Genomic DNA, 57,671 nt, shown 5'->3' with positions numbered 1-57,671 from the left:
GACTTTTGTCTCAAGTTCTGCTTCCTAGTTAGTCGAATATAACAAAAAGCAAAGTTTTTTTATGAAATCAGTTCATTTTATCTGTAAATTTTGAAAAATAGTGCAGATGTGACTAATCTTGTCCACTTATGCTTAATTTTAAAAAAGTCGTCTTCAAAATTAGTATGATTTAAAAAGAAAGATCATGAACTATGAAGATGTTTTCTAAATGATCTTGATTACGGTAAAAACTGAGGTGGTTTTCAATGAGAAAGGTTCATTTTGATTAAGGAAAGGAGTGTCCGTCTTCTATGAGTGAAGAAGATCGTGCCAGACAATAATAAAGACAACGATTAAATGCTGCGAAACGTACGCTAGAAAAGGAAAAGTCTAACTTTACTAAATAAATAGTCAGCAAAATGGCTTAGGAATATGCAAGAAAGAAGTTGGGAAGATAACTCTGGCGATGCACAATTCATTGAGGATGGAATTAAAGATTATAAATAAAGACAGGTGAAAAAATAATGTATCATTTGCAAAAAAAATACTCCTATTTTTTTCAGGATCAATTTTAGCAGTAGTAGTATTTATGGGTGTTCTTGTGCTTATGAATGAAACTAAAATTTTATCAAGCTTGAACTATACGAAGATGAAACCTAATCAAGAAATAAAATTAGAGGTAAAACCAAATATTGATCATCTTGAATACTATTCAACTTTGGTTATTGATAATCCAGATGGTTTGAAATTACAAATGAGTAGCAATACAAATAAAACTATTTGGCGAAATAAAACAGATGATGAATTTTACGATATAATAAATAAAAAAAAATTACCTTAGTTGATAAAAATGGAGAAATTATTGAGTTAGAGGAGGATATTCCAGATAATTATCCAGTTGATTTTTATCAAAATAAATTAGTAACATGGTTTAAAGAGGAAAAAACATATGGTGTGACAAACAATAAGTATTATTCTATAACAATAAAAAACATATCTAACCGTTCAGGAAAAGTATCTGCATCTGTATATAATTATTGAAAATTAAATAAAAGATAGTTATTTAACGGTTAGGGAAACATGACCTGCAGCCCACCAAGCGTTTGGTGGGCTTCTTTTGCTTCAAAATTAGCTAAGGTGCTAATACGTTTAAAACAGTAAGTAAGGCTACATCAGTTAGCAAATTAGGAAAAGTAACTAGCATATTAGATAAAACTATGAAGTATGGAGATGATGCAGCAAAAGCATTAGGGAATAAACTGAGCAAGATACCAATTCCAGTCGTTGATGAATTTGTGGACTCTAATGGGTATTTAACAAAAGTAATAGGTAAAGGTGATCTTGGAGACTATTCTAAAATACTCAAATCTGATATTGCTAAAGGAAAGAATGTTGGTAAATATAAGAAAGCCAGTGGGGCTAAACTGAAAGTAGAGACAACTATGAATAGTAAAATACCTATTTTTCATAGGTTTAAATGACTTATCACTTCTAAAAAAATGACGTTGAAATATTTCATCTGTAATGAATAAAAACCTAGAGTAATTATATTCCAAAACCATATTTGATTTTACAACGTCTTTATAGTTAATTATAATGAGCTATAAAATCTGTTTAAAATGACTTAAAAATTTTTGTGACGGTTAAAATTAACGGCAGGAGTAAACTTATGGAATTAAGAGTTTTGAATTATTTTTTAGTGGTTGCTAGAGAAGAAAATATCACACGAGCGGCAAGTATTTTACACATTACTCAGCCTACCTTATCCCGCCAATTGCTACAGTTAGAAGATGAACTAGGTGTGAAACTATACCAACGCAGTAAGCACCGTATTATTTTAACTGAAGAAGGGAATCTTTTGCGTCGTCGGGCGCAAGAAATTTTACAACTAACTGAAAAGACCAAGTCAGAATTAGTCCAAGCTGATGAAAATGTAGTCGGAGAAATCTCGATTGGTTGTGGCGAGTTATTGAGTATGGAACAAATAGGAAATTTAATTCAGGGCTTTAAAAAACTATATCCACTAGTTACCTTCCATATAATAAGTGGCATGAATGATTTTATTAAAGAACAAATCGAGCAGGGTCTAATGGATTTTGGTTTATTGATACAACCTGTGGAGATAGAAAAATACCAGTTTATCCGTATGAAGCAACAGGAGAGATGGGGGATTCTAGTCAAAGAGACTGATCCATTGGCTCAGAAGTCAAGGGTCACCCCGCAAGATTTATTTGGGAGAGATTTAATAGTTACAGACAGTCATCCTATTCAAAATGAATTAGCTAGTTGGTTTAATCAGAATGATGCAGAATTAAAAATCGTTTCGACTTATACTTTATTGAATAATGCAGCGGTGTTAGTTAATAGTGGGGTAGGTTTAGTCCTCTGCATAGAGTTACATGTTCGTTACCCAAATCTTAAGTTTATTCCTTTTGAGCCCGACTTAACTTTACATTCCGTGTTGGCATGGAAAGCCAATCAAGTATATTCAGAAGCTACTCGAGCGTTTATTGAATTCGTTAAAAATGCTTAAAAAGCATTTGTTTGCATTTAATATAAGTATTAGACATTTATTGTTCTAGACACGATAATGAATCGTGTTGAGAGGAATAGATGTCTTTTTTTGTGAGGTGAAAAAATGAAACAGAGTGAAGTTAGCCAACAATATCATATCCCAGTGGAAGTTTTAAAAGAATATGAAACATGGGGCTTATGTGATTCCGTCAAAATTGTGATGGGAGCTTGGCAATACGATGATCAAGATTTAGAACGACTTGGAAAAATTATGGCTCTCCATGATATTGGTTTTGAAAATGATGAAATTAAAACCTATATGCAATTGAATATTTTAAAACCAGATTCTCAAGTTGAACAACTACGTTTCTTAGAGAAAAAGCGTGGTCAAAAATTAAATCAAATTCACTTAGAAGAACAAAAAATTGAACGAATTGATTATCTACGACAAGAAATTAGAAAAGCTGAAAGAAAAGGAAGTAAATTTAAATGAAAACAACGGTATTAGTATTTCACCCTGATTTATCAACATCAAACGTTAATGCAAAACTAGCTGAAGCAATCAAAGATCTAACAGATATCGAAGTGCGTGATATGTACCAACTGTATCCTGATTTTAAAATCGATGTGGCGGCTGAACAAGCTGTCTTGGAAGAGGCAGATCGGATCGTTTTACAATTTCCTATGTATTGGTATTCAAGTCCGGCTTTAGTTAAACAATGGGAAGATGCCGTCCTAGACTATGGTTGGGCTCATGGTAGCGCAGGTGATAAATTACACGGGAAAGAATTATTGTTAGTTGTTACTCCCGGTGCGCCAACTGAATTATATGGTCATGGAAATGATTTTAAATACACTGTAACTGAGTTATTACGCCCGTTCCAAGCTACTAGTAATTTAATTGGGACTGATTTTATTACGCCGTTTATCTCAACTGGTGCTTCTCGAATGGACGATACAGAAATTGCTGAGCGAGCAGCAGCATACAAAGCGTATTTAAGTACAGAAGATTTAGTAGTTTTAGCAGATTTTGAATAGGAGGAATTGTAATGGAATATGTAACTTTAAGTAATGGCGTAAAAATGCCAAAATTAGGTTTTGGCGTTTTTCTAATGAACGAACCAGGAGAAGCAGAAGAAGCGGTCACTAACGCTTTAAAAACTGGCTACCGCTTAATTGATACAGCTTCAAGATATTACAACGAAGAAGAAGTAGGGGCTGCCTTGAAAAAAAGTAGCATTCCTCGGGAAGAATTGTTTATTACCACAAAACTTTGGTTTAAAGATGCTGGATATGAAAATACCAAAAAAGCTTTTAACGTTTCTTTAGAAAAACTAGGACTGGACTATCTGGATTTATATTTAATTCATCAACCTTTTAATGATTATTATGGTTCATGGCGGGCGATGGAAGAGTTATATCAGACAGGAAAAATTCGAGCAATTGGTGTCAGTAATTTCTATCCTGACCGTTTGAAGGATTTAGTCATGCATAATGACATTGCACCAATGGTGGATCAACGAGAAACACATCCGTTGAATCAACAATGGGAGGCAGAAGCTTTGATGAAGGAAGCCGGTGTTCAACTAGAAGCCTGGAGTCCTTTAGGTCGTGGAGGAAAAGACATCTTGACCCATCCAGTTTTAATGGAAATAGCAAAAACCCATCAAAAATCGGTAGCACAAGTAATTTTACGCTGGTTTATGCAAAGAAATGTAGTCACTATCCCCAAAGCAAGTCATCTAGAAAGAATGCAAGAAAACTTTGAGATTTTTGATTTTGTTTTATCGGCTGAAGAAATGGCTTTAATCAAAGCGATAGATCAAAAAGCACCGTTGGGTGGTACGACACATGATGACCCTCGCATGTTAGATATGTTAAGTCAATTCGAATAGGAGAGAAAAATATGCCAGTGATTACATTTGAAGCAGGAAAATTAACGAAGGAACAAAAACAAATTTTAGCTAAAGAATTCACTACGACCGCAGCCCGTGTATTGGGCGCACCTGAAGCAGCCTTTTATGTTTTTTTAAAGGAAAATAATGCAGATAATGTCGGTGTTGGTGGGAAGTTACTGAGTGACAGAGACTAAAAAACTGTTTCTTATAATTATAGTCGTAAGGTATACTGGCGAGAAAATGATTAGTGAGGTATTTTAAATCGATCACCGGTCACTTGATACCGATCAAATTTACGGAAATGCTGTCAGAAAAAAAGGGTGTCCTAGAGAAGAATTTTTCACGACTTCAAAACTTTGGATTTACAATGATGGCTATGGAAAAACGAAAGTTTCCATTGACGAATCACAGCGTCTTTTACGAACAGATTATCTTGATTTAATCCTTATTCACCAACCATTAACAATTATCATAATAGTTATCAGGCAATGAAAACAGCTCGCAAATCTGGCAAATCAAAAGTAATCGATGGAGTAATTTTTATCCCGATCGCTTTATTGATAGTGCCCTTACGGTGAAATTAAGTAGAAACGCATATGATTAGATCAAAAAGAAAATTTATTTTTTTTAACAATGATTCCGAAACAGTTAATTTTTTGACTAGTTTTAAATAGTCAGATCTTATTTTGAAAGGAAGTTTTTTTAGATAATGGAAACAATAGCTGTAAGAAAAACTGATTGGATTTTACCAATTATTTTGATTAGTTACTTTATGATTTTGCTGGATAATTCAATCGTTTTTACCGGTTCCGTACGGATTGCCGCAGATTTAAATCTAAATGCGATTCAACTAACTTGGGTAAGTAATGCTTATGCGTTAACTTTTGGCGGACTCCTACTTTTTGGTGGTCGTGCTGGAGATATTTTTGGACGTCGCCGGGTGTTTATATTAGGTATGGTAATCTTTGCTATTGGTTCCTTGTTTGTAGGTACGGCAACTTCAGCAACACATATTATTGTCGCTCGTTTCTTTCAAGGAGTAGGCTCAGCAATTTTAGCACCCTCGACTTTGGCGCTAATTTTAGATAATTATAAAGATAAGAGCAGAGTCAAAGCGATTGCTCTATACGGAGCTACTGCTGGAGTGGGTGCTAGTATTGGTTTAGTTTTAGGCGGCTTTTTTGCTAGTGTCTTTAGTTGGCGCGATGGTTTTTTCATCAACATTCCGATTGCAATTTTGTTAATCCTTGCAACACTTAAATTTATTGGTGCTAGCCAAAAAGTGAAAGCTAAAATGGATATTATTGGTAGTCTTTTATCCATTTTAGGTATGTCAGCTTTGATTTATGGTATTTCAGCAGAAAATTTTCAAGTGCCAATCATTATTGGTGCAATCATGGTTTTAGGAATATTTATTTTAGTTGAACGAAAAATTTCTACACCGTTAATTCCATTGTCTTTGTTTCATGACAAGCGTCACTCTGGCGCTTATCTTGCACGGTTTTTATTTACTGGTGCCAGCTTCACCTACTGGTTTGTAACGCCTCAACTATTACAGACACACTTTGGTTTTTCGCCTTTAGTTACTGGCTTTGCATTTTTTCCTTTAACGATAGCGGTATTTATTTTTTCTTATCAAACAGCTCGTTTGACAGAAAAATATGGAAATACAAAAGTTTTGATAACTGGATTAGCTATCTCTATTGTTGGTTACGCTCTGACAGTTATCTTAAATACTGGAGAAAGTTATTTTATTGGAATTGCAATTCCGATGATTGTAATTGGGATAGGACAAGGATTGACCTTAAGTCCACTCACTTCTTTAGGTGTTGTAGATACAACAGAAGGGGAAGCTGGTTCTGCATCAGGTTTGGTCAATACGATACATCAAATGGGTGGATCAGTAGGGTTGGCGCTAATTACAGCGTTAGCCAGTCATATTTCTGGAAATCTTGCAACGTATCATTTTGAAGTTATTTTGAGTACTATCATTTTGGTCATAGCGCTAGTAGTAACATTGGTAGTCATTTATCCTGTTGATTCAAAAAGCAATTAGAATAAATTTTAGATGATATAAGAAGGAAGAATCAATAAAAGGTTTGTACAAGAAAACTACGCTCTTAACTCAGGGAAGCATCGTATTTTAGATTCAGTCCTTTCTTGTTCTGCTATCATAACAAGTATCTGGATGATTAAAGCTTTGATGAAACGATCTAAAAGCGGATTACCAATTGCTTCTGCCATAAATGTATCTTCTTTTCAAATAAAGTTTAATGCTTTAAAAAAAAATCGGACGCTGCTCAATTGCGGTGTCCGATTTTTTTTAAAATTTTTTTTTGTGACAAATTTTAATCGATTGTTGAAACTCTCGCATATGTAACTTCAAAATATACCTTTTAAAGTGTTTTTTATACACTGAAAAATAGTTATTCCAATATATTTCTAGTGTCTATTTTAGATGTGCTTTAAATGAACGATAATTAAATATATGAAAGGAGATAAAATTATGATAAAGGACAAATATTTTGGGGATTTTCAAAATAAAAAAGATGTTAATACTATTTAAAATTATTCCAACATATCTAGAGTATTGAAAATTAATCATCTAAATGAAATAGCAGGAGAACTAGTTGATATCTAAAGAGAACTATTAATTATTCGGATAAATTTTGTAGCTAGTGCAATTTAACAGTTGAAATAATGCAATATGGCGCTAAAAGTGACAAGAACACATAGTTATAAAAAATTAAAATAACAGTCACTTGTCTTCTATAATAGATAGCAAGTGACTGCCGTATTTTTTATCTAGTATTATCACTAATCATGAACTGCACCACTGTGTCCCCAGTTAGACAAGGCACTTTAGTCATGATTAATGCCTCTAATTTCATCTAGTTTTGCAGCATACTGCTGAGCAATTACTGTTACCTTGGAAAAATCACCTTCAGCCGCTGGGGCCAGCAAATTACCACCGACACCGACAGCTACTACTCCAGATTCAAACCAGATAGCCATATTTTCTAGACTTACTCCGCCTGTTGGCATCAAATTAATGTGTGGTAGGGGTGCTTTAACTGCTGAAACGATACTTGGGCCATAAGCACTTCCTGGGAATAGCTTAATAATATCCACACCGCTCTTTAAAGCCGTTTGCATTTCAGTAACGGTCATGCAACCTGGTAAATAAGGAATCTGGTACAGGTTGCAAAGTTCAGCCGTTTCAGCATTGAAGCTAGGGCTGACAATAAATTCCGCCCCAGCCATAATAGCCAAGCGTGCGGTCACTGCATCCAAAACAGTTCCTGCTCCGATTACGACATCTTGTCTCCGATACGCATCGGTCAATTCCTGAATAGCCAACTGAGCGTTCGGGATCGTGAAGGTAACTTCGATTCCGATTACTCCGCCTTCAATGATGGCTTGACTAGCTTTGATTGCTTCAGTGTGATCTTTGCCGCGAACAACGGCGATGACACCGGCTTTTTCTAAACGTGCTAAAATTTCTACTCGTTTCATTTAAATGTCTCCAGTCTATTAGTTAAGAACAGCCCGCTCTAGTAATGTTCCTGCTGAATGTTGCCCTTCTAGATCACGCATACCTGAAAATGACAGGACACGATCCATATTAGTAATAACCACAATAACCATGGTTTCTTTACCTTGATTGCGAATATAAGCTAAATCCATTTGTGCCAGTTTGGTTTCGATCGAGACTTGATCGCCTTCTTTAACAAACACTTCAAAGCCTTGTCCGTTTAAAGCCACCGTGTCAATTCCCATGTGAACTAGCACTTCTACACCATTACTGGTTTTAATACCAATCGCATGCTTAGATGGGAAAACCGTTGTTACAGTACCAGCTACTGGTGAGAACACAGCACCATCCGTTGAGTTAATGGCAAACCCTTCACCCATCAATTTTGTTGAGAAAACTTCATCTGGTACATCTTCTAATGGAACATAGTCTCCTTTTGAAACCGCATGTAAATCAACTTCATTGGTTAATTCAGTATCTTCATCCATTTCTTTTGGCACTAGCATGTAGGTTAAAACAAAGGATAGAACCAAGGCAATGATGATGCCTAATACGGCAAAGATAAAGTACTGCCCAATGTAAGCTGGTAAACTGAAAATACTTGATAAAATGTAGCCATAAATCCGAACCCCGAAGAAGCTGATAAAGGCTGATGCAACTGAGCTTCCGATCGTAGCAGCGATAAAGGCTTTTTTGTATTTAGACAAAATACCGAATAATGCTGGCTCGGTAATTCCTAAAATACCTGATACAGCCGAAGATAAAACAATTGATTTTTCTTCTTTGGTTTTTACTTTAGTGTAAATTGCTGCTGTAGCACCAGTGATGGCCATGTTTGCCATAAACATCATAGGCATTAACATGTCATAGCCTTGATTAGCAAAGTTCTGCAACGCAATTGGTGTCATCGCATGGTGCAAACCAGTGAAGATCGCAATTGGACGAATCGCACCTACGACAACACCGGCTAAAACTGGTGAAATGGTAAATAGTCCAGCCACACCAGTAGCCAATAGGTTTCCTAGATGGATACTGATTGGCCCGATAATTGTTAAAGTAACTAACCCGGCGACAAACAACGAAATTGTTGGAGTAAATACCGTTCGTAAAACTTGCGGTAAGACTTTATCTACCCAGCGATAAATGTAACTCAAAGCTAAGACCGCGAATATAATCGGAATGACTGTTCCTGCATAGTTAAAAACTGGAACCGGCACTAGGCCGAACAATTGGAACGCTGAAACATTTCCTTCAGCTACTGCATTAGTCATAGTCGGAAACTGTAATGTAGCCGCAATAGCAATCGCCAAATATTGGTTCGTTTTGAAAATACGGGCAGCAGAAGCGGCAACGAAAAATGGCAAGAATGTAAATACACCGCTGGCAATCATATCAATCACTAAATAAGTATCGGTTTGGTTAGAGATGACATTTAAAGCCACTAAACCAGCCATCAATCCTTTGATCATTCCGGCTCCAGCAATCGCAGGTACGATTGGTCCGAACACCCCAGATACAGTATCCATAAATAAGGAAACGGCACCTTTTTTCTCAGTGCTTCCCTGTTGGCTGCTTTCATCTAAGTCCAATTCTTTAGCAAGTGGCGCAAAATAATCAGCTACATCAGTTCCGATAACGACCTGTAATTGATCGCTTTGATATTTAGTACCTACTACTTTGGGAATCTTATCTAAAGACGCGTAATCGACTTTCTTTTCATCCTTTAGATTAAAGCGTAAGCGGGTCATGCAATGCCATGCATTGTTAATGTTGTCTGCTCCGCCGACATCTTTGATAATTTGTTTTGCAATATCTTCATGTTTCATTTTTTGGTATCCCTCCTTAGTTCATACGGAACAAGTAATTCAGGCTTGGACCAGTCAGTTTCGCCTGCATCACGTGATTCCGCTTTCACATCCACATATTAGCATGATATCTTAAGCTTGTAAAACCAGTCCTTTTCACTTATTTGCAATAATAAACAGCTTTAAATAAGCGTTTTTTAATAAATTGAATATAAATTGGACTGGTTTTATATCAAAAAAATAGTGTTTTTCAGACCAAATTGACACTGTCAGTGTATCCGTGTTTCAATGAGTGTGGGAATGATTTGTATTACAAAATTGGAGTGAATAGAATGACACCAACGATTATTACTGACATAAAAAGTTTTGCGATTAAGCCTGATCGCCACAACCTATTAGTTGTTAAAGTTGAAACCAATAAAGGGGTATCCGGTCTGGGTTGCGGCACGTTCCAGTTTCGCCCATTAGCTGTTCAAACAGTGGTTGAAGAGTACTTGAAACCACTGTTAATCGGACGTGATGCTAACCAAATCGAAGATATCTGGCAAGTAATGAACGTAAATTCTTACTGGCGTAACGGGCCCATCACCAACAATGCGATCTCTGGTGTAGACATGGCTCTGTGGGATATCAAAGGTAAATTGGCAGATATGCCCTTGTATCAGCTATTAGGTGGAAAAGCTCGTACAGCAATTCCAGCTTATACTCATGCAGTTGCTGATAATTTAGACGACCTTTATGGAGAGATTGATAAATTCTTAGCAGAAGGTTATCGTTATATCCGTTGTCAGTTAGGTTTCTACGGGGGCAACCCTGAGAATCTGCAAACACCCGAACATCCGATGAAAGGTTCTTATTTCGACCAAATGGATTATATGCAAACAACCTTAAAAATGTTTAAAGCGATCAAGGAAAAATATAACAACCAATTTCAAATGTTGCATGACGTGCATGAACGCTTGCATCCGAATCAAGCGATTCAATTTGCAAAAGCTACTGAACCATACAATTTATTCTTTTTAGAGGATATTTTGCCACCAAACCAAAACGAATGGCTGGCGCAATTACGCAACCAATCAGCAACACCGATTGCGACAGGCGAGCTGTTTAACAACCCGATGGAATGGAAGGAACTTGTGCGTAACCGTCAAATCGATTTTATGCGGGCTCATGTTTCTCAAATCGGCGGGATTACACCAGCCTTGAAGCTGGCTCACTTCTGTGAAGCGATGGGTGTGCGAATTGCTTGGCATACCCCCTCCGATATTAGTCCAGTGGGACTGGCAGTGAATACTCATTTGAACATTCATCTGCACAATGCAGCAATTCAAGAAAACATTGATATTCCTGAAAATACACGCAGCCTGTTTGGTAATATTCCAGCACCTGAAAAAGGCTTTTTCTATCCAATTGAGCAAAGCGGAATCGGTGTGACTTTTAATGAAGAATTAGCCGGACAATATCCAGTAGTTTATCGTCCACATGAATGGACCCAAAGCCGGACACCAGACGGAACCATTGTAACGCCATAATAAAAAACCTCACGGGACCTCAAGTAAATCCTTGAAGTTCGTGAGGTTTTAGTCTATTCTTGAACGATGAATCTCCCGATCAAAGGGTCTTATATAAGTCACCGAATAATCAATTGCAATAATACTACTGTATTCGTAGACCTGACCATTCTCCAAGATGGCTCGATTGGTAATTTGCATTGCTGGCGTGCCCCGTTTGCATAATAGCAAGTTGGATTGTTCCTTATTGGTAGTAATCGGATCATAGCTGGTGATGTAGTGAGAAATGCGGTAACCCTGCTTTTCGACATAGTTTTGAATCGAATGCTCCACGACCTCCCGAGATAAATCCGGAAACATTGAAACCGGCAATTTAGAAATTTCCAGCTGCTCAATCTTATAGTTCACAATCCGAATTCGTTCAAAGGACCAAACTTCCTCCTGTTCACCAATCTGGAAAATTTTCTGTTCCTCCAGAGTTGCTGATGCTCTCTTCAAATCAATCATTTTAGAATCAATGCGATCATAAGGTGTTCGAGTCAAAGAATTGAAAATCAGCGGATTCTTCACCCACTTCTCATGAACGAAAATTCCCGAACCTTGAACTACCCGAACAATCCCAATTTCCTCCAGATTCTTGATCGACTGTTGAATTGTGAAGCGCGATACCCCATAAATCCGTGCCAACTCCCGCTGATTCGGCAGTTTACCGTTTCTAAATTCTTCTTGATATATTTTACTAAGCAAATCTTGCACAATGAATTCGCGTTTTTTCATAAAGAAACTCCTTTGAATCGTTTAATACTATTACTATACATGGAATTCTGAGAAAAGTTAATAAGTATATGACTTACGTTAAACGAACGAAACTGCAGCATGTTCTGTCTGGTGGGACACCGAGTTTTTGATTGCTGAATTCCACAGCCAATAGACTGCCCACTCAGCTAATGTAATGCTCGTTTTGTGCGATTATTCGAAATTTCTGATCGACCATCAGAAGGAATTATAGTAAATGAATCCAAAGCTACTTTTTAAAAAAAACTCCTTAGTTTTCCAAAAAATACAACTTAGTAATTAAATAAATTCAGAGTTGCTTTTTGGTAATTATTTAATTAAACAAATTAATATAAAAAAAATAATCTTAAAATAGCTCTTGTTTTAATAAGACAAGAGCTATTTTTATACATTTTATCCATTGGAATTTATGCGAAATAATTTAAAAGTGATAACAAAAAAAGTGAATCCTTTGAAGTAGAGGGTCTGCTTATATCTTCTACTAGTTTAATGTTTTTAAATAGAAATATAAAAAAAACTTTACTTTTCCTCTGTTAACGGTTACAATTCACTTGTACTTGCTTGTACACTCTAGTTCTATGTTGTACACACAGTTATATGCTTGTACACAAGCTAGTGATACAAGACGATTGAAGGAGGTGTTTAAGATGATTATTAATAGAGATGTTTCAAAACCAGTTTATCTTCAAGTAGCAGATTACCTACGAAATAATATTTACTCTGAGGAATGGGGAAAGGGGGAACAAATACCGTCAGAGAATCAAATAATGAAACAACTAGAAATAAGCAGAGGAACTGTAAAGAAAGCAGTAAGTTTGCTGGTTAAAGAAGGTCTACTTTATCAAATCCAAGGTAAAGGAACGTATGTTGCAGAGGATAATATTTCATATTCTTTGGGTAAAGGATTACTTTCATTTGCGGAATCGTTAGAAGGCCAAGAATTGAATTTTGAGACACAGGTTATCACCTCTGAATTTCGAAGTGCTACAAAAGAGATTGCTTCAAGGCTAAATTTAAATGTTGGCGATGAGTACCTGTACATGAAACGAATTCGATCGGTTGAAGGCGAGAAAGTAATGCTGATTGAAAATAGAATTAACAGTAAATTCTTTCCAAATATTCAAACCCATGATTTTAACAAAGAAAGTTTGTTTACTGTAATGGAGAAAATCAGTGGTAAAAAGATCGCTTATTCTGAAAGTAGATATGCCGCAAGAGTTGTTGGAGAGAAAAGAGGAAAAGAATTAGAAGTATCTTCCGATGCGCCAGTTCTCCATTTAGAACAGCTAGTGTATTTAGAAGGAGGGATACCTATAGAATTTGGTAATGTATGGCTAAAAGCTAATAAATACTACCTTGGAACAGTACTTCAAAGGGAGGAAATTTAGAAATGCCATTAGTAAATGGATTTACATTATTAGACATTATTAAGGAAAGAAAAGTAGTTGCAGGAGCTTTCAATACCACTAACTTAGAAACAACAGTTGGGATATTGAAAGCTATTGAAGAGAGCGGTATTCCGACCTTTATTCAAGTAGCACCAACAAACATTACTTTGGCTGGCTATGATTATATTGTAGATATGGTTTCTCGTTACGCTAAAAACATGGATACACCAGTTGCCTTACATTTAGATCATGGGAAAAGTTTTGAGGATGTAAAAAAAGCGACACGTGCTGGTTTTACATCCGTAATGATTGATGGCGCTGCTTTTGATTTTGAGGAAAACATTGCTTTTACAAAGAAGGCTGTTGATTTTGCTAAAGGTTATGGGATTCCTGTCGAAGCAGAATTAGGCGCTATTTTAGGTAAAGAAGATGATCATGTTAGTGAAGCAGATTCTAAGACAAACCCAGAACAAGTCAGAGAATTTGTAGAGCGAACCGGTTGTGATATTTTAGCTATTTCTGTAGGAAATGTTCATGGATTAGAGGATGAGCCTAAAATAGATTTTGAACTTTTGAAAGAAATTAATGAAGTATCGCCAGTTCCCCTAGTAATCCATGGAGGTTCAGGAATTCCAGATGAACATATTCAAAAAATGGTAGAGTTTAATGTAGCGAAAATTAATATTGCTAGTGACTTGAGACAAAGTTTTATCAGAAGTGTCGGACAAGCATATGAAGAAAATAATAATGAAGCAAACCTAATTAAAGTTTTGCAAAATGCTGAAGATAAGGTGTTTGAAACAGTTTATTCAAAAATTCTTAGTATGAATGCTGTCACAATGGAGGTTTAATAATGAGTGATTCATTAACAAATATGAAAAATATTTTTGTTGGTGTGGATGTAGTTGATTTTCCAGAGTTGATCAATCTAATTGCGCAACCTCTGATTGAAGATCAAGATGTTGTATCTGAATTTCCTATGCAAGTAATTAAACGAGAAGAGAGTTTCCCAACAGGATTACCAACAGAACCGATAGGAGTGGCTATCCCTCATACCGATGCAAAGTATGTTAATAATAACCGCGTAACAATTGCCACATTAAAAAATCCAATAAAAATGGACATTATGGGTGGTATGGATGATGAAAAAATTGATGTTTCAATTGTCTTTTTGTTGGCTTTAGGACAATCGAATAAGCAATTAAATATCCTACAAAAATTAATGAGTATTCTGCCTGATGCTGAACTATTAGAAAACATTAAAAAGGGTAATCAGAAAGAGATTTATCGAATTGCAAAAGAAGAAATCGGACTTTAGGAGGAAAATATAATGGCTAAAAATTTATTATTTGTATGTGCGACTGGAATTGCAACTTCAACAGCGGTAACGGAAAAAGTGTTGGAATTTTTAAAAGAAAAAGAAATGACTGATATAAACTATTCACAAACAAATGTAGCATCTGTTCAAGCAAACTCAGAGGATGCGGATTTAATTGTATCAACAACTAAGATTCCTTATGAATTAGACACACCAGTTATTAACGGTTTAGCTTTAATCACAGGAATCAATGAGGAAAAAGTCTTAAATGCAATTTATGATCAATTAAAAGGAGAATAATATGTCTAATATTTCGCAAACTTTATACGATGTTGTTCAATATATTTTAGGATTTGGACCTACTGTAATGTTACCTTTAGTATTATTTATACTTGCGTTGGTATTTAAAATCAAACCTGCAAAAGCACTAAGAGCTTCTCTGACTGTAGGTATTGGATTTGTCGGAATTTATGCAATTTTTGATATTTTAACTAATAATGTTGGACCTGCTGCGCAAGCAATGGTAGAACAGACAGGAATTAACCTTCCAGTAGTTGACTTAGGTTGGCCGCCTTTATCAGCAATTACTTGGGGTTCTCCAATTGCACCATTTGTAATCCCGTTGACCATGGTAATCAATATTGCTATGTTAGCTCTTAACCAAACAAAAACAGTTGATGTAGACATGTGGAATTATTGGCATTTTGCGCTAGCAGGTACACTAGTATATTATAGCACAGGAAGTTTTTGGTTGGGAATATTAGCATCTGCTGTTATTGCTATTATTGTTTTGAAGGTGGCAGACTGGGCAGCACCTATGGGAGAGAAATATTTCGGTTTAGAAGGTATGTCTTTTCCTACTGTTTCAGCGATTACCTTTTTCCCAATCGGTTTAATCGGAAATAAAATTATTGATATGATTCCTGGGATTAGAAAAATCGATATTAATCCTGTAAGCATTCAAAAACGTTTTGGTATTTTTGGAGAACCAATGATGGTTGGAACAATTTTAGGTATTCTTTTAGGGATTGCTGCAAGATACGATTTAAAAGGTATCTTAACGATGGGTATCAGTATTGGTGCGGTAATGTTTATTTTACCTCGGATGGTTCGAATCTTAATGGAAGGTCTGTTACCAATTTCTGAGGCAATCAAAAAATTCTTGAATAATCGTTATCCAGATCGTGATGATTTATATATTGGATTAGATATCGCAGTTGCTGTTGGAAATCCAGCGATTATTTCAACGGCTTTATTATTAACACCAATTGCGGTTATCTTAGCTTTTGTTTTACCGGGAAATACAGTTTTACCTTTAGGTGATTTGGCTAACTTAGCTGTAATGGCCTCGATGGTTGTCCTATCTACTAAAGGAAATGTATTTAGAGCTGTATTGATTGCAATTCCAATTATGATTGGTGATTTATACATTGCTTCAGCGATTGCACCATTTATTACGGGAATGGCAAAAGATGTTAACTTTAGTTTTCCAGAAGGATCTAGTGGCTTAGTTTCAAGCTTCCTAGATGGCGGTAATCCGTTAAGATATTGGTTACTTGAAATCTTCAACGGGAATATGATTGCGTTAATTTTAATTCCAATTATTGGTATTGCAGTATTTTGGTTGTACAAAGCAACTTATAAACAAACCCATTTAATTGATGATACTGCTACAACAGAGAGGGAGTCATTAAATGGCTAAGAATCTTTCCGTGACGATTGACATCGGAACGACCAATTCTAAAGTCTCTCTTTTTGAAATATCCACTGGAAAGCTTGTATCACGTAAAAGTTTTCAAACAGAAAAACAAGTTGATTCATTTGGTGATTTATTTGATATAAAAGATATTTGGTCACAGTTAGTAAATATCTTACAAGATTTTGTTTCTAAATATATTGGAAAAATCGATTCCATAAATATTTCTAGCGTAGGAGAAGCTGGTGTTCTGATAGATTCTAATGGTGAGATTGTTACTCCAATGATTGCATGGTATGACCGACGAGCTTTCGAGTACATTAATCGATTAACGGATGATCAAAAATTACGAATTTATGAAATTACAGGTCTTCCTGCTCATTCAAATTACAGTGTTCCAAAAATAAAATGGTTAGTGGATCATTTAAAGCTATCGAAGCAAAAAAAATATACTTGGTTGAATGTTCCAGATTTGTTAGCTTATTTTTTAACGAACCAGATTAAAACCGAATTCTCTATGGCAAGTAGAACTATGGGATTTGATTTAAATAAGCGTACTTGGTCTGAGGAAGTTTTGGAAATTTTTGATTTAGAAAATATGATTGAATTTCCTGAAGTGATTAACTCAGGTGACATTGTCGGCTATACTTCTTCTGATAGTGTACAAGAATTAGGAAATGAAAAAATTTCTGTCAGAATTGCTGGACATGACCACATGGTAGGCGCTTTAGGCATTGATTTAAAGTCAGGTGATCTACTTAATTCTACTGGAACAACTGAAGGGCTTTTGTTGATTAATAATTATCCTTTTCTAAATAAAAAAAATTTTGAGGAATCTCTGTCTAATGGGATATTTACCAACTCTCAGTATTACACACTATTTTCATCGATGCCGACTGGGGGTAATGCTTTTGAGTGGTATCAGAATTTTTTCAATATTAGCCAAAATGAGTTTGAAAAGGACTGTAATGGGATCTATCAACAATATTTGGATAATGAGATTGAATTAGACGATCCAGTTATTCTTATTCCTCATTTGAACGGTTCCGGTGCACCATTTAAGAATGGTAAATCCAGAGGACTAATGTATGGAATTAGCTTAAGCACCCGTCGAGAAGATGTTCTACTAGGCATTTTTTTAGGTTTATGTTTAGAAATGAAATACGTAGCAAATTGTTTCCCAATGGAACATGTGAACAAAATTATTGCAATTGGACCCGTTGTTAAAAATCCATTATGGGTACAATTAAAAGCAGACGCACTTAATAAAGATATTGAAGTTGTAAATATGGAAGAGTCTGTATCCTTTGGGGCACTAAAAGCAGCGTATCCTACTTTTGACTATGAGATCAACTATAGAAAAGTTAAGCCAATTCAACAACATGTTTCTTCATTCGATCAAATGCTGGATAAATATTCTTATCTATATGAATCAAAGCAAGTGTTAATTGATAATAAATAAAAGACACGTAGTAATGGCATTAGTACTTTAAAAAAGCAGCAATCACGCATTTCTTTCGACTAGGTCAATTGAGTTTTTAAAATTGATTTTACTGAAAGATGCATGATTGCTGTTTCTTTGTAGAATGGCTAATATGCTTATTTTTATATTTTATTTGTTTTAATAGATTAATGTCTACTCACTTTTTATATTTATTTTAGATTATACTGTTGAGCTAAATTAAAAAAATTGCCTTTAAAGCTAAAAATTCCAGGATACCTTAGTATGATGAAGAAATTAAAAAAATTAACCGTCTCCGGATTTTTGGAATGTTGTTTAGAATGGATTTAGTTATCATTTCATAATTATCTTTAACAATTGGTTATTTTTATTAGTTCTTGATTTTTATTGAAAAACTATAAATTCAGTCAGTTTTGCTTCTTTGTCGTATGAATGGATTAGTTTTATTGCGTATTTATTCACAAAAAGCATTTTTTTGTAGATTGTTCTAGCTTTTTCTTGTTATAATTAGAAAAAATGAAAAGAGGATGAGTATTTGGCACAAATTATTTTCTACATTCTAATTATTTGGATGCTTTTTCAAGCGGTAATTTTATTGCAGGATGTCTTTAAACACCGAAAAGATTTGGGTGATAGTAGCTGGCTAATTAACGGGGTAATTGGTTTTATTGCTGATTTTGCTGATACATTAGGAATTGGCAGCTTTGCTTTAACTACCTTGATGTTAAATGCTACCAAACAGTTGAAAGACGATCGATTGTTACCCGGTATCTTAAATGTCGGACACGCAATTCCTGTAATTACTGAAGCAATTATCTTTGTGACTGTTATCAAAGTCGACGTAATTACCTTAGTTTCTTTAGTTCTAGCAGCAATTGTCGGATCATTTCTGGGTTCTAAACTAGTACCAAAACTATCTGAAAAAAGTATCCGTAAATGGATTGGCTGGGCTCTAGTGGTAACAGCAATCTTAATGTTTTTGCGACAAACAAATATGATTGCCATGCTAGGCGAAGGCAATACCGCCACCTCGCTAACGGGAACTAAACTAGTTATTGGCATCATTGGAAATTTTATTTTTGGGGCGTTAATGACTTTTGGTGTTGGACTATACGCACCGTGTATGGCAATGGTTTATATGTTAGGTATGACTCCTTTAGCAGCATTTCCCATTATGATGTGTTCTTGCGCAGGTTTACAACCAGTAGCCAGTTTTAATTTTATTCGCGAAAAAGCTTACGATCGTAAAATCAGCTTAGCTATTACTATCGGAGGTATTCCTGGCGTTATTATTGCTTCACAATTTTTGATAAATCTAGATATTTCTGTTATTTCTTATCTGGTTATCCTTGTGATTATTTACACAGGTATTCAATATATCATTAAGGGTATGTCTAAAAATGGAAATAAATAAAAATTCTTCTCTCTATACATGAGATACCAATCGCTAGAGAGGATTTTTATGACCAGATTAAATAATCACTGAAAAAAATGGCTTAGAAGGTCATATCACAAATTGTATCTCTTTCTTTTTGATGGCTCAATCTTATGTGGCTTTGGGATAATTTACATATTATCTTAGCTACATTTTTTAATATACATTATGACAAATTTTCTTTGCCGTAGTCATCAAACCAGTTTCCAAATGATGTGTATGTCACTGCCCATTACCACATAACTGTCATCACTAGTCTTTTTTTTAATTATCACTTTACAATCCACCTTATGAAGTTGGTTGATATGTTATATTTGTAGGTAAATACAATATAAAATAAGGAGAAAGTATTCATGAAGGTTAAAAAATTTTTAAAAGAATGGATTCCAAGCATACTTTTTGTAGTTATATTCGTCATTCTTTTTAATTTTTTTGTAGGGAGTGCAAAAATTGTTGGGGATTCTATGGATCCTACTCTCGCAAATGGCGAACGAGTGTTGGTGTCTAAAAAATCTACCATAAAAAGATTTGATATTGTAATTGCAAAAGAACCAGGAGATGTATCAACTACAATAGTAAAAAGAGTAATCGGATTACCTGGTGATAAAGTTTCTATGAAAAATGACACTCTCCGTGTTAATAATAAAGTTATTGAGGAGGACTACCTAAATAAGTATAAGAAACTTTTTGAGAATAATGAATTAGATACAGTGGAACAAAATTCTTTCTCACAGCTTATTGAAAATCAACCTAATTTTACAAGTACATTTGAAACAGTTGTTCCTGATAATGAATATCTTCTTTTAGGCGACAACAGAATTATTTCTAAAGATTCCAGAGCATTTGGTTGTGTCTCTGAAAATTTCATAGAAGGCAAATGCATTCTAGTATTTTGGCCTTTTTCAAACTTTCAGATGTTAAGTCTTAATTTACCACTTAAATTTAAACTTTAAGTGCAACACAAAAATGACTCATAATTGAAATCCAGATAAAATAGGTTTGGCGAGAACACTATTAGGAGGAAACAGTTAGGAATCACTATAATCATTTAAACTAGAAGAATGAAGTGTTGTATTTGGTTTGATAATTCAAGCGGAAAATAAAAATACTCCTGACTAAGACAAAATTAATCTTAGCCAGGAGTATTTTTTGTACGAAAATGAAATCAATTATTTTTTCAGATCGGTTTGTCCTTCTTGAATTTCTCGGCTTAAGAAATAGGAAATCACCGTTCGAATGATTACGATTAGGCCTAAGCGGAAAATATCTTGGAAAGTTGGATTAATAATCGAGTCAATAATATCCGCCACAATCAATAATTCTAAACTTAATAAGACGTAGCTACCTAAAAATGCTTTGATTAGACGATTTTGTTGGATGACATCCAAACGATCGAATTTTCGAGTTAATAAATGGGTGAAAAAATCTTTTGATGCTACGACAGCACCGATAATTAAGATCAGGATGGAAACGATATTTAATAGCGAAGAAATCAATTCAAAAATGGGAAAAATAAATGCATCTAATTGCTGATGTAAATCGGCCATAACTGTCACTCCTTATTTTTATATTTTACCATAATCAATAGAATAGTTTTAAAATGACGTCAGAGAAATGTCTTTTCAGAAAAAATCATGTATAATGAATAGGAATATGCACAAACCGAACTGTTACGGGGTTTGAGAAAGCTATTGTAGATAAATAAAATATGAGAGGTGGACTGTTTTGAGTACAGTAAAAATTATTCCTTTCAGTGGCGTACGGGAAAATGGTAAAAACATGTACGTTGTGGAAGTGGATGAAGATATTTTTGTGTTGGATTGCGGCCTGAAATATCCAGAAAATGAATTGTTAGGAATTGACGTAGTGATTCCTGATTTTACCTATTTAGTTGATAATGCCGATCGCGTTGCGGGGGTCTTTTTGACTCACGGACATGCGGATGCCATCGGTGCTTTACCTTATTTGGTTTCCCAAATCAATGTGCCTGTTTTTGGAACGGCGCTAACGATTGAATTAGCCAAATTAAGTGTCAAAGACAACGATGAAAGTAAAAATTTTAAAGATTTCCACGTGATTGATGAGCATGCTGAAATTGATTTTGGTAAAGCCGTGATTAGTTTCTTTAGAACGACTCATACGATTCCGGATTCTGTCGGAATTAGTTTGAAAACGGACGAAGGTCATGTTGTTTATACGGGTGATTTTAAATTTGATCCGACAGCAATTCCTATGTATGCCACAAACTATAAACGTTTGGCAGAAATTGGTGGTGAAGGGGTTTTAGCCTTATTAAGTTCTTCATCAAATGCTGAAAATCCGTTACAAGTGGCTTCAGAATTAGAAATTGCTGGAGAAGTCTTTGATACCATCAATGACTGGGACGGCCGAATTATTGTGGCTTCCGTAGCAAGTAATCTGCAACGGGTCCAACAAGTGTTAAATGCAGCTGAAAAATCTGGTCGAAAAGTAGTTTTAACTGGACAAGATTTCGAGCGGGTAATCCGAACAGCGATGCAATTAGGCAAGTTAGAAGTTCCAGAGGATATCATCATTACCTTAAAAGAAATGAAAAAATACCAACCTGATGAGCTGTTGATCTTAGAAACTGGTCGGATGGGTGAGCCAATTAAATCGCTTCAAAAGATGGCGAATGGCTCTCATCGTAATTTGCACATTACTAAAGGTGACTTGGTATATATCGTAACGACACCAACGATTGCGATGGAAACAACAGTAGCCAAGACTGAAGACATGATTTATCGTGCCGGTGGGATTGTAAAAAGCATTTCTGAAAATCTACGGGTTTCGGGTCATGCCAACCCACGTGATTTACAGTTAATGATTGAATTTATGTCACCAAAATTTTTCATTCCGGTTCAAGGAGAGTATCGTCAATTGGCGGCTCACGCTGATTTGGCTCATGAACTTGGAATGGGCTATAAAAATATTTTTATTACCGGTCGTGGAGATGTGCTGGAATATAAAAATAATCACATGAGTGCTTCTGGTAGCGTGCCTGCTGATAATGTCATGATTGATGGTATTGGTGTGGGCGATATCGGTAATATCGTTTTACGAGATCGGAAAGTCTTGTCAGAAGATGGTATTTTTGTGGTAGTAGTAACAATTGATCGCAAAGGAAAAAGAATTGTTTCGGCACCACAGATTACTTCGCGAGGTTTTGTATATGTCAAAGCCAGTCGTGATTTGTTGAAGGAAAGTGGCGAAATGACGAGTGAAATCGTTGAAAAGCACTTGCATTCTGATGATTTTGAATGGAGTAAGCTAAAAACGGAGATTCGCGATACGTTAAGTCGTTATTTGTTTGATCAAACTAAACGCCGTCCGGTTGTTTTACCAGTAATTATGGAAGCAACACAACGTAGAAAACGTAAAAAATAAAACAGAAAACCGCTAAAGAGTCAGCTATAAAGGCCGATTCTTTAGCGGTTTTTTTTAATATACGAAAAAGCCAAAAACACCGGCTAGACAAAGCAATAAAATCGGATGAATTTCAAAGCGTTTTAATAAAAACCAAGAGCCAATAAAAATAATGACTGCGCGAATGTCCAACATGGAAAGTCCAGTGATTTGTGAAAATTCTGAAGTAGTGAAAAACGTCAATAAAATAATGGTTAAAGCTGCAGAGGCGATTAAACCTGCTGATGAAGCTTTTAAGCCTTGTAAAATAGTTGATACGACTTTAGATTCTTGATGACTTTGAAAGAAATTAAATAGTAGTAACGAAATAATAACCCCAGCGATAACGGCGCCAATCGTTGCCACCAACGCCCCACTGATCCCAGCGACTTGCATCCCAACAAAGGTAGAAGTATTAATCGCTAAAGGTCCAGGAGTCATTTGCGAAATGGTAATGACATCGGTAAAGACTTTTTGGGTAAGCCAACCTTGTTGCTCGACGACTTCAGCTTGAATCAACGGAATAATCGCATAGCCGCCACCGAAACTAAATAAACCAATCTTAAAAAAGCGCCAAAATAATTCTAATAACATTTATTTAGCCTCCCGTTTAAGATTTAGTAACATTAAAATACTAGCAACAACTAAAATTAAAACAACATTGACTTGTAAAATCGCATTGGCAATAAAACTACCAACCAAAATAATCAGCAATAAACTTTTTTTCTCCAAACGAATGACTTTCACCATGTCCACCACGACTTCAAGGATTAATGCTGCAACAGCAGCCTGCATGCCTAATAAAACTGCTTGAACGATTTTATTAGCGGCAAAAGCGACATAAAACTGTGAAATGACACCGATAATGACTAAAGGTGGAATAATTCCACAAATAAAAGCAATCCAAAAACCTATTTTACCGTAGGCTTTTTTTCCGGCTAACACACATAAATTTAAAGCAATTGCCCCAGGGGAAGACTGAGCAATCGCCGCCATTTCTAATAAATCATCTTCTGTGAAGAAGCGCCCCACATAGTATTTGCGAATCATTGGAACGACTACATAGCCGCCACCAAAAGTGAAAGTACTGATTACTAAATTAATCCGAATCAGCCATAAAATTTCTTGATATTTTTTCATTCTATCTACTCCTGTACGCTTTTTTACAAAATACCTGATCATTTCATTTTACTGGTATTTTTAGGGAGTGTGAAATGATAATATAAGGGTGTAGACATGAATTTGAATCATGGGAAGGAGAGTTTTTTTGAATTTTAATCAATGCGTGATTTTTTATCATGTGTGTCGTGAGTTGAACTTTACTAAAGCTGCCAAGAAATTATTTATCACCCAGTCGGCAGTTTCTCATGCTATGAAAGAATTAGAGAATGAAGCTGGTTATCCTTTAATTGAACGTTTGCATAGGGGAGTTAAGATCACACCAGCAGGTTTAGAATTTTATCATTCAGTTATTCCTTTAATAGAAGATTTTAATAAGTTGAATCAGCAACTGCCGCGTTTAGCTAAAAAAGTTCCTATGAAAATCGCTGCTTGTATGACCTTTGCGGAAAATGACTTAGCTACTTTTATTCAGGGTTTAAGCCAGCAAGGTATTTTGACGGAAGTCCAAATTGCCAAAGCTGATGAAGTCCTCTCATTACTGGAAAATGGGGAGGCAGATTTAATCTTTTTAGAAGGGCCAGCTCCATCAGGTACTTTTTTACAAAAGGAAATCAAAAGTTATTCGTTAGGTTTTTTTACCAATCAAGCCGTCGCACAAAAATTGCCAGCTAAAATGAAATTAGCCAATATACTGCAGGAAAATTTATTGGTACGGGAACGGGGAAGTGCTGTACGAGAGCTATTGGAAGCAGCTTTAGTGTTGAACCATTTGGCGTTACATCCTAGCTGGCAAAGTAATGACTCGGCTGGTTTAATAGCAGCTGCGAAAGCTGGCTTAGGGATTGCTTTTTTGCCGAAAGTTTTAGTAGAGACGAGTGATTTAGTAGAAATAAAGGTCACTGACTTAGCATTGGAAAATCCCGTGATTGCCTTGATGCGAAAAACAGCAGAAAATTCGCCAGTTTATCAAGTTTGGAAAAATTTATAAGTGGTTGACGAAAGTAAGTGAAAAACGTAACATTATATAGAGAACGCTTACTTAATTTGGAAATTAAAGGAGTTAGAACAATGCAAAACATTAGAAAAGTAACAGAAGACATTTATTGGGTGGGGGCTTCTGATCGGCGCTTGGCGCTATTTGAAAATCTATTTCCAGTCAATCGCGGGATTTCCTACAATTCATTTGTCATTTTAGATGAAAAAACAGCTTTAATGGATACTGTGGATTCGTCGATAACTGATTTGTTTTTAGAAAATGTCGAGGCTGCTTTGGCTGGTCGGACCCTGGATTATTTAGTGATTCATCATATGGAACCAGATCACTGTGCCAATATTGAAGAAATCGTACGCCGTTATCCAGAAGTAAAACTAGTTGGGAATAAATCAACTTTTAGTTTCTTTGAACAGTTTTATCCAATGGATGCTTCTAAAAATTATTATCCTGTTAAGAAAAATGACGAATTGAATTTGGGTGCCCATACTTTGAAATTTACGATGACACCGAATGTTCATTGGCCCGAAGTGATGATGTCATATGATTTGAAGGATAAGATCTTGTTTTCTGCTGATGCATTTGGTTGTTTTGCGCCAATTGATGGAAATTTATTTATGAATGAATTAGATTTTGACCAACGAATTTTAGCGGAAGCTCGCCGTTATTATGTAAATATCGTTGGACACTATGGGAAAAATGTTTTGTCTGCTTTGAAAAAGCTATCTGCATTTGAGATTGATATGATTTTACCTTTGCATGGTCCTGGTTATTCTGGTGAATTGATCGAAAGAATGCTTCACTACTATCAAACTTGGGGTGCCTATCTACCAGAAGAAAAAAGTGCTTTGCTTCTTTATGGCTCAATGTATGGTAACACCGAAAATGCCGTTGATATTTTAGCTGGAAAATTAGCAGAAAAAGGTGTGGCAAATATAAAAATAGTCGACATTTCACGGACGGATCCCTCTTATATTATGGCGGATATTTTTAAGTATTCCAATTTAGTCTTTGCTGGCACCAATTACAATACAGGTTTGTATATTAAAATGGATAATGTTATTCGCGAAGCCTTACATCTAGAAATAAAAGACCGCAAGATTTCTTTCATCAGGAATGGTACTTGGGGTGGAAAAGCTCTAGAAATTATGCAGAATTATTTCAGTGATGAAAAACGTTTTACGATTGTTGGTGAACCGGTAGAAATCCATTCTTCAGTGAAAGATGGCGATTTAGCACCTATTACTGAATTAGCGGATGCAATTGCAGCTTCAATATTAAAGGAAGAGGAATAAGATGAGAATTGAACATATTGCTTTATGGGTAGATGATTTAGAAAAAGTTAGTCAATTTTATCAAAAATATTTTCAAGTAGAAAAATCTGAAAAATATCAGAATCCTAAGACGGGTTTTAGTTCTTATTTTCTTAGCTTTGCCAGTGGAAGTCGCTTGGAACTGACTAATAAAAAATATTTGAGTCCCCGCATTGCTGATAGTTTGGGTTATGGTCATATCGCAATTGCAGTAGGTGATAAAAAAGCTGTCGATCAGATGGTGGAAAGATTTCTTGCCGATCATTTTCCATTATTAAGTGGTCCTCGGACAACTGGAGACGGCTATTATGAAGCAGTGATTCAAGATCCTGAAGGAAACTTGATTGAATTAACGACAGATTAAAAAAACGTACGCCAAATTTTTTGGCGTACGTTTTTTAATTGACCACTTGCTCTCTAACATATTCAGCGTAAAGTGGATGATTGTTGATTAATTCAGTGTGGGTCCCATGACCGGTGACACTGCCTTTTTCAATAAAATAAATTTGATCAGCATCTACAATAGTTGATAGCCGATGGGCGATGACCAAAGTGGTTCGCCCTAACATTAAATCATCTAAAGCCCGTTGCACTTTTTCTTCTGATTGGGAGTCAAGACTAGCAGTTGCTTCGTCTAACATCAAAATTTTAGGATCTCTTAAAAAAGCGCGAGCAATCGCAATCCGTTGTTTTTGACCGCCAGATAATTTTACGCCCCGTTCACCAATTTCAGTTTCTAATTCCTTAGGAAAATCCTTCACAAATTGGTCTGCATAAGCTAGCGACAAACCATGCCATAACTCTTCATCACTCAAAATACGGTTAAGACCATATTGCAGATTATCACGAATACTACCAGCAAAAACAGCACTATCTTGTGAGACATAACCGATTTGGGCGCGCCATTCTTGTAAATCAATCGCTTGAATATTTTGCTGACCAATTTTTATGGCTCCGCTAATTGGTTCGTAGAATCTTTCAAGTAAAGAAAAAATAGTTGATTTTCCGCCACCACTTGGCCCAGCGAATGCAATGACTGAATTAGGTTTGGCTTCAAAAGAAACATCTTTTAAAATAGGATGTTCTGCTGAATAACTAAAAGATAAGTTTTCAGCAGTAATAGTTTGCCCGACCACATCGATTGTTTCACCAGCACCAATTGGTTCAAGTTCCGTTTGAAAAATTTCTTGAATCCGTTCAGTTGAGCCCATTGCCTTTTGAACTTGTGAGAAAAAGGTCGCGAAGGTTGCAGCGGGTGCAATAATATTAAATAGATAAAGTAAAAACGCAACTAATGAGCCACTAGTTAAAGTTCCTGCTTGCACTCGGACAGCCCCGTAGCCTAAAATTCCAACGAATAAACCTAACATCGCTGTCATCATAATCGGTTGTACAACAGCTTCAATCTTGGCATCTTTCACGCCCAAAGTGAAGATTTTTTGAATAAAGTTTCCACCAGAAGTGACTTCTGCTGCCTCACCATTACTGGCTTTGATTAATCGAACCTCAGATAATTTTTCACTAGCATCAGCATTAAAATCGGCAGTAGCTGCTTGTAGTTGACGACCAATTTTTGACATGATTTTTCCAATTGGCAGCATAATCAAAGCAATAATAGGAACAGCGCTAAAGATTAAAGCCGCCATCTTCCAATCCATTAAAAATAAAATAATCATCGAGCCAATTAGTTGAATCCCACCAGTTACGAAATTGGGAAATTGTGATGTCACCAAGTCTTTGATAACTGAAGTATCGTTGACTAAACGCGAACTGCTTTCACCAGATTTATGATCATCGAAATATCCAACGGGTAACTTCAATAAATGGGCCCATAATTTTTCTCTTAAGGTTTTGACGGCGGTTTCTCCTACATAGCGAAGCAAAAAGCCATCGATTGTACCAAATCCAAGCTGCGCAATAAAGGCCAAGGCTAAAATAATAAGCATCTTACCATCAATTTTAGCCAAGTTTGAAGTGTCGACTAAATTTTTAGTTAATTGCGGCACAATCAGACTGGCACCACTAGTAATCAGACTCAATAGCATGCCTAAAATAAATAAGCCTTTTCGAGGATTAACGCTATTGATTAATTTGATAAAATCCTTGAATTTAAATTTTCCGCGTACTTTTGGTAATTCAGGTGCAAAACGTTGATCCATTAACATATCCTCCGTAAATTAAAAATCGTGCCATTCATCATGATCTTTTTGGTCAAAAGGCGGACGTCCAAAATTTCTGCCACCAAAAGGAGGTCGTCCGCCAAAGCTGCCGCGATGACCAAAAAAGCCTAGCTCTTTGAAATTTTCCCGCATTTCTTTTTTTAATTTTTTTATGTCTTCGTGGGACATATCACGCCAATCACCATATTGATCTAGATAACTCTCTTTTAACGCTTGAATGGCTTGCATACGATCCATCGGGTCTACGAATTTCTCAGCTTGTTTTTTCATTTCAGATTCCCAACCAGCGGGAATCTTCCCTAAAAGTTGGCTAAATTCTGCTTGTTCCGCTTCATTTAAACCAGCAAAAAAATCATCACTGGCATTTTTCTCACCAGATGCTGCATTTTGTTCCGCTTTTTTTCGTCCGGTTTCCGTTAAGTAGACGCGTTTAATTCTTTTGTCATTCTCATCTTCTTTTCGTAAAATGTCGTGACTGTTTTCCATTTTTTTTAATAACTCAGCTAAAGAACTGGGGCGTAAATCTAACACTTCAGCTAAATAGCTTTGAATTAAACCATCTTCTACAGCTAAAATTGCTAAAACTCTTTGTTGTCCTGATAAATGTTGCTTGTTTTGACGCATAAAAGCATTACTAGCTTCACTTATGAAACGAAATTGTTTCATTAAATCATCAGTAAATTGACTCATATTTATTTCCTCATTTCATCTATTTTTTTAAATAATTCGGTACCGAACTTTATTTCGATTTTGATTATAGTTCGGTACCGAACGGTTGTCAAGAATTTTGTAGCAAAATTTTTTTATTGACAATTTAAATAAATCCTGATAAATTTATTGAGGTTAAATCATAACCATTACGATTTGTTGTGGAGAAATTGTAAAATTAATCTTATTAAAAATAAATGGAGGAACCAAAATGGCAAAGAAATCAAAAATTGCAAAAGCCAAAAAGCAAGAACAATTGATTGAACAATATCGAGAAATTCGTGCTGAACTAAAAGCCAATAAAGATTATGCTGGTTTGGCTAAGCTTCCGGTGGATTCAAATCCTAATCGTTTAAAAAATCGTGACAAGATTGATGGTCGCCCCCGCGGCTATTACCGTAAGTTCGGTCTGTCTCGGGTTAAATTTCGCGAGCTAGCCCATAAAGGTCAAATTCCTGGCGTGAAAAAAGCCAGCTGGTAATAACTACTGAATCATCAAATTATTTGTATAGGAGAATGACAGATGGAAAAAAATAACTTAGCAAGTGCTTATCGTAGATTGAAAAGTCCCAATATCCGTACTAAAAAACGAGCATTGAAAATTATCAAAGCAGCAAAGAGAACTAAAAAAGGGATTTAAGGAGGAGTTATCGTGGCTGTACCAGCAAGAAAAACATCCAAAGCCAAAAAACGCCTTAGAAGAACCCATCAAAAATTGAATTTCCCAGAAATTTCAGTTGATGAAGCGACGGGAGATTTTAAACGAAGCCATCATGTCTCTCGTAATGGCTTTTATAAAGGACGTAAAGTGTTATAGACAAAAAGAGATTGACCTCACGGGTCAATCTCTTTTTTTAGATTAAATTGCTAATTATTTGGTAGAATTGATGTGCAACGAATAAAATGATTAGTTCATAAGCGATATCTTTTGAGACGGTTTGCCATTTCTGTTGGATTAAATTTTTCATAGGCCTCTTCCTCTCTACTTTTTATAAGCTTAACTAGAAAATATGAATGAACTGTTGTGAAAATTTGCAGAAAAAATAAAAGTTTTATTAGGATTAAGATTCCACAAGATTGCAGGAACGAATGATAATTATTATACTGACTGTAAAAGTCACTAGATAAAGTAGGTGAATAAAATCAAAAATGTGTATTTAAAATCAATTTATCGCGATATTAAAGCTTCTTTTGGCCGTTTTATTTCCATCGTGTTAATTATTTTTATGGGTGTCATGCTATTTGTCGGTATTAAATCGGTTGGACCTGATTTGGAAGCGACAGTTAATCAATTTATTAAACAAAATGAGTTGTCAGATGTCCAGATTGTGTCTTCTGCTGGTTTGACGAAGGAAGATCAGAAAGCCGCTGAAGAAATTAAAGGGGTACAAGCAGAATTAGGTCATAGTTTTCCAGTGACATTAAAGCAGCAAAATATTCAATTGTATTCCTACAGCAATAATCAAGCGAACAAATTAACTCTGACTGCCGGTCATTTACCAAAAAAGAAAGATCAGGTTGTTTTAGATGAAAAATTAAGAAATGACTATCGAATGGGCGACCAATTCACGATTGACAATCAGCAATTGCGGCAACAGGAATTTACAGTCGTTGGTTTCGTGACCTCTCCGATTTATGTGGATGAAAGAGAACGAGGAACGACTACCATTGGTGATGGAGAATTGGCTGGCTTTATGTATCTGCCAGAAACAGCTTTTGATGATCAGAATTTTTCGATTCTTTATATTAGTTCTGATCGCTTGAAAAGTATTGATTACTTTTCTAAAAAATATGAGAATCGTTTAGAGAAATTAGACGAGCAATTGACTGAAGTTTTTACTCAACAAGGAATAGCACGTCAGGAACAGTTGCAATCAGTTGCTGACCAACAAGCATTAGCGAATGGGCTGGAAGCTGGTACGATGGAAATCGCAACACCAAATTATATGATTAATCCCCGTAACAGTAATCCAGGCTTTACTGAATACACTAGTCTCTCTGATCGAATTGATGCAATAGCAAATGTCTTTCCGGTCTTTTTCTTTTTCATAGCTGTCTTAATCACCTTTACAACTATGACACGAATGATTGAAGAAAATCGAAAAGAGATTGGTACCTTAAAATCACTCGGTTATCGTAAGCGTGAAATAGCCAGTAAATATATTTTATATGCTTTGTTAGCGGCATTGATTGGGACAGTTTTTGGCGTGGTCATCGGCACATTGGTATTACCGAAAATTGTTTTCCATCTATTGAGTGATCAGTATATTTTTACGAACTATCAATATCATTTTATTTTTTGGCCAATAGTTTTAGCTGTTATTGTGGCATTGATAGCGACTTTAGGTGCTTCTTTATTAACTTTAATGAAAGAATTGCGGGAAAATGCGACGACTTTATTAATGCCTAAAGCACCAAAAGCCGGTAAACGGGTTTTTCTGGAAAGAATCAAACCGATTTGGCGGCGAATGAGTTTTAATCAAAAAGTGACTTATCGCAATCTTTTTCGCTATAAAGCGCGGATGATTTTGACCATCGTTGGCATTGCTGGTTGTACAGGATTAATGCTGGCTGGCTTTGGTCTACAAGACTCCATCAGTGCACCAGTAGAAAAACAATTTGTAGCCTTAACGAAATATCAAGGAATCGTTACTTTAAACGGGACTGTACAAACCGAAGCGGAAAAGGTTTTGACGGAAAACCCACAAGTTACTGCGGAATTGCCAGTTTACACCGATACGGTAACATTCAATCTTACTGGACACAGTAAACAAACGGCGACACTTTATGTCAGTGATCAACCAGAAAAATTTAGCCAATATGTTGCCTTAAAAGATGAAAAAACAAAAGCACATATTTCGCTATCTAATCAAGGAGCATTAATTTCCCAACGATTAGCCAAGATTTACCAAGTAACCAAAGGTGATCAACTGACTTTTGAAGACAATGATGGCAAAAATTATCAAATTAAAGTGGCGGGAATCGTTGAGAATTATTTGGGTCATAATCTTTATTTAAGCAAAGAATATTATCAGGAAATTTCTGGCCAAACTTTCACGCATAACAGCTATTTAATTAAGACGAAAAAAATGACTAATTCCCAAGAGAAAAAATTAGCAGAAGATTTGCTGCAAACTGGTGAAGTGTTAACCACGACTTATACCAGCAATCAGATGGCTAAACAAGAGGCGGCCACTGAAAATCTAGGCTCAATTGTTCTGATTTTTATTGTTTTATCAGGCACATTGGCTTTTGTTGTTTTATATAATCTCACCAACATTAATATATCTGAGCGGGCACGAGAATTAGCGACGATTAAAGTTTTGGGCTTTTTCAACCAAGAAGTAACGATGTATATTGTGCGGGAGAATATTATGTTCACTTTGTTTGGGATTCTATTTGGTTTCGGGATTGGGAATTTACTGACTCGTTTCATCTTAGCGATGGCATCATCAGATATGATTGTTTTTCCTTTGGTGATTTCATGGCAAGGATATGTCATATCAGCGGTAATGACTGTTGTGTTCTCTGTCATTGTAATGGGCGTGACCCATTTTAAACTAAAACAAATAGATATGATTGCCGCTTTAAAATCAAACGAATAAAAAAGGCGTAACTGTGATGAGGAAATCCTTAAAAGATCAGATTAAAAATCTAATCTTTTAAGGATGCTCCATCCAGTTACGTCTTTCGGTATTTTAGGCCAGTTTTAACGCTGCCATATACAAAAATAAGAATCCCTAGCCAAATAAATGAAAAGGCGATAAATTGCTGTAATGTGTATGTCTCATGAAAAAGAAAAATTGCCATGATTAACATGATTGTTGGATTGATATATTGAATAAAGCCTAAGATAATAAATGAAATCCGCTTAGCAGCTTCAGCAAATAATAACAATGGAATCGAAGTAATTGTACCTGCGCCGAATAATAAAAGATTGGTGCTCCAGTCATATTGTAAAAAGCCATCAGGAGCGAAAAATAAAAGATAGGCTAAGGCGAAAGGAAAAATCACTAAGGTTTCCAAGGTTAAGCTCGTCGCCGAACCGAGAGCTAAGCCTTTTTTGATGAGTCCATAGATACTAAATGAAGCGGCCATCACTAGTGAAGTGACCGGTAAATGTCCCGTTTGAATGGTCAGTAAAATGACACCGATTAAACCAAAGACACAAGCGATTTTGGCTGTACGGGAAAGCTTTTCCTTTAAGACGAGCGTACCCAGTAAAACATTTGCTAATGGATTAATATAATAACCCAAACTGGCTGCTGTCACATCACCGATTTGAACACTATAGATAAAAGTCCCCCAATTTACAGTGATAAAAATTGCTGCTAAAATAATTGCGAGAATTTTTTTCTTTTCTTTTTTCAGCATAGCAACATCTTTAAAAAAAACTTTTCGCTGTGATTTAACGACTAATAAAAATAAAACCATCGTGACAAAAGACCACACGACTCGATTAAATAATAAACTGACTGCTGGTACTTCTCCTAAAAGCTTCCAGTAAAGTGGAATAATACCCCACAAGACATAGGCAAAAATTCCTAGTGTAATCCCCTTTTTTTCTTCATTTCTCTCCATAAATACTTCCCTCATTTTTTCGTGAATGGCTTATTATAGCACAAAAAAAAGTTGTTTTTAGCGATAAAAAGACAAAATAACAGGGGTATGATTGTGCAAAAGTAGCAATTGACTTCAATTTTTAAAATGTAGATGAATAATGAATCTTGTAAAAGAGAAATTGACATCGGACATGTAAATTGGTATAGTCAAATTGAAAAATAAATTAAACCAGTCCAGAATGGGGAATATTTGTGAGTGTAACAGGTAACTAATTCGTAAGTCGAATAGCTAGAAAAAATGCGAGCTGTCGCAGTTTATTTAGCATGCTTATTAGTGATACCTGTCGAAATAGTTTACGATGCTAAAAGACGATAGTATGACTGTCGTCTTTTTTGTGTCGATTTTTGGTCTAATTTATTTTTACCGTCAGGTGTCCTTTTCAAAAAGGAGAAGAAATGAATACAGAAACTTTTAAACAATTACAATTTGATAAAATTCAAACCGAAGTTCAAAAAAGGGCGATTGGTGATTTAACCAAAGAAAAAATTGCCCACTTAGCACCGCAAAGCAATCTTGCAACTGTCACAGTCTGGCAAAAGGAAACACAAGAAGCCCGATTGATGATTGATTCTGGTCAACACGTGCCTTTTATGGGGTTAGTCAGAATCAATCAATTGAATCAACAAATAAAAAAAGGCTTGATTTTAAATCCAGCTGAATTAACTGAAGTAGCTGATTTTTTACGGAGTAGTCAGCTGATGGTGAAATTTTTTGATAAAAATCGCTATCAAGCACCAACTTTAGCTAGTTATAGTCAGAATTTACCTGATTTTAGTAGTATGACTGAAACAATCTATCAAAAAATCCAACATCATAAAGTAAGCTCTGAAGCCAGCCGCTTCCTGCGTAAAACCCGGCGACAAAAAAGTGAGACGGAATCAGAAATTCAAGAAAAATTAAACAAGTATTTACGTCATCCAAATAATAAAAATTGGATTCAAGACAGTATCATCGTCAAAAAAGGTGAACACTTTACCATTCCGATTAAAGCCAGCTATAAAAATAAAGTCGACGGTACAGTGATTGAAGAATCAGGAAAAGGTCAAACGGTCTTTGTTGAACCTAGTACAGTTAGTAAATTAAATGAAAAATTGAGTTTCTTAATAGCTGATGAAGTGGCTGAAGAATATCAAATTTTAGCTGAATTGACTGGTGCACTAGCTGAAAATCAAGATTTGATCGATTTTACGATTGAAAGTATTAGTGGCTTTGATTTAATTTTTGCTAGAGGGAAATATAGTCGAGAAATGAATGGGATAACGCCAAAAGTTAATAAAAATGAAGTGATTAAAATTATTGCGGGAAAACATCCATTTTTGAGCCAAGAAGCAGTACCATTAGATTTTGAATTGGGTGAAAATTATCGTGGATTAGTAATTACTGGTGCAAATGCTGGAGGCAAAACGGTGGTACTTAAAACAGTCGGTTTATTTAGCTTGATGGCAATGTTTGGTTTACAAATACCGGCAGCAGAAGGTTCAGAAATAGCTGTCTTAAATGATTTATTTGTCGATATTGGTGATCAACAAAATTTAGAAAATGCCTTGAGTACTTTTTCTGGTCATATGAAAAATATTGCTGAAATTTTACGCCAAGCAAAACGCCATAGCTTGGTTTTACTGGACGAAATTGGGAGTGGAACAGAACCAAACGAAGGGGCAGCTTTAGCCATTGCCATTATGGAAACTTTGTATCAATCAGGCGTGTTAATCGTTGCCACGACTCATTACGGTGAAATTAAGCGATTCGCTGAAACCCACGAAGATTTTGTACCAGCCGCAATGGCTTTCGATCGTGAGAACTTGACTCCTAAATACCGTTTGCAAGTCGGTAAGACTGGTGACAGCCAAGCGTTATGGATTGCCAAAAAAATGCATATGGCGCCAGCATTAATCCAGCAAGCCGCAAATTATATTTCTGATAAAAACTATCTAACTGAGAAGAAAATTTTTCATTCAGTCAAAGAAACTTCTCAAATAGAAAAACGATCAGAAGAACGTTTTAATCAAGGAGATCAAGTTATTTTAACTGAAACCAATCAAGTCGGCTTGGTTTATCAAGATGAAGGCAAAGCCGAAGTGACAGTTTATTTGGAAAAAGAAATGATTCCTATTTTACGAAAAAGATTGAAATTAAAAATGACCGCGCAAGAATTGTATCCAGCAGATTATGATTTAAGCAGCTTATTCGTGGACTTTCATGAACGAAAAAGAGAAAAAGATTTGGCCCGTGGATCGAAAAAAGCTCATAAGGAATTGGATAAAGAGATGCGTTTAAGAAGATGATATAAATTGAACACCGACTGAAGAGTCGGTGTTTTGCTTATATTCCAACTTTTTTCTTAAGATAATCTAAGTTATAATATAAGTAATAATTTTGTTTGTTGGGATTTTTTAAAGGGAGAAGGGGTATTGATGAAAATTTGTCCAAATTGTCATTATGAAAATGAAGAAACTGCATTATTTTGTGAACATTGCGGTAGTAAGCTTTCAGTTGAGCGAACTGAACTGGGGAGCCGATCACAAATGAACCATTCAAAAACACAAGCACGAGAAAATTTCGTCATAAATAAACAGCCGAAAGCACCAAAACCTAAATGGCCTATCATTATAGCTGCTTTGGCAGTTGTCGCTGTTGTTGGAGGAGTAGCTTTTGCTGTTGTGGGAAATAATCAGCCAGATTCGGTAATTAAGACGACCACCACGACTTCTTCTGATGATCCAACTAAGTATGATGATGTGATTGCTGAAGCCAAAGCTTTAACAATTAACGGGGATTTCAAAGAATCAAATCGTAAATTAGCAACCATCTCTGCCAGCGATTTAGGGAAAACCATTTATTCTCCGATTAAAGATGAAGTCGATCGGTTGACTAAAGAAAACGATGAGGGAATCGAAGAAGAAAAAGAGGATGAACGTGAAGAAAAAGAAACCGATAATAATCAAGGAGACAGTCGTTCTGAATCTTTACCAAGTGGGAGTGCTTTTACTGGTAGCTATGGTAAATGGGCTAATACTTATAGTTTTTACTACAATCAATCTAGTCAAAAACATCAAACATTAAAAATTAGTGCCAATGGTGCAGTCACACAGACGAATGCTGGAGGTTCACAATATTTTGGAACAGCAACAATTACTGGTGCAAGTGGAGATATTTTAAGCTATGAAACAAATGAGCAGTATCCAAGTTCGATGCCGGAAACTAAAACGATACATCCAGATGTGAAAATCACTGTGACTTGGGAAGGTGGCAGTAAGCAAGTATATTATGGCTATCTTTCTTATTCATCTCGTTTGGCATTAACTGATGGCTCCCACAAAGGTAGCGGCGTCAACGAAGTTTGGTTGACTTACTAGGAAAGGATGTATCAATTTGGGTCGAAGAGAATTGCGGAAAAAAAATAAAAAGCAATATCCGATATATCTAGGCATTGCTTTAGGTCTTTGTTTATTAGCTGGCGGATCGTACTATGCCACGACGCGAATCTTTCAAGAAAATAAAACATCAGAAACAAGTGAAATAATCAAAGAAAGTAGTACCGAGTCCACTTTAAATACAATAGAATCGACTGTCAATAGTAGTGACGAAAAGACAACTGCAACGACTGAAGAAATACAATCAGTTCAATTAGATGCTAGTCAATTGGAAGCAAATGCCAGTCAAGTTGCGTATGGTGCCTACTATTTTGATTCTGGAAAAACAATTTCAAATGACAATACTCAGCCGATGATAGCAGCTAGTATTATCAAAGTATTTGTGATGGATTATGCTTACAGTCAAATTTCAAATGGTAGTTTAACAACTGAGACAATGATTCAAGGAGCTACTTTAGATTCCTGGATATATCCAATGATTCAACAAAGCAGCAATGAAGCAGCCAATGTATTGATTGATTATTTTGGAATGGAACAATTAAATTTTTATTTTCAAACACAAGGTTATACCAATACTCGGATAGAGCGAAAAATGTTAGATTATACTGCCCAAGGTGCAGGGAAAGAAAATTATACCTCCTTAAATGATTGTCTGGCATTTTTGAAAAAGATTTATACCAATCAAACCACTTATCCATCTAGTCAGATGCTAACTATTTTAAAAGGACAAGGGATTCAAACCAAAATTCCTAGCAAATTACCAACAGGAACAGTAGTCGCGAATAAAACTGGTGAGCTGGCAGGAGTAGAAAATGATATTGCTTTGGTTTTTAGTGAAAAAGCCCCCTTTGCGCTAGTTGTGTTAACCAATAGTGTGATTAATTCTGAAGGCTTGCGAAGTGCCATTGGCGACTTTGCTTTAGCTTGTTATCAAGCGTAAATCTAAAATAACTCAAAACATCGTTACTAATAAAGTTGCGATGTTTTTTTTAGGAGAGATGATCATGAAAATTTGTCCGAACTGCAAATATAAAAATACTGAAGATGCCCACTTTTGTGAGAATTGTGGCCATTCTTTAGAAAACATAAATCTTGATACTCAAATTATACCTTCAGCTTCGAAGCAAAAAAAATCCATCAATCAACATTCAAAAATTTTTATCGCTTTATTCAGTGTAATTGCTGCTATGCTAATCGGCGGCCTCTTTTTTGGAAATTATTATTATAACTATCATCGTCAAATGAATCGAATCGCTGATGCGTTTGAAGCCGGAGATAGTGAAAAATTGACTAAGATGGTTATTTCTGGCGAAGAAGATTATCAGATTTCTAGTAAAAAATTAGACAGATTGGTTGATTATTATCAGCTTTCAAGCCATGAGAAAAATTTCACTGATTTTATTGAATCATTACGCACCAATCAGGTGGAACTGCAAGATTTTAACATAAAGCAAACTGGGAGATACTTTGGATTATTTAAAAAATATCAGTTAGAATTGCTACCGGTTTATTTAAAAATCTCGACCGATCAAGCAGGCACGGAAATTTTTCTTGATGGCAAAAAACAGGGAACTTCCAAAGGTGATGACTACCTACTAACTTTAGGTCCGCTGACACCTGGTCGATATGAATTAAGCGGTCGTTTGGAGGGTCAAGAAAATCAAGCGAATTTGGATTTGGTTCGTTATAAAAATAATGATTTTGAAAAAAATAGTAACGTACACTTAGATTTACATCGAATTTCTTTTAAAGTTACATCAAATATCGATGGTGCTCAAGTTTATTTGGATGATGAAGCTGTAGCGACTATTGATGAAGGCTTTGCCGAAATTAATGATTATGTCTGGCATCAAGGATTGACTCTTGAATTACGTTATCAATTGGATGATGAAGAGCTGAAAACGAGTTCACGGAGAATTGATGATGATGAATATTTAGCTGAAGATTACGAGGCTAATGATCTCCAGTCGATGATCACGCTGGATTTTTCTGAAGTTCAAACCAGCAATGATGTGCAAAATTTTTTAACTGAGCTATATGATGACTTATCTGACTATACTAGTGAATATGTTACTTTTGAGACCCCTCAAAAAAATGATTTTGGGAAATATTTTGTAAATGCTAGAGAAAATTCTGATGAACAAGACTTTGAAAAATTTATTAATGAAATTCGAGATGATAATGGACGAAACAGAGTGAAGGCACAACCGGAAGTAGAAAGTGTGACGATGACTTTAGAAAACCAATATACTGTTCAATACTTAATTCACTATGATACGGTTTTTAATGATCGTAATCTAGACGAAATCAAGCAGGTTTTTCGTTACAAACAAGCAACCTTGAAGTATAATACCGAAGATGGTCAACTGCAGATAGACAATCTTGGAGGAATAGAAAATTTTGAGACAGTTGATGAAGGTTCTTAAAATGATCAGATTAGGTGAGAAGATTGGTTAAAAAGAAATGCTTATGGTTAGTAATCGGAATATTTGGTTTGTTTTTATTAGCTGCTTGTAGACAGCAAAATAAGACAACGACAACGACTGAAAAAAATCAAATCAGTAGCAGTACGACTACCGTTGAAAGTTCACAAGAAGAAAGTCAGGTGGAAAAGTTGTTGCAACAAATGACTTTGGAAGAAAAAGTGGGCCAGTTATTTCTCGCACGGGTTCCTGAAGAAGGTGCGATTGAAGATCTTCAGAATTATCATTTAGGTGGATATTTGCTATTTGATCGAGATATGGCTGGTCTTGGGCAAGCCGACTTGAAACAAAAAATTGCTGAATTTCAAGAAAATAGTCCAACGCCATTATTTATTGCTTCTGATGAAGAAGGTGGAACGGTCAGCCGTTTGAGTCGGAATAAAATTGTTTCGCCACCTTTTGAAAACCCACAAGAATTGTATCAAAAAGACGGATTTGATGGGATTGTTCGTGACATTGATCGAAAAGCTGCGATTTTTAATGAGTTAGGCATTCAACTGGGGATGTCACCTGATGCGGATGTCTCTACTGATCCAGAATCATTTATTTATGATCGGACGATTGGTTTAGATGCTGCCGGGACCAGCGAATATGTGGCAAAAAGTGTTGGTGAAATGTCTAAGGAAAAAATCGGCTCGACTTTAAAACATTTTCCTGGTTATGGTAACAATCGTGACTCTCACACTGAAATTGTAACAGACGAACGAAGTCTAGAAGAGTTGCAGACTACAGATTTTCAGCCTTTTATTGCTGGCATTCAAGCAGGAGCAGATAGTATTTTAGTTTCCCATAATATTGTGAATGGGATAGATAGCAGTCAACCGGCATCGATTTCGCCGGCAGTTCATGAAATTTTGCGTGATCAGTTGAATTTTAAAGGTGTGATTATGACAGATGATATGGATATGGCTGGTCTGGCAGAATTTATTTCGCAAGAAGAAGCTGGATTGAAAGCCTTGCAAGCAGGTAATGATTTAATCTTATCATCTAGTTATCAGACACAGATTCCTTATGTTATTCAGGCAATTCAAAATGGTCAATACAGTGAAGACGCGTTAAATCAATCAGTTTTACGGATTTTGAATTGGAAAGAAAAGTTAGGCTTAATTAGTTAGTAAAAGGAGGGAATAATGATGTGTGCATCGATGCGTTTGAAAAAAGATCTTGTCAAACTTACTAAAAAATAAATTTTGACAAGGAGTATGGCATGGAAAGCTCTTGGAAGAAAAAATATTTAACAATTTTATCAGGACAGACAGTTTCATTAATCGGTAGCTCCGCCGTCCAATTTTCATTGATTTGGTGGCTAGCGAGTGAATCAGATTCAGCAGTAATGCTATCAATTGCAGGATTGTTTGCTTATTTGCCTCAGATGTTTCTGGGTCCTTTTGTTGGCGTATGGTTAGATCGATTAGTTAGAAAAAATGTTGTTATTATGGCTGATTTATTCATGGGTGGAGTGGCTTTGGTTTTGTCACTGTGGTTTCTTTTGGGAAATCCAGGTTATTATATCGTTATTTTTGCGATGTTCTTACGAGCATTAGCAAATGTTTTTCACACCCCATCGATTCAAGCAATCGTACCATTATTAGTGCCTGAAAAGGAATTGGTGAAAGCCAATAGTTGGAGTCAATTTTTGCAATCCGGTGCTTTTATGTTAGGTCCTGTTATCGGTGCAGCAATGTTTGCCGCGATGCCGTTGTGGCTAATTCTTCTAACTGACTTGCTGGGTGCTTTGGTAGCATCATTTGCTTTATGGATTGTTCAAGTGCCGAATCCACCACGAACTGAACTAACATCAGAGCCTAATTATTTAAATGAATTAAAAGCAGGTCTTGCAGTTTTTAAGGCAGATAAAGCAATGTTGATTGTCTTAATCATCTCATTTATTTCAATGGTGTTCTTTTTACCATTAGGGACCCTATTTCCTTTAATGACCAGTTCTCATTTTCAATTGTCCGCTTGGTATGCAAGTTTTGTGGAACTGGCTTATGCTGCAGGGATGTTAGTTAGTGCATTTTTAATTGGTTTGAAGAAACATTGGCAGAAAAAATTATTGGTAGCTCAATTTGCTATGTTGGCTTTAGGTAGTGCTACGTTTGCAAGTGGTTTGGTGCCTACTAGTTTATTAGGTTACTGGCTATTTATAATTTGCTGTATTTTGTTAGGGAGCTTTGGCAATTTGTACAACATACCCTTTACAGCCTATATTCAAGAAACGGTAGCACCTGAAAAATTGGGGCGAGTATTCTCAGTTTTAGGTAGTGTGTTGTCAGCTGCCATGCCTATTGGTTTAATATTGGCCGGACCGATTTCAGAACAGATTGGGATCGCGGCATGGTTTTTATACTCGGGTATTTTTATGGTTGTGGCTAGCATATTCGGTTTTTTATTTTATAAAAAATATCGTTAAAAAAGAAGGTGAGCTGTTTAACGCAGCTCGCCTTCTTTGTTTAATTTTCTTCAGTAAATTGCGCATGATACAAACGATAATAATAACCGGTTTGTTCTAACAATTTTTCGTGGGTACCAATTTCAACAATTTGACCTTGATCTAAAACCAAAATTTGGTCGGCATTTTTTATTGTAGACAAGCGATGAGCAATAACGAAACTAGTGTGACCTTCCATCATGGTTAAAAAGGCTGTTTGAATATTTTTTTCCGTTAAGGTATCCACCGAGCTGGTGGCTTCATCTAAAATCAACATAGGCGGTTGACTAATCATGGTGCGCGCAATCGTCAATAATTGTTTTTGTCCATCTGACAATTTTAAGCCGGTTACACCCACAATTGTATCTAATCCTTCAGGTAAATTCCGTACAAAATCGTCCATATAAGCGGCTTTTAATGCTGCGAAAATTTCTTCATCATCAGCATTTGGCTTGCCATAACGCAGATTCTCCCGTAAAGAAGCTTCCATTAACCACGTCTCTTGTAAAACCATACCAAAATGGCGGCGCAAATTATCGCGGGAAATTTTTTGGATATCATTGCCATCGATTGTAATTTTGCCAGCGTCAACTTCATAAAAACGCATCAGCAAATTCACTAAAGTTGATTTTCCAGCACCAGTTTTTCCAACAATAGCAATCGTTTCTCCCGGTTTTACTGTTAAGTTAAAATCTTGGATTAAAGGGCGATCTTTTGAATAACTGAAAGATACATGTTCAAAAACGACTTCTCCAAAAACATCTGTTAAAACAAGAGAATTTTTCCCATCGGGTGCTTCTACTGGCTGATTTAACAAATCAAACGCACGATCTAGACCGGCAATAGCCGTTTGAATTTGGGTAGTAATACCAGATAAATCAATAAATGGTTTAGTAAATTGACTGGCATAAATAGTAAAGCTGGAAATAATTCCTACAGTAATATCTGTCCGCCCATTCAACGCTAATAATCCACCTACTAATCCTACTGATAAATAAGCCATATGATCAATAAAGCGTGAGCCTGGATTTGTTAATGAAGAGGCAAACTGAGCTTTTTGACCACGATAATAAAGTTCTTGGTTTAAGGTTTCAAAATTTTGTTGATTGACAGTTTCTCGTTGAAAAGCCTTCACAATTTTTTGATTTCCGATCATTTCGGTTATAAAGCCGGAAATATCACCTGTTAATTTTTGTTGTGCAGAAAAATATTTTTGTGACGTACGAGAAAGTATATAGGTCACTAGAAAAATAATTGGCGTAGCCGCTAAAACGATTAGCGCTAATGTCGGGCTGAGATATAGCATAAAAATCAAGGCAATAATAACTACGGTCATCCCGGCAAATACTTGGTTGAAAACCGCAGAAATGGCAACTGAAATATTATCCATATCATTGGTAAAACGACTAACGATGTCACCTTTTGTTGTCTGATCATAATAACTTAACGGCAGCTGATTTAAATGGGTAAAAGTTCTTTCTCGTAATTGTGCTACTGAATCATAAGCTACAAAATTACCTAAACGGGCAATCAAATATTGGCTGACAACTGTGACTAAAAAAATACCGACAAATAAGGTAAGAATTTTTGTAAGCTGTGAAAAGTTGACACTTCCTGTACCCACCATTTGATCAACAGAAACTCCGATTAAATAAGTCATCGTAACTGAAGTGACACCACTGGCAATACCTAAAATAATTGCAGCAATTAGCTGTTTTGGATAGGCAGTCAGGTAAGGAAAGAATAATTTTAAGGAGGTTAAAAAGCTTCTTCGTCGATTCATTATTAGGCCTCCTCCTGTGATTCTGCAAGCTTTCGATATTCAGCTGATGATGATAGTAAATTTTGATGGGTCCCACTGGCAATAATTTTCCCTTTTTCTAGCAGAAGAATATTTTGAGCTTCTTGTAAGGACCGCAAACGTTGAGAAATAATAATGACCGCAGAAGTCAAATCCTTCTTTAAAGCTTTCCGTAAATCTAGATCAGTTTGGTAATCTAGTGCAGACAAAGAGTCATCTAAGATTAATAGTTTTGGTCGTGCGATAATTCCTCGAGCAATGGTTAAGCGTTGTCGTTGACCGCCGGAAAAGTTTTTCCCATTTTCTAAGATTACCGTATCTAATTGTTGTGGCAGTTGGCGAACAAATTCTGTTGCTTGTGCAGTATCTAAAGCTTGCCAACATTCCTCATCGGTTGCATCAGCTTTTCCCCAACGTAAATTTTCTCGAATAGTTCCACTAAATAAAACGGCTGTCTGAGGAACCAGAGCGATTTCTTGACGTAAATGAGCAAGTGACCAAGCTTTGACATTGGTGCCGGAAAAGAAGAGATTCCCAGCGCTAACATCATAAAAGCGTGGAATCAATTCAATCAAGCTAGACTTTCCGCTACCTGTCCCACCGGTAATACCTAATGTCTCTCCACTTTTTAAAGCAAAGGAAATATTTTTTAAAACTAGAGCCCAATCTTCACGATAACGAAAATCCACATTTTCAAATTGTACCACCGGAACTTCTTCAAGCGTTTCAGTCACTTCACCAGTATCGGCTAAATTAATTTCAGTATCAAAAACTTGATTGATCCGGCTAGCAGAAGCTGCTGCGCGGGTAAATAAAACCACTAAATCGGAAACAATAATTAAGGCTAACAACATTTGATTCATGTAATTTATCAAAGCCAAAATCTGTCCTTGCTGTAAATGACCGATGTTAATATTGATACCACCTAAATAAAGTAAGCTAGCAACCCCGATATTCATAATTAAGGTTGTTGCCGGTGATAATAAGGAAGAGATATTGGCTACTCGGCGATTGACTTTTGCTAAGTCGTCAGTTTGTTGATTAAATGTTTGTTGTTCTTTTGGCGTTCTAGCAAAGGCACGTATGACCCGAATACCAGTTAAGTTTTGACTAACTAATAAGTTTAAACCGTCTAATTTTTGTTGCACGATTTTGTATAAAGGAACGGAAAAACGAATAATAAAAAATAAAACCAAACAAAAAATTGGTAAGATCAGTAAAAATAAAAAGCCAATTCTTGTGTCAATATAAAAAGCCATAATGACTGAACCAATACTCAAGAAAGGCGCCCGAATAACTAAACGAATAAACATTGCTAAGGCCCATTGCACTTGATTAATATCACTAGTCATGCGAGTGATTAAGGTATCTGTCCCAAAAATATTTAATTCATGATGGGAAAAGCTTTGAATTTTCGCTAACAGTTTATTTCGTAGGACGGTACCAAAACCTTGAGAGGCTACTGATGCAAAATATTGGCAGACAAAAGCACACAGCATTCCCACAATCGACAGCAACAGCATCCAGCCAGCCATCTCTATCACTTTGTTGCTATTTCCTTTGACAATCCCTTCGTCAACTAAACGCGCCATAATTAAGGGCAATAATAGCTCGAAAAAGGCTTCTAGAAATTTGAACACGGGTCCAAGGATGACTTGTAGGCGATATTTTTTGGCATAACGTAATAATGAAATCATGAAATCGTCCTTTCAAAAAACAATTACTCTTATTATAGCTGTTTGTTATATCAGAAAATAGTGAAAATTTTTTCGTATTTTAAAATTATTTGTTACACTTAGACAAAAGGTTCTAAAGGAGGGAATTATGGAACAAGAATTTTCATTAGTAGTGCTATTATTTTTTTCATATTCATTTATTGGTTGGCTGTGGGAAACAGTCTATTGCGGCATTAAAGCCCGTCACTTTGTTTATAGAGGTTTCTTATTAGGTCCCATTACACCAATTTATGGTTTCGGCGTGATCGGCGTTTTATATTTAATTGATCCTTTTCAAAAAAATATTTTTTTATTATTTGGTTTGTCATTTATATTGTGTACTATCTTAGAATATATCACGAGTTTTTTATTAGAAAAAATATTTCATCTGACTTTGTGGGATTATAAAAAAGTACCGCTAAATATTAATGGGCGAGTGGCGGTTCCTGTCTCGATTTTTTGGGGGGCAGCCTGTGTCTTTATTGTCCGGGTGCTTAATCCCCACTTGATGACTATATTAGAAGGATTGTACGCACGATTTAGTATTTTTTTACCGGTTCTTTTATTGATGCTTATTAGTGCCGATACTGGTTTTACACTGGCCAATGTGTCTTCATTAAGAAGAAGAATGACCGAACTCAGTGGAGCCATTCAAGAAAAGAAAACCCAATTACAAACCGATGTCAATCAACGCTTAGATACTTTAAAAACAGAGGCAAAGGAACGACAAACGGAAAGAAAAGAGTGGTTGGAGGCTTTCAAGGATCCCGAAACTCGCAAAAAGTTGCCAAAATTAAATTTACAAGAACGACGTTTCTTAAATGCCTTTCCTACAATGAAATCATCTGATTTAAAAAGTAGCTTGCCAGATATTCGTCAAGTAGTTAAAACATTGCGGGAAAAATAAGAGTAAATGCTTTTTGCTTCGGCGAAAAGCATTTTTTTGTAATCAGATAGTCATCTGATTGAAACATTTAACCAGCTTTTTTTTCGTATAATGTTCTAGAAGGGTGTGAGTTTGTGTTAAGGAAGAAATTTGGTATTTTATTTAGTGGTCTCTTGATGATGCAATTAGTAGCGCCAACTATTGCAGCGGCTGAAAGTGTCGAAAAATTAGATCAAGAAACAACTACATTAACAAAACAAAGTGAACAAATAAATGGAGATATTCAGTTGGCTTTAAATGCCGCCAACCAACAATATCAAAGTGTGGCAACTATAAAAGAAAAAATTGTGGATAATCAATCCACTTTAAAAGCAACTAAAACTGAAATAAAACAAACCAAAGAAACTATTGAAAAGCGGAAAAAAATCGTAGCTAAGCGCTTAAAAGAAGTCCAAGTCAATCGTTTCCATGAAAAATCGATCATTGCATTATTAGATTCAAAAAGTATTAACCAGTTTGTTAATCGGGCTTTTGCTTTAAGTACGATTCAAAGAGCAGAACAAAACAAAGTCACTGACTTAACTAATGCTCAAGAAAAACTAGTTGACTTAAAAGCGACACAAGAAAAGACCCAAGCAGATCTAGTGGAGCAAGAAAGTAATCTAACAACTGAAGCGGGACAATTAGATACGAAACTAACTGATTTAAAAACAGAATTAGCCAATAACCAGTCAAGTTTACAACAAATTAGTCAAGCTAAAGAGGTCGAAGCAGCTCGTGTTGCTGCAGAAGCTGCACAAACTGAGGAGAAAGCAGCTGAAGCTGAAAAAAATTCCGCGACAGTTACTTCAAGTCAGACAACAGAAAGCACAACAACTACAGAAAGTACAAAAGCTACAGAAGATACCACAACAGTAGAAAGTACCACAAGTTCTTCATCAACTGAAACAAGTGAAAGCCAACCAGCGCCAACAAATAATACGCCAACACCGGCACCAGTTGAAACACCGATAACTAATACTGGTGGGAAAACCATAACAATGCAATCAACTGCTTATTCTTTCGCAGAATCTGCCAATACTTTTTGGACAGCCACTGGGATTGATTTACGGCAAAATCCTCAAGTAGTAGCAGTAGATCCTAGTGTCATTCCATTAGGTTCAATGGTGGAGGTTTCGGGTTATGGTATCGCGATTGCCGGAGATACTGGTGGTGCCATCAAAGGAAATATTATTGATTGCCATTTTGCAACTGTTGGAGAATGCATTCAATGGGGACGTCGAAGTGTGACAGTAACAATATTAAGTTAATATTTAGTCAGCAGCAAATGGAGTTCATTTTTGTTGTTGGCTTTTTTTCATGCCGGTAATATAAGTAGTGATATCTGTGATAAAATAAAAATTAAGTTTTAAGGAGGCGTTTTTATTGTCAGAGACGATTGAGTTTCAAGAGTTAACATTAACACCAGTTAAATTAAAATTCACTGAAGAAGAATTAAAGAAAAAAATCACGTTTAAAGGCGCGATTTCCTCTGAACATTTAAAGGGACAGGATTTCCATTATTATCTGATGCCTAAAAGAGATTTAGAAGAGTTATTGAAAAAAACTGGTCGGACAACGAGCATGGATGATCAAAAACTTTATCATATTACGGGCTTTTTAGTTACTAGCACACTGAAACATGAATCAGTTAACGGCTACTACATTCCAACTCAGTGGGGATTTGTCCAAGTCCAGGTGTTCGATTAAAAATAATACGTTTGTAACATAACTGAAACGATTTCTTCAATTTATCAAGGTAAAATGAATTGAACTGTAAATATTAGCTGAAAAAAATGACAATCTAGCTAATCTTTAGGAGGAAAAAATGAAAATTCAAAAACTATTATTTAGCGCAGTTGTTTTGAGTACTGTTGCAGCGAGCCAAACGACCGTTTTTGCTGAAGAAATTCTTGATGACACAAACGTAGAAGAAGCGACTGAACAAAATTCAATTATTGTTGGTGAGACGACTGAAAATCCTCTAACAAATGGAGAAAATATAGAAACAACCCATCCAGCAAATGTTTTGGGCGCAACATCAAATACACGAGCAGCAAGTTCTTATCAACAAGTGTTTATTGATAGCGTGGCACCTTCAGCTAGAACTTTAGCTGCTGAAAATGATATGTATGCATCAGTAATGATTGCTCAAGCCATTATTGAAAGTGGCTGGGGTCAAAGTGCGTTAGCAGCAGCACCAAATTATAATTTATTTGGAATTAAAGGTAATTATAACGGTCAATCGGTGACCTTTAAAACCCAAGAATACGTTAATGGAGAATGGATTACAATTGATGCAGCATTTAGAAAATATCCCTCTTATGCGGAATCTTTATTAGACAATGTTAAAGTTATTAAAACGACTTCTTTTAGTAGTGGCGTTTATTTTTATGCAGGAGCATGGAAAAGTAATACAAATTCTTACAAAGATGCAACAGCCTATTTGCAGGGGCGTTACGCAACTTCGCCTACTTATGCTAGTACCTTAAATAGTGTAATTGAAAGTTATAATCTGACTCAATATGATAATACAAATTCAAATTCCATGTATCGTTTGTACAATCCAAATAGTGGCGAGCATTTTTACACGAATGATGCCAAAGAAAAAAATTGGTTGGATTCTGTCGGTTGGAATTATGAAGGTGTTGAATGGCAATCTCCTAAGTCTGGTTCTGAAGTTTATCGTTTATATAATCCAAACTCTGGCGATCACCATTATACTTTGGCTGCCGACGAAAAAGATCATTTAGTAAAATCTGGCTGGAAATATGAAGGTCGTTGTTGGTACTCTGGCGGTTCAACCACTCTTTATCGTTTGTATAATCCAAATGCAAAGACTGGAACCCACCATTACACCAAAAATACGAATGAACATAACAATTTAGTAAAACAAGGTTGGCGTGATGAAGGTATTGGCTGGTATGGTCAATAAACAATTGTTTGCCATGATCTAATTGAAATAGCTGATCTATTAAAAATCGGTCCTTTAATATATGCTTATCGTCAAGGTTTGCATCTAAGGGATACCGTTCTTTAATAGATCTTTTTTTTATTAGAAGAATATTTTTGATTCTATTTACTCTTTTAATGGTCGGAATCTAGTAGTTTTGCTATGATTAGCGTACATGCTATTTTTTTAAAGGAGTTAATTGAAATGGATAAGATTCGAATTAAAAATTTACGTTTTTATACCTATAATGGTGTTTTACCGGAAGAAAAAAAATTAGGGCAACAAATTGCTTTAGATATTGAAATGCAGACGTCCTTAAAAAAAGCAGGAAAATCAGATAATGTTGCAGATACAGTTAGTTATGCTGAAGTAACTGAAAAAGTTAGTAGACTGGTTCCATCAAAAAGTTTTGATTTAATGGAAGCCTTGGTTTCGGCAATTTTAGATGTCATTGAAGAAAATTTTGGCGGACAATTGACTAAAGCAATAGTCAAGGTACGCAAATATTCAGTACCGATGCCGGGAAATTTTGATCATATTGAGATTGAAATGGAAAGAGAGTTTAATCATGCTTAGTTATTTAGCTTTTGGTAGCAACCTAGGTGATTCTTTAGCTACCTTAAAAAAAGGTCGAACACTACTGGCAGAAAGATCCGACATTTCTTTATTGGCCTCTTCTAAGTTATACGAGACGAAACCTTATGGAGATGTGGTGCAAGATGATTTTCTAAACGGTGCAATTTTGGTGGAAACGAGCTTAACACCTGAGGAATTATTGACAGCTATTCATCAAGTGGAGGCAGACTTGGGACGTCAACGGATGATTCATTGGGGACCACGAACGCTAGATATTGATATTTTATTATACGGTGATGAAAAGATTGATCTACCGATATTGAAAATCCCCCACGTGGAATTAACTAAACGTTCTTTTGTTTTAATTCCTTTGAAAGATATTTATCGAGAAAAGAACCTCTTGGGAGAACCGATTGATTATTGGATTAACGCATCAGGCAATCAAAATGAAGTGAAACTAAGCACAAAGGAATGGTAGAGATGGACAGCGAAAAAGAACAAATTATTGAAAATGCAGTGAAAGAAATATTAACAGCTATCGGTGAAGATCCAGAACGGACTGGTTTATTAGAAACTCCGAAACGGGTAGCAAAAATGTATCAGGAAATTTTTAGTGGACTGATGACACCAGCATTTGATGACTATAAATTGTTTGATAGCAAAAATGAAGACGATATGGTTTTAGTGAAAAATATTCAGTTTTATTCGATGTGTGAGCATCATTTGTTACCATTTTATGGCAAAGTTCACTTAGCCTATGTTCCAGCTGGTGGCAAAGTGATTGGTCTAAGTAAAATTCCGAGACTAGTGGATTATTGCTCAAAACGTCCAAGCGTCCAAGAAGATTTGACTGTGATGATTGCAGAAAAATTGGCTGCTAATATTCCTAATCAAGGTATCGCCATTGCAATTGAGGCTGAACATATGTGTATGACTATTCGTGGCGCAAAAACGCCCCATAGTTTGACGAAGACTTACCATTATACTGGAATTTTTAAAGAAGATCGTGATTGGAAACAAGATTTTTTACAGGCGCTTAAGTAATGGAAATAATAGTCGCTACCAATAATCAAGGAAAATTACTAGAGATGCAGCAAGGCATTTATGATTCAAATATTTCCTTAGTATCTTATCAAAAATACTCGCAGATTGCTGAAAAACCACAAGAAGCAGGACAGACTTATTTTGAGAATGCCTACTTAAAAGCCAAGTTTTATCAAGCGAAACTGAAACAACCAGTTTTAGCGGATGATGGTGGTTTAGAATTGGTCGCCTTTCCTGAAATTTTAGGCTTGAAGACGCAGCGTTTTTTCAAAAGTAGTGATCCGTTAGATCAAAATCAAGAAATTTTGGCTTTATTTCAAAATACGAAAACTTCAAAAAAAGTCACATTAAAAGCCACACTGGTTTATTTAATGGATGAGAGCAATTATCTGACCAGTGAAGCCAGTCTAGTGGGAGAAATCGTCCCACCAAAAGGGACTATGGGCTATGGTTTTGATTCGATTATAAAAATTCCTGCACTAAATAAAACTTTGGCTGAAATGACCGACTTTGAAAGAGCACATTATAGTCCAAGAATTCAAGCGCTAAAAAAAATATTGCTGAAAATCAAAGGAGATTGATCAATGGATTTTACAAAAAAAGATCAAATTATGGGGATTGTGAATGTTACTCCAGATTCATTTTCTGACGGTGGAAAATATAGTGATGTGGCTGCGGCCATTGCCCACGGGAAGCAATTAGTAGCTGATGGTGCAGATATTTTAGATATTGGTGGTCAATCGACTCGCCCGGGATATCAGGAAGTGTCGCCAGAAATTGAATTAGCGAGAATTATACCTGTAATTGAAGGATTAAAAAGTTTGGCGGTACCAATCTCAGTGGATACTTATTTTCCTGAGGTTGCTAAAGGGGCTATTCAAGCAGGAGCAAGCATCATCAATGATATAAAAGGTTTGGATACGCCTGATATGGCAGAAACCTTAGCGAAATATCCTGAAGTCAAAATAATTATTATGCATTCGAGAAAAAGAAATTCACAAAGCTTGGCTGTAGGATTGGCTGATTTTTATGCTGAGAAAATTGCATTATGCGAAAAAGTCGGGATTTCACTGGCGAATATTTGTTTTGATCCCGGTGTGGGTTTTGGCAAATCAGCGGCAGAAAATATTGAGTTGGTGCGGTACCCTGAAAAATATCGTTTTGAAAATTACCCTATCTTGTATGGGATTTCTCGCAAACGGACGATTGGTCACTTGACGGGAGAAGAACAAGCAGATCAGCGGGATTTTGGTTCAGTGACGGCTTCACTCTTTTTGTTAAATCAAGGGATCGAAATTGTCCGAGTCCACAATGTGTTTGGGATGAAACAAGCTTTGAAAACATGGAGAAGTCTAGTGGATTAATTTTGGGGGAATCAGTATGACAAAAAAACTAAAAAAAATGACAGTTTCAGATGTGAAGATTTTACAAGAACTAAGTATAACAACCTTCACTGATACTTTTGCTGCAGGAAATACTGCTGAAAATATGAAAGCTTATCTGTCTGAAGCTTATACAATTGAAAAATTGACGGATGAATTGACTAATTCTGAGTCAACTTTTTATTTTATATATTTTGAAGAACAGCTAGCTGGCTATTTAAAATTAAATGTTGGCTCTACTCAAACTGAAAGCATCCTAGATAATGGCTTAGAAGTGGAACGAATCTATATTTTAAGTCAATTTAAACGTCACGGCTTAGGACGCTTTTTAATTGAAACAGCAATTGATATGGCACGAAAACAAGGAAAAGAAATTATTTGGTTAGGAGTATGGGATCAAAATCCAAAAGCTCGGGCCTTTTATGAGTCACTAGGATTTGAATATTTTTCTGCCCATACTTTTGTAATGGGGGATGATCCGCAGACAGATTTAATCATGGTGAAAAATTTAGTAAAGTAAAACTGTCAAAATTATTTGGCAGTTTTTTTTGGACAACAAAAAAGGCATCTACCGCTAGTCTTCAGTAGATGCCTTTACATAGAACTGGAATCGTTCATGTGAGAATTACACTCCTTATGCGATTTTTTTTAGTTCTTGTACTGCTTGTTCGATAGTAACACCAGTCGCAAATTGGTTTGCGTCAGCTTCATTAAATACAATAAATAGATTTAAATCAGTATTTAGTGTTACTCGATATTTTAATTCAGTGTTATAGAATGTCATATTCATTCTCCTTTCTTGATCTAAACGAAAGGCAACTATTACGCTGATAACGAAATTCCATTGTTATTATGACACAAATTAAAAAATTTAGCTATTCTTTTTACTTATGATTTTTGAGAATCTTAAGATTTCAGCTATTTGCCTTCGTTGTTTTCAGTATAAAGTAAGTATGTAATTTTTTAGTAAAAATAAAGTTAAATGTAGGTAAAATACCATTTGTTTTAATAAATTTACGTGGTAAGCTCATAGTGAAAGCGTTTCCTGTGAGGAGGGGAATGAGTGGGCAAATTAATGAGGAAAATAGCAATTGTTAATGGTTATCTATTATTTGTTTTAGGGTTATTTTTACCAGTGATAAATGGTAATACTGGGAAATTTACTTTGATTGGTTTATGGACAGAAAGTCTAACTAGTGGAAATTTCTCGCATTTTTGGACAACGCAATTTCCAGTAGGAATCGAGGCAGAGATTGGCACGGGTTTTTTAATATTGGTGATTATAGCCAGCTTTTTGGATGCTGTTGTTTTGACTTTTAGGAAAAAAACTAAAATCTTACCGATGATAAAAAATGTTGCTTTATTTTTTGCCATCTTTTTCCTAGGACAATTTTCATTCTTTACAGCTAGCCCGGGAGTTTTGCCAATGCCGATTTTGGCGTTATTAGAATTTCTCTTAATGCGTTATCTGGAAGGAAAAGAAGAACGAGATCAGCAATATGCTGAGCAAACCCGTAAAAATAAAGCAGAAAAACTGGATAAAGAACAACGATTAGCCTTTAAAGGAAAATATCCCAGTTTGTTTAAACAGATTATTAATAAAAATCTTTTCTTTTACCGCCAAAATCTATTGATCTTGTCAGCGGCTAATTTTGTTTCGTATCTTTCAATTGCATTGTTAATTTTTTCGTACCGTTCTTTTTCGGCGGGACAAAGTCAGCAAAGTATATTTGATAAAACTGGGTTATTGCCGATTTTTATTGAGTCTGGTGGTATTTTGGTTTTATTATTGATTATATTTTTAACCTTTATCAATGGGATGTATTTAACCTTTAAAGAAAATCATGGAGAATTATGGTTTCTTTTAGGGATCCGCCGTAAAACCTTTTTGTGGATGTTGATTCGAGAGTATTTGATTTGTGTTGGTGTTTCAGTTGTTGTTGGTATAATTGTAACCCTTCCTTTGATTCGTTTGGATTTTTGGACGTATCTTTTAGCAATTTTGATTCAACTTTTTTTGGCAGTTATAACTTTGGGTTTTCATCAAGAAAAGACCTTACGATTGTTACAATTTAAGCCTAAAAGTACTCAGAAGGTAGCACGCATTAATTTTCGTGGGAAAATAATCTGGTTATTGATTGGTCTGCTTTTTTTAGGTATTACTTTTTGGTGGTTTGCCCGGCGAAAATCAGCCGAAACATACTTAGTACTGATTACTTTAGCGATTGGGCTAATCGGCTTGGTGAATGGCTTGTTAAAAATTTTTATTGCATGGTTACAAAAACGCCGAGACTATTTACAGCATTTTTTAACCTTCAATGATTTTACTTACCGCTTCCGAAAAAGTGCAAACTTGATTATTATCTTAATTTTGTTACAAGTCTTTAGCTTAGGTTTTTTGTTACCACGACTGATTACTGGTGAAATGGTGCAAGTGGATCAATTATTTCCTTATGATATTGTGGCGAAGATTCATAATGAAGAATTGCCCCAACTTGAAAAAATAAGTCAAAAATATCAAGGAAATCTACTGACTTTTCCGATGGTACCGATCACTTCAGTTGATGGAGATTCTGATCCAGAAATCTATGGTGTCGCCCGACCGATTATGTATATTCAAGGGCAGCAGATAGGAATTTCAGAAACAACTTATCAGAAATTAAGGAAATTGGTTGGTGAAAAAGAACAACCTTTAAATTTAAAAAGGAACCAGTGGCATGTGGTTTATCAGCAAGGAATAAATGTCTCAGCACAACCAATTGATTGGGATCCTGGTAGTAAAGAACCGCGGCTAAGAATCGGGACACCATTAGATTTTTATGATACCAATGATATTGATCGAATCTTTCCAATGCGGGATATTAAAAGTCAGGAACGAAATATTCTGACGGGTATGTTTCAACGGGGATTACAAGAAAATCTAGTTGTTTTAGCCGATGAGGCATTTCCTAAAACACAACAGAAATTGGTACTTATTCAAACCAATCACGGGAAGAAAATGGTTGATGAACTACAATTTATCGATCAAAAATATGCATCAGACCGACGTTGGGATGAAAAAATCCAACCTTATTATTGGAAGGATCAACAAGAGATAGATGTAAAAAATGAAAATAATCTAGAAATGATTGTGCTAGTCTTCTTATTAGTTATCAGTTTGTTATTGAGCTTTAGTTTGTTGTTGACCAAGTATTTAGGTGAAAAAGATTTCTGGACTGAAAAGCAAAACTTACTACTACTTTTAGGAGCAAGAGAAAAAGAACGGCGAAAAATTTTGAATCAACAATTGCGTTTATTTTTCTGGCTACCATTAATTATGGCGGGGCTAATTGGCATAGTGTTCATTTTCATTATGACCAATATTAGATTTTTTAATCAACAAGAAAGTCTGCAATTTTTCTGGCGGATAATAATCGTTGATAGTTGTTACGCCGCCGTTTGGTATCTAGTCTATCGAGTGTTTGGCAATCAAATAATGAAGTGGGTGAGTAAATGACAGCAATTATCACAGCCAAAGAAATTTTTCATCATTATGATCAGCAGGAAGTTTTAAAGGGCATAGATTTAACGATTAATGAGGGTGATTATATAAGTATTATGGGTCGCTCCGGTTGTGGGAAGACTACCTTAATGAAAATTCTAGGCCTAATCAATTTTCCCTCCAGTGGTGAAGTCTTTTTTGAAGGAAAAAATACTTGGAGTCTCTATCAAGACGAATTATCAGATATACGCCGAAAGAAATTAGGTTTTGTCTTTCAGGATTTTCAGTTGATGGAAAGTATTACCGTTCGGGAAAACATGTTGCTCCCGGCGATTCTAGATAAACGTTCACCAGAAGAAGCTGAAAATTATCTAGCTAGTTTGATTGATACACTGCGTTTGCGACCACTATTGAATAAATTTCCTCAAGAATTATCTGTAGGTGAAAAACAGCGAACAGCCATTTGTCGCGCTCTAGTAAATCAACCTAAGATTATTATGGCAGACGAACCTACGGGAAACTTAGACAGCAATGCTGGCGCAGAAGTTTTAGCAATTTTCAAAAAAATCAATCAAGAATTAGGTGTCACTATCTTAATGATTACCCATGATAGTAAAGTTGCCAACAGTGCAAAAAAAGTAATCTTTTTAAAAGACGGCAAAATTTATTCTGATTTGGAGACAGCCGGAATTGAAACTGAAGGAATGATTGCGGAAAAAATGTTAGAAGTGTAAAAGGGATGGCATGTGAAAATCATGTGCCATTTCTTTTTTGATTTATTTCAAAAAAACTGTTTGCGTTTTCAAAAAATCCATGCTAATATACAGACATTGATACAGGCATGTGACTGGTAATGCAGGCAGGACCTAAATAAGTTGTTATTACGTTTCTTTATGGGCGTAATGTCGATTTATTTAAGTTCTGCCTTTTTTGTATTCATTCGGCCAAGTGAATGCAATAAAATTTAGAAATGAGGGAATCGTATGAATTACCAAGAAACCGCAAAAGAAATCGTTGAAGAAATCGGCGGCAAAGAAAATGTTGCCCATTTAGAACATTGTTCTACAAGATTACGTTTTACGTTAAAAGATAAAAGCAAAGCCAATGAAGAAGCGTTAGGAAAAATTGATGGCGTTATGGGTGTTCGCCAAAACGTTCAATTGCAAGTAATTATTGGTAACGAAGTAGTAGAGGTTTTTGATCAAGTTAAAAATTTAATCGGTGACGGTGCAAGTACAACCGGTAACGATGACGGACCCAAAGAAAAGCAAAAAATTGGCGCAGTTATCTTAGACTTTATTATTTCCGTTTTCCAACCATTAATTCCAGCTATTGCTGGAGGTGGGATTTTACGTTCATTACTATTGTTGGCATCACTTGTCGGCGTAATGAGTGATCAAAGTCAAACTTACCAAGTATTATACCAAATCGGAGGTGCACCACTTTATTTCTTACCGATTTTAGTAGCCATTACAACAGCACGGAAATTGAAGGTTAATGAACTGGTGGCTGTTTCGGTCGTTGGTGTCATGATTTTACCTAGTTTGACTGCTTTAATTACTGAAGGCACGTCATTATTGTCTTTTGGGATAGAAAACATTGATTATGGTTCACAAGTTTTTCCAGCAATTTTAACCGTTTTATTTTATGCAGTAATGGAAAAATTCTTTACTAAATACTCTTTCAAATCAATTCGAATTTTCTTTGTACCAATGATGAGTTTATTAATTACTGCACCGGTGGCTTTATTAATTTTAGGCCCATTAGGTTTTAATATCGGGACAATTTTCTCTGGTGTGATTGTCGCTTT

Annotated in this window: 57 protein-coding genes and 1 pseudogene (1 of these 58 running past the window's edge); 45 read left to right on the top strand and 13 right to left on the bottom strand. The window is 35.7% G+C overall.

All coding sequences use genetic code 11. The features are described from left to right. Window positions 1-586 precede the first annotated feature (586 nt). The 9 genes from KUA55_RS13675 to KUA55_RS13640 all read left to right on the top strand — a co-directional run bounded on the left by KUA55_RS13675 (window position 587) and on the right by KUA55_RS13640 (window position 6,447). Window positions 587-820, top strand: coding sequence for a hypothetical protein (locus KUA55_RS13675; protein ID WP_218326937.1), 234 nt, complete (start codon window positions 587-589; stop codon window positions 818-820). A gap of 376 nt (window positions 821-1,196) precedes the next feature. Next, complete coding sequence (locus tag KUA55_RS13670) at window positions 1,197-1,460, top strand: hypothetical protein (protein WP_218326936.1); 264 nt, start codon at window positions 1,197-1,199, stop codon at window positions 1,458-1,460. A 188-nt stretch (window positions 1,461-1,648) separates the two neighbouring features. Next, window positions 1,649-2,512 carry a LysR family transcriptional regulator gene (locus KUA55_RS18570; RefSeq protein ID WP_218326935.1) on the top strand — a complete coding sequence of 288 codons (864 nt, stop codon included), beginning with the start codon at window positions 1,649-1,651 and terminating at the stop codon, window positions 2,510-2,512. Window positions 2,513-2,617: 105 nt separating this feature from the next. Further along, window positions 2,618-2,986 carry a MerR family transcriptional regulator gene (locus KUA55_RS13660; RefSeq protein ID WP_218326934.1) on the top strand — a complete coding sequence of 123 codons (369 nt, stop codon included), beginning with the start codon at window positions 2,618-2,620 and terminating at the stop codon, window positions 2,984-2,986. Further along, window positions 2,983-3,531: an NAD(P)H-dependent oxidoreductase gene (locus KUA55_RS13655; protein ID WP_218326933.1), complete on the top strand. Its 549-nt coding sequence runs from the start codon at window positions 2,983-2,985 to the stop codon at window positions 3,529-3,531. The genes KUA55_RS13660 and KUA55_RS13655 overlap by 4 nt, the downstream gene beginning before the upstream one ends. 11 nt (window positions 3,532-3,542) lie before the next feature. After that, window positions 3,543-4,388, top strand: coding sequence for an aldo/keto reductase (locus KUA55_RS13650; protein WP_218326932.1), 846 nt, complete (start codon window positions 3,543-3,545; stop codon window positions 4,386-4,388). An 11-nt stretch (window positions 4,389-4,399) separates the two neighbouring features. Then, the gene (gene dmpI, locus KUA55_RS13645; RefSeq protein ID WP_218326931.1) at window positions 4,400-4,585 is read left to right on the top strand and encodes a 4-oxalocrotonate tautomerase DmpI; all 186 of its coding nucleotides are present in this window, start codon (window positions 4,400-4,402) and stop codon (window positions 4,583-4,585) included. 67 nt (window positions 4,586-4,652) lie between these two features. Beyond that, on the top strand, window positions 4,653-4,883 hold the full coding sequence (locus KUA55_RS18865) for an aldo/keto reductase (protein WP_484840040.1): 231 nt from the start codon (window positions 4,653-4,655) through the stop codon (window positions 4,881-4,883). A 217-nt stretch (window positions 4,884-5,100) separates the two neighbouring features. Then, window positions 5,101-6,447 (top strand): MFS transporter, encoded by a 1,347-nt coding sequence (locus KUA55_RS13640; protein WP_218326930.1) that lies wholly within the window; start codon window positions 5,101-5,103, stop codon window positions 6,445-6,447. Window positions 6,448-6,527: 80 nt separating this feature from the next. Here the strand turns inward: KUA55_RS13640 and KUA55_RS13635 are convergent. The 3 genes and pseudogenes from KUA55_RS13635 to KUA55_RS13625 all read right to left on the bottom strand — a co-directional run. After that, a pseudogene (locus tag KUA55_RS13635) lies at window positions 6,528-6,635 on the bottom strand (recombinase family protein); the annotation flags it as partial. 618 nt (window positions 6,636-7,253) lie between these two features. Continuing rightward, window positions 7,254-7,907: a bifunctional 2-keto-4-hydroxyglutarate aldolase/2-keto-3-deoxy-6-phosphogluconate aldolase gene (locus KUA55_RS13630; RefSeq protein ID WP_218326929.1), complete on the bottom strand. Its 654-nt coding sequence runs from the start codon at window positions 7,905-7,907 to the stop codon at window positions 7,254-7,256. 18 nt (window positions 7,908-7,925) lie between these two features. Beyond that, the gene (locus tag KUA55_RS13625) at window positions 7,926-9,752 is read right to left on the bottom strand and encodes a glucose PTS transporter subunit IIA (protein WP_218326928.1); all 1,827 of its coding nucleotides are present in this window, start codon (window positions 9,750-9,752) and stop codon (window positions 7,926-7,928) included. 311 nt (window positions 9,753-10,063) lie between these two features. Between KUA55_RS13625 and KUA55_RS13620 the strand changes: the two genes are divergently transcribed. Further along, window positions 10,064-11,263, top strand: a complete 1,200-nt coding sequence (locus tag KUA55_RS13620; RefSeq protein ID WP_218326927.1) for an enolase C-terminal domain-like protein — start codon at window positions 10,064-10,066, stop codon at window positions 11,261-11,263. Window positions 11,264-11,311: 48 nt separating this feature from the next. Here KUA55_RS13620 and KUA55_RS13615 read toward each other — a convergent pair whose 3' ends face one another. Next, window positions 11,312-12,019 (bottom strand): GntR family transcriptional regulator, encoded by a 708-nt coding sequence (locus tag KUA55_RS13615; RefSeq protein WP_218326926.1) that lies wholly within the window; start codon window positions 12,017-12,019, stop codon window positions 11,312-11,314. Window positions 12,020-12,684: 665 nt separating this feature from the next. Between KUA55_RS13615 and KUA55_RS13610 the strand changes: the two genes are divergently transcribed. The 8 genes from KUA55_RS13610 (at window position 12,685) to lepB (ending at window position 20,289) form a co-directional block, all read left to right on the top strand. Next, window positions 12,685-13,425 carry a GntR family transcriptional regulator gene (locus KUA55_RS13610; protein ID WP_218326925.1) on the top strand — a complete coding sequence of 247 codons (741 nt, stop codon included), beginning with the start codon at window positions 12,685-12,687 and terminating at the stop codon, window positions 13,423-13,425. A gap of 2 nt (window positions 13,426-13,427) precedes the next feature. Next, a complete protein-coding gene (locus KUA55_RS13605) occupies window positions 13,428-14,276 on the top strand; it encodes a class II aldolase (RefSeq protein WP_218326924.1) in 849 nt (282 codons plus the stop codon). Between the two features lie 2 nt (window positions 14,277-14,278). After that, a complete protein-coding gene (locus KUA55_RS13600) occupies window positions 14,279-14,743 on the top strand; it encodes a PTS sugar transporter subunit IIA (protein ID WP_218326923.1) in 465 nt (154 codons plus the stop codon). A gap of 12 nt (window positions 14,744-14,755) precedes the next feature. After that, window positions 14,756-15,043 carry a PTS sugar transporter subunit IIB gene (locus KUA55_RS13595; protein WP_218326922.1) on the top strand — a complete coding sequence of 96 codons (288 nt, stop codon included), beginning with the start codon at window positions 14,756-14,758 and terminating at the stop codon, window positions 15,041-15,043. Between the two features lies 1 nt (window position 15,044). Next, on the top strand, window positions 15,045-16,445 hold the full coding sequence (locus KUA55_RS13590) for a PTS galactitol transporter subunit IIC (RefSeq protein ID WP_218326921.1): 1,401 nt from the start codon (window positions 15,045-15,047) through the stop codon (window positions 16,443-16,445). Beyond that, entirely contained in the window at window positions 16,438-17,901 is a 1,464-nt protein-coding gene (locus tag KUA55_RS13585; RefSeq protein ID WP_218326920.1) for an FGGY-family carbohydrate kinase, read from the top strand. Before KUA55_RS13590 ends, KUA55_RS13585 begins: the two co-directional genes overlap by 8 nt. 535 nt (window positions 17,902-18,436) lie before the next feature. Beyond that, window positions 18,437-19,315 (top strand): sulfite exporter TauE/SafE family protein, encoded by an 879-nt coding sequence (locus KUA55_RS13580; RefSeq protein ID WP_218326919.1) that lies wholly within the window; start codon window positions 18,437-18,439, stop codon window positions 19,313-19,315. A gap of 374 nt (window positions 19,316-19,689) precedes the next feature. Next, complete coding sequence (lepB, locus tag KUA55_RS13575; protein ID WP_218326918.1) at window positions 19,690-20,289, top strand: signal peptidase I; 600 nt, start codon at window positions 19,690-19,692, stop codon at window positions 20,287-20,289. Window positions 20,290-20,505: 216 nt separating this feature from the next. Here lepB and KUA55_RS13570 read toward each other — a convergent pair whose 3' ends face one another. Then, window positions 20,506-20,883, bottom strand: coding sequence for a DUF1622 domain-containing protein (locus tag KUA55_RS13570; protein ID WP_218326917.1), 378 nt, complete (start codon window positions 20,881-20,883; stop codon window positions 20,506-20,508). Window positions 20,884-21,061: 178 nt separating this feature from the next. On the opposite strand from KUA55_RS13570, the gene KUA55_RS13565 reads away from it, so the two are divergent. Continuing rightward, window positions 21,062-22,741, top strand: coding sequence for a ribonuclease J (locus tag KUA55_RS13565; protein WP_218326916.1), 1,680 nt, complete (start codon window positions 21,062-21,064; stop codon window positions 22,739-22,741). A 54-nt stretch (window positions 22,742-22,795) separates the two neighbouring features. On the opposite strand, the gene KUA55_RS13560 is transcribed toward KUA55_RS13565, so the two are convergent. Next, a complete protein-coding gene (locus KUA55_RS13560; protein ID WP_218326915.1) occupies window positions 22,796-23,353 on the bottom strand; it encodes a chromate transporter in 558 nt (185 codons plus the stop codon). Then, window positions 23,354-23,899, bottom strand: a complete 546-nt coding sequence (locus tag KUA55_RS13555; protein ID WP_218326914.1) for a chromate transporter — start codon at window positions 23,897-23,899, stop codon at window positions 23,354-23,356. A gap of 127 nt (window positions 23,900-24,026) precedes the next feature. Between KUA55_RS13555 and KUA55_RS13550 the strand changes: the two genes are divergently transcribed. The 3 genes from KUA55_RS13550 (at window position 24,027) to KUA55_RS13540 (ending at window position 26,549) form a co-directional block, all read left to right on the top strand. Beyond that, a complete protein-coding gene (locus tag KUA55_RS13550) occupies window positions 24,027-24,869 on the top strand; it encodes a LysR family transcriptional regulator (protein WP_218326913.1) in 843 nt (280 codons plus the stop codon). 80 nt (window positions 24,870-24,949) lie between these two features. Then, on the top strand, window positions 24,950-26,167 hold the full coding sequence (locus tag KUA55_RS13545) for an FprA family A-type flavoprotein (protein ID WP_218326912.1): 1,218 nt from the start codon (window positions 24,950-24,952) through the stop codon (window positions 26,165-26,167). A gap of 1 nt (window position 26,168) precedes the next feature. Beyond that, window positions 26,169-26,549: a VOC family protein gene (locus KUA55_RS13540; RefSeq protein ID WP_218326911.1), complete on the top strand. Its 381-nt coding sequence runs from the start codon at window positions 26,169-26,171 to the stop codon at window positions 26,547-26,549. Window positions 26,550-26,583: 34 nt separating this feature from the next. On the opposite strand, the gene KUA55_RS13535 is transcribed toward KUA55_RS13540, so the two are convergent. Together KUA55_RS13535 and KUA55_RS13530 are read right to left on the bottom strand one after the other, a co-directional pair. Beyond that, complete coding sequence (locus KUA55_RS13535) at window positions 26,584-28,344, bottom strand: ABC transporter ATP-binding protein (protein WP_218326910.1); 1,761 nt, start codon at window positions 28,342-28,344, stop codon at window positions 26,584-26,586. A gap of 18 nt (window positions 28,345-28,362) precedes the next feature. Then, entirely contained in the window at window positions 28,363-29,055 is a 693-nt protein-coding gene (locus tag KUA55_RS13530) for a MarR family winged helix-turn-helix transcriptional regulator (RefSeq protein ID WP_218326909.1), read from the bottom strand. A 229-nt stretch (window positions 29,056-29,284) separates the two neighbouring features. Here KUA55_RS13530 and rpsN point away from each other — a divergent pair, with 229 nt between their 5' ends. The 4 genes from rpsN (at window position 29,285) to KUA55_RS18655 (ending at window position 32,678) form a co-directional block, all read left to right on the top strand. Next, the gene (gene rpsN, locus KUA55_RS13525) at window positions 29,285-29,554 is read left to right on the top strand and encodes a 30S ribosomal protein S14 (protein WP_218326908.1); all 270 of its coding nucleotides are present in this window, start codon (window positions 29,285-29,287) and stop codon (window positions 29,552-29,554) included. A 42-nt stretch (window positions 29,555-29,596) separates the two neighbouring features. Beyond that, window positions 29,597-29,713 carry a putative metal homeostasis protein gene (locus tag KUA55_RS13520; RefSeq protein WP_218326907.1) on the top strand — a complete coding sequence of 39 codons (117 nt, stop codon included), beginning with the start codon at window positions 29,597-29,599 and terminating at the stop codon, window positions 29,711-29,713. A gap of 12 nt (window positions 29,714-29,725) precedes the next feature. After that, a complete protein-coding gene (gene rpmF, locus KUA55_RS13515) occupies window positions 29,726-29,890 on the top strand; it encodes a 50S ribosomal protein L32 (RefSeq protein WP_218326906.1) in 165 nt (54 codons plus the stop codon). A 316-nt stretch (window positions 29,891-30,206) separates the two neighbouring features. Continuing rightward, window positions 30,207-32,678, top strand: coding sequence for an ABC transporter permease (locus KUA55_RS18655; RefSeq protein WP_343214727.1), 2,472 nt, complete (start codon window positions 30,207-30,209; stop codon window positions 32,676-32,678). A gap of 76 nt (window positions 32,679-32,754) precedes the next feature. Here KUA55_RS18655 and rarD read toward each other — a convergent pair whose 3' ends face one another. Beyond that, a complete protein-coding gene (gene rarD / locus KUA55_RS13505) occupies window positions 32,755-33,654 on the bottom strand; it encodes an EamA family transporter RarD (RefSeq protein WP_246601530.1) in 900 nt (299 codons plus the stop codon). Between the two features lie 437 nt (window positions 33,655-34,091). Here rarD and KUA55_RS13500 point away from each other — a divergent pair, with 437 nt between their 5' ends. The 6 genes from KUA55_RS13500 (at window position 34,092) to KUA55_RS13475 (ending at window position 41,966) form a co-directional block, all read left to right on the top strand. Beyond that, entirely contained in the window at window positions 34,092-35,981 is a 1,890-nt protein-coding gene (locus tag KUA55_RS13500; RefSeq protein WP_218326904.1) for an endonuclease MutS2, read from the top strand. Between the two features lie 129 nt (window positions 35,982-36,110). Continuing rightward, window positions 36,111-37,052 (top strand): zinc ribbon domain-containing protein, encoded by a 942-nt coding sequence (locus tag KUA55_RS13495; RefSeq protein ID WP_218326903.1) that lies wholly within the window; start codon window positions 36,111-36,113, stop codon window positions 37,050-37,052. 16 nt (window positions 37,053-37,068) lie between these two features. Next, window positions 37,069-38,010, top strand: coding sequence for a serine hydrolase (locus KUA55_RS18375; protein ID WP_246601529.1), 942 nt, complete (start codon window positions 37,069-37,071; stop codon window positions 38,008-38,010). Between the two features lie 64 nt (window positions 38,011-38,074). Continuing rightward, complete coding sequence (locus KUA55_RS13485) at window positions 38,075-39,496, top strand: zinc ribbon domain-containing protein (protein ID WP_218326902.1); 1,422 nt, start codon at window positions 38,075-38,077, stop codon at window positions 39,494-39,496. A gap of 23 nt (window positions 39,497-39,519) precedes the next feature. Next, entirely contained in the window at window positions 39,520-40,668 is a 1,149-nt protein-coding gene (locus tag KUA55_RS13480) for a glycoside hydrolase family 3 protein (RefSeq protein WP_218326901.1), read from the top strand. 92 nt (window positions 40,669-40,760) lie between these two features. Next, window positions 40,761-41,966, top strand: coding sequence for an MFS transporter (locus KUA55_RS13475; protein WP_218326900.1), 1,206 nt, complete (start codon window positions 40,761-40,763; stop codon window positions 41,964-41,966). Window positions 41,967-42,006: 40 nt separating this feature from the next. Here the strand turns inward: KUA55_RS13475 and KUA55_RS13470 are convergent, their stop codons facing one another. Both KUA55_RS13470 and KUA55_RS13465 read right to left on the bottom strand, forming a co-directional pair. Then, window positions 42,007-43,767: an ABC transporter ATP-binding protein gene (locus KUA55_RS13470; protein ID WP_218326899.1), complete on the bottom strand. Its 1,761-nt coding sequence runs from the start codon at window positions 43,765-43,767 to the stop codon at window positions 42,007-42,009. A gap of 2 nt (window positions 43,768-43,769) precedes the next feature. Further along, complete coding sequence (locus KUA55_RS13465) at window positions 43,770-45,482, bottom strand: ABC transporter ATP-binding protein (protein ID WP_218326898.1); 1,713 nt, start codon at window positions 45,480-45,482, stop codon at window positions 43,770-43,772. A 127-nt stretch (window positions 45,483-45,609) separates the two neighbouring features. On the opposite strand from KUA55_RS13465, the gene KUA55_RS13460 reads away from it, so the two are divergent. From KUA55_RS13460 to KUA55_RS13415, 10 genes are all read left to right on the top strand, one after another. After that, entirely contained in the window at window positions 45,610-46,407 is a 798-nt protein-coding gene (locus KUA55_RS13460; RefSeq protein WP_218326897.1) for a putative ABC transporter permease, read from the top strand. Between the two features lie 113 nt (window positions 46,408-46,520). Further along, window positions 46,521-47,696, top strand: a complete 1,176-nt coding sequence (locus tag KUA55_RS18555; protein WP_343214726.1) for a 3D domain-containing protein — start codon at window positions 46,521-46,523, stop codon at window positions 47,694-47,696. 115 nt (window positions 47,697-47,811) lie between these two features. Next, on the top strand, window positions 47,812-48,135 hold the full coding sequence (locus KUA55_RS13450) for a hypothetical protein (protein WP_218326896.1): 324 nt from the start codon (window positions 47,812-47,814) through the stop codon (window positions 48,133-48,135). 118 nt (window positions 48,136-48,253) lie between these two features. Beyond that, a complete protein-coding gene (locus tag KUA55_RS13445) occupies window positions 48,254-49,360 on the top strand; it encodes a glycoside hydrolase family 73 protein (RefSeq protein ID WP_218326895.1) in 1,107 nt (368 codons plus the stop codon). 222 nt (window positions 49,361-49,582) lie between these two features. Next, window positions 49,583-49,954: a dihydroneopterin aldolase gene (gene folB, locus KUA55_RS13440; RefSeq protein ID WP_218326894.1), complete on the top strand. Its 372-nt coding sequence runs from the start codon at window positions 49,583-49,585 to the stop codon at window positions 49,952-49,954. After that, entirely contained in the window at window positions 49,947-50,432 is a 486-nt protein-coding gene (gene folK, locus KUA55_RS13435; protein ID WP_218326893.1) for a 2-amino-4-hydroxy-6-hydroxymethyldihydropteridine diphosphokinase, read from the top strand. The genes folB and folK overlap by 8 nt, the downstream gene beginning before the upstream one ends. After that, window positions 50,426-50,998: a GTP cyclohydrolase I FolE gene (gene folE, locus KUA55_RS13430; RefSeq protein WP_425514622.1), complete on the top strand. Its 573-nt coding sequence runs from the start codon at window positions 50,426-50,428 to the stop codon at window positions 50,996-50,998. The genes folK and folE overlap by 7 nt, the downstream gene beginning before the upstream one ends. Further along, on the top strand, window positions 50,998-51,579 hold the full coding sequence (locus tag KUA55_RS13425; RefSeq protein ID WP_218326891.1) for a non-canonical purine NTP pyrophosphatase: 582 nt from the start codon (window positions 50,998-51,000) through the stop codon (window positions 51,577-51,579). Before folE ends, KUA55_RS13425 begins: the two co-directional genes overlap by 1 nt. A gap of 3 nt (window positions 51,580-51,582) precedes the next feature. After that, complete coding sequence (folP, locus tag KUA55_RS13420; protein ID WP_246601528.1) at window positions 51,583-52,362, top strand: dihydropteroate synthase; 780 nt, start codon at window positions 51,583-51,585, stop codon at window positions 52,360-52,362. Window positions 52,363-52,378: 16 nt separating this feature from the next. After that, window positions 52,379-52,900, top strand: a complete 522-nt coding sequence (locus KUA55_RS13415) for a GNAT family N-acetyltransferase (protein ID WP_218326890.1) — start codon at window positions 52,379-52,381, stop codon at window positions 52,898-52,900. A gap of 114 nt (window positions 52,901-53,014) precedes the next feature. Here KUA55_RS13415 and KUA55_RS13410 read toward each other — a convergent pair whose 3' ends face one another. After that, a complete protein-coding gene (locus KUA55_RS13410) occupies window positions 53,015-53,164 on the bottom strand; it encodes a hypothetical protein (protein ID WP_218326889.1) in 150 nt (49 codons plus the stop codon). 279 nt (window positions 53,165-53,443) lie between these two features. On the opposite strand from KUA55_RS13410, the gene KUA55_RS13405 reads away from it, so the two are divergent. The 3 genes from KUA55_RS13405 to KUA55_RS13395 form a co-directional block, all read left to right on the top strand. Continuing rightward, a complete protein-coding gene (locus tag KUA55_RS13405; RefSeq protein ID WP_218326888.1) occupies window positions 53,444-55,876 on the top strand; it encodes a hypothetical protein in 2,433 nt (810 codons plus the stop codon). Then, window positions 55,873-56,595: an ABC transporter ATP-binding protein gene (locus KUA55_RS13400; RefSeq protein WP_218326887.1), complete on the top strand. Its 723-nt coding sequence runs from the start codon at window positions 55,873-55,875 to the stop codon at window positions 56,593-56,595. Before KUA55_RS13405 ends, KUA55_RS13400 begins: the two co-directional genes overlap by 4 nt. A 249-nt stretch (window positions 56,596-56,844) precedes the next feature. After that, window positions 56,845-57,671 carry the start of a beta-glucoside-specific PTS transporter subunit IIABC gene (locus KUA55_RS13395; protein WP_218326886.1) on the top strand. Its footprint extends 1,030 nt past the window's final position, so the window shows 827 of its 1,857 coding nt (coding positions 1-827); its start codon is at window positions 56,845-56,847; its stop codon lies off the right edge, out of view.

It is taken from the genome of Enterococcus alishanensis, assembly GCF_019218635.1.
GTDB classification, from domain to species: Bacteria; Bacillota; Bacilli; order Lactobacillales; family Enterococcaceae; genus Enterococcus_A; species Enterococcus_A alishanensis.
This window is presented reverse-complemented; position numbering and strand designations above follow the sequence as displayed.

What these genes read in the sequence shown, in the direction of transcription:
- KUA55_RS13675 (WP_218326937.1), top strand. Translation starts at nt 587, where the DNA reads ATGAATGAAACTAAAATTTTATCAAGCTTGAACTATACGAAGATGAAA.
- KUA55_RS13670 (WP_218326936.1), top strand. Translation starts at nt 1,197, where the DNA reads ATGAAGTATGGAGATGATGCAGCAAAAGCATTAGGGAATAAACTGAGC.
- KUA55_RS18570 (WP_218326935.1), top strand. Translation starts at nt 1,649, where the DNA reads ATGGAATTAAGAGTTTTGAATTATTTTTTAGTGGTTGCTAGAGAAGAA.
- KUA55_RS13660 (WP_218326934.1), top strand. Translation starts at nt 2,618, where the DNA reads ATGAAACAGAGTGAAGTTAGCCAACAATATCATATCCCAGTGGAAGTT.
- KUA55_RS13655 (WP_218326933.1), top strand. Translation starts at nt 2,983, where the DNA reads ATGAAAACAACGGTATTAGTATTTCACCCTGATTTATCAACATCAAAC.
- KUA55_RS13650 (WP_218326932.1), top strand. Translation starts at nt 3,543, where the DNA reads ATGGAATATGTAACTTTAAGTAATGGCGTAAAAATGCCAAAATTAGGT.
- dmpI (WP_218326931.1), top strand. Translation starts at nt 4,400, where the DNA reads ATGCCAGTGATTACATTTGAAGCAGGAAAATTAACGAAGGAACAAAAA.
- KUA55_RS13640 (WP_218326930.1), top strand. Translation starts at nt 5,101, where the DNA reads ATGGAAACAATAGCTGTAAGAAAAACTGATTGGATTTTACCAATTATT.
- KUA55_RS13630 (WP_218326929.1), bottom strand. Translation starts at nt 7,907, where the DNA reads ATGAAACGAGTAGAAATTTTAGCACGTTTAGAAAAAGCCGGTGTCATC.
- KUA55_RS13625 (WP_218326928.1), bottom strand. Translation starts at nt 9,752, where the DNA reads ATGAAACATGAAGATATTGCAAAACAAATTATCAAAGATGTCGGCGGA.
- KUA55_RS13620 (WP_218326927.1), top strand. Translation starts at nt 10,064, where the DNA reads ATGACACCAACGATTATTACTGACATAAAAAGTTTTGCGATTAAGCCT.
- KUA55_RS13615 (WP_218326926.1), bottom strand. Translation starts at nt 12,019, where the DNA reads ATGAAAAAACGCGAATTCATTGTGCAAGATTTGCTTAGTAAAATATAT.
- KUA55_RS13610 (WP_218326925.1), top strand. Translation starts at nt 12,685, where the DNA reads ATGATTATTAATAGAGATGTTTCAAAACCAGTTTATCTTCAAGTAGCA.
- KUA55_RS13605 (WP_218326924.1), top strand. Translation starts at nt 13,428, where the DNA reads ATGCCATTAGTAAATGGATTTACATTATTAGACATTATTAAGGAAAGA.
- KUA55_RS13600 (WP_218326923.1), top strand. Translation starts at nt 14,279, where the DNA reads ATGAGTGATTCATTAACAAATATGAAAAATATTTTTGTTGGTGTGGAT.
- KUA55_RS13595 (WP_218326922.1), top strand. Translation starts at nt 14,756, where the DNA reads ATGGCTAAAAATTTATTATTTGTATGTGCGACTGGAATTGCAACTTCA.
- KUA55_RS13590 (WP_218326921.1), top strand. Translation starts at nt 15,045, where the DNA reads ATGTCTAATATTTCGCAAACTTTATACGATGTTGTTCAATATATTTTA.
- KUA55_RS13585 (WP_218326920.1), top strand. Translation starts at nt 16,438, where the DNA reads ATGGCTAAGAATCTTTCCGTGACGATTGACATCGGAACGACCAATTCT.
- lepB (WP_218326918.1), top strand. Translation starts at nt 19,690, where the DNA reads ATGAAGGTTAAAAAATTTTTAAAAGAATGGATTCCAAGCATACTTTTT.
- KUA55_RS13570 (WP_218326917.1), bottom strand. Translation starts at nt 20,883, where the DNA reads ATGGCCGATTTACATCAGCAATTAGATGCATTTATTTTTCCCATTTTT.
- KUA55_RS13560 (WP_218326915.1), bottom strand. Translation starts at nt 23,353, where the DNA reads ATGTTATTAGAATTATTTTGGCGCTTTTTTAAGATTGGTTTATTTAGT.
- KUA55_RS13555 (WP_218326914.1), bottom strand. Translation starts at nt 23,899, where the DNA reads ATGAAAAAATATCAAGAAATTTTATGGCTGATTCGGATTAATTTAGTA.
- KUA55_RS13545 (WP_218326912.1), top strand. Translation starts at nt 24,950, where the DNA reads ATGCAAAACATTAGAAAAGTAACAGAAGACATTTATTGGGTGGGGGCT.
- KUA55_RS13540 (WP_218326911.1), top strand. Translation starts at nt 26,169, where the DNA reads ATGAGAATTGAACATATTGCTTTATGGGTAGATGATTTAGAAAAAGTT.
- KUA55_RS13535 (WP_218326910.1), bottom strand. Translation starts at nt 28,344, where the DNA reads ATGGATCAACGTTTTGCACCTGAATTACCAAAAGTACGCGGAAAATTT.
- KUA55_RS13530 (WP_218326909.1), bottom strand. Translation starts at nt 29,055, where the DNA reads ATGAGTCAATTTACTGATGATTTAATGAAACAATTTCGTTTCATAAGT.
- rpsN (WP_218326908.1), top strand. Translation starts at nt 29,285, where the DNA reads ATGGCAAAGAAATCAAAAATTGCAAAAGCCAAAAAGCAAGAACAATTG.
- KUA55_RS13520 (WP_218326907.1), top strand. Translation starts at nt 29,597, where the DNA reads ATGGAAAAAAATAACTTAGCAAGTGCTTATCGTAGATTGAAAAGTCCC.
- rarD (WP_246601530.1), bottom strand. Translation starts at nt 33,654, where the DNA reads ATGGAGAGAAATGAAGAAAAAAAGGGGATTACACTAGGAATTTTTGCC.
- KUA55_RS13500 (WP_218326904.1), top strand. Translation starts at nt 34,092, where the DNA reads ATGAATACAGAAACTTTTAAACAATTACAATTTGATAAAATTCAAACC.
- KUA55_RS13495 (WP_218326903.1), top strand. Translation starts at nt 36,111, where the DNA reads ATGAAAATTTGTCCAAATTGTCATTATGAAAATGAAGAAACTGCATTA.
- KUA55_RS13485 (WP_218326902.1), top strand. Translation starts at nt 38,075, where the DNA reads ATGAAAATTTGTCCGAACTGCAAATATAAAAATACTGAAGATGCCCAC.
- KUA55_RS13475 (WP_218326900.1), top strand. Translation starts at nt 40,761, where the DNA reads ATGGAAAGCTCTTGGAAGAAAAAATATTTAACAATTTTATCAGGACAG.
- KUA55_RS13470 (WP_218326899.1), bottom strand. Translation starts at nt 43,767, where the DNA reads ATGAATCGACGAAGAAGCTTTTTAACCTCCTTAAAATTATTCTTTCCT.
- KUA55_RS13465 (WP_218326898.1), bottom strand. Translation starts at nt 45,482, where the DNA reads ATGATTTCATTATTACGTTATGCCAAAAAATATCGCCTACAAGTCATC.
- KUA55_RS13460 (WP_218326897.1), top strand. Translation starts at nt 45,610, where the DNA reads ATGGAACAAGAATTTTCATTAGTAGTGCTATTATTTTTTTCATATTCA.
- KUA55_RS13445 (WP_218326895.1), top strand. Translation starts at nt 48,254, where the DNA reads ATGAAAATTCAAAAACTATTATTTAGCGCAGTTGTTTTGAGTACTGTT.
- folB (WP_218326894.1), top strand. Translation starts at nt 49,583, where the DNA reads ATGGATAAGATTCGAATTAAAAATTTACGTTTTTATACCTATAATGGT.
- folK (WP_218326893.1), top strand. Translation starts at nt 49,947, where the DNA reads ATGCTTAGTTATTTAGCTTTTGGTAGCAACCTAGGTGATTCTTTAGCT.
- folE (WP_425514622.1), top strand. Translation starts at nt 50,426, where the DNA reads ATGGTAGAGATGGACAGCGAAAAAGAACAAATTATTGAAAATGCAGTG.
- KUA55_RS13425 (WP_218326891.1), top strand. Translation starts at nt 50,998, where the DNA reads ATGGAAATAATAGTCGCTACCAATAATCAAGGAAAATTACTAGAGATG.
- folP (WP_246601528.1), top strand. Translation starts at nt 51,583, where the DNA reads ATGGATTTTACAAAAAAAGATCAAATTATGGGGATTGTGAATGTTACT.
- KUA55_RS13415 (WP_218326890.1), top strand. Translation starts at nt 52,379, where the DNA reads ATGACAAAAAAACTAAAAAAAATGACAGTTTCAGATGTGAAGATTTTA.
- KUA55_RS13410 (WP_218326889.1), bottom strand. Translation starts at nt 53,164, where the DNA reads ATGACATTCTATAACACTGAATTAAAATATCGAGTAACACTAAATACT.
- KUA55_RS13400 (WP_218326887.1), top strand. Translation starts at nt 55,873, where the DNA reads ATGACAGCAATTATCACAGCCAAAGAAATTTTTCATCATTATGATCAG.